Here is a 56,381-nt window from a genome sequence, read left to right as displayed (position 1 = left end):
CTGCAGCAAATGCGCGCTAATCAGCCGCCCGACCTGCGATATCGAATCCGCGCCGGCACCAGCCTCGAGTCCGGCTCGCCATCACCCTCGAGCAGAGAAAACACGCACCGCAGACTGTGCTCAGCCAGTTGCGCGCTATCCTGGATAATCGCGTCGATCTTGAACGGCAGACAGTCGAGCAGTTTATGGTCATCGAATGTCATCAGTTGTCCTGGCGCCTGCGCCAGTTGATGCGCATCGTTCATAAACTGCAGAACGCCTTCGAGCAGCGTAATCGAGCCGGCAAAGAGCGCTTGCGGATATCGCTGGTGTTCAGCGAACCACGACTTCATCAGCTCGTAGCCCGATTCACGCTGGTAATCCCGCTCGAACACCCAGTCGGGCCGTTCCTCGAGACCATGCTGGCGAAGCGCCTGCCGGTATCCGGCCAGACGATCGCGGCTCGCAGACAACTCCGGTTGACCGCCCAGGTAGACCACCTCACGTGCGCCTCGGGCGATGCTCTCGCCGACCAGCGTCGCTACCGTTTCAACGGCATCGGTGACGACGTACGGAATACTGCTCTCCTCGACGCGGCGATCGGCAAACACGAGAGGCAGACGCTTCATCCATTTCTCGTAGCGCTTCGCGTCGCCCGTGCACGGCACGACGATCAAACCATCGACCTGATGCGACACGAGGTGCGCAATACCTTCCGTCTCGCGCACCGGGTTTTCATCGCTCGTGACAAGAACGAGTTGATATTGATAGCGTTCGCGGCATTGCCATTCCATCGCCTGCGCAAGCGCCGCATGGGCAGAGTTGGTCAGGTCGGGAATCACAAGACCGATCGTGTTGCTGCGACGCGTGCGCAACGCACGCGCCGACTGCGAAGGCGTGAAGTGATGGTCCTTCGCGACCTGCAACACCCGTTCGACGGTCGCCGCGGATATCCGGTAGCGTTCGGCATAGCCGTTGAGCACCATGCTAGCCGTAGTACGGGAAACCTTCGCGAGGCGGGCAATGTCGTCGATGGTCAGACGCTCGAACTGGGTCACGCGGGCTTCCTGCAGGTCAATGAGTCAGGCGCAAGCGCACCGCTTCTGTGAGCAGCGCGTGCGTACGATACAACTTCGTCGGGGATTCGCCGGCCGCTAGAACCGGAGGCAGAGGCAGGCGCGCAGCGACGTGGGTCCTGGCGCCTGATGGTACTACGGGAAGGGACAGATGAGAACTTACTGCTTGTAAAGGTTCAGCGGCACAGGGATGAACTTGTCGACCGACTGACCGTCGACCAGCTTCTTCGCCGTCTGCACGCCGTACTGGCCGATCAGCTCCGGCTGCTGCTGCACGGTCGCCGCCATCTGGCCGCCCTTGACTGCCGTGATGGCGTCGCTGGTCGCGTCGAAGCCAACCACCGCGACGTTCTTCAGACCCGCCGCCTGCAGCGCCTTCACAGCGCCCAACGCCATCTCGTCGTTCTGTGCGAACACGCCCTGAATGTCCTTGTTGCTCTGGATGATGTTTTCCATCACCGACAGACCCTTCGCCCGGTCGAAGTCGGCAGGCTGCTTCGTCGCGATCTTCACGCCGCCCTTCGCCGTCACTTCGTCGTCGAAGCCAGCGCCACGCTCATTCGCCGCCGACGAACCCGGAATGCCTTGCAGTTCGACGATATTGCCCTTGCCGCCCAGCTTTTCCGCGAGGAAATCAGCCGCCATCTTGCCGCCGGCCTTGTTGTCCGAGGCGATATGCGAGCTGACATCCGCGCCGTTGACGCTGCGGTCGAGCGAGACGACCTTGATGCCCTTGCTGGTCGCTTCCTTGACGACGTTCGCCACAGCCGACGAATCGGTCGGGTTGATCAGGATCACGCTGACTTTCTTTTCGATCAGATCTTCGACGCTCGCCTGCTGCTTCGCGGGATCGTTCTGCGCATCGACCGTGATCAGCGTCACGCCGTCTTTGGCCGCTTCGCCTTCCGCGCCTTTACGCAGCGAGACGAAAAACGGATTGTTCAACGTCGAAATCGACAGGCCGACCGTGATCGCGCCGTTTGCAGCAGGCGCCGATGCCGCGCTCGCTCCGGCATCCGCCGACGTAGCCGGACCTTCCTTCGAGCATGCAACCAGACCAGCCATCAGCGTGCTTGCGCACAGCGCGGCGAAAAGCTTCGAGAATCGCGGCGAAACGGGTTTCTGCATTGTCTTCCTCTTCTTCCTTGTGTGGTGAAACTGGGTTTTGCTGTCCAGCAATCGGTAATCGATAAAGCTATGGGAAAGGGTCTACGCCCTTCCCTTGTCAACCTGCGTTACGACTTCTTGTTGCCACGATCGATCAGCACGGCGAGCAGGATCACGCCGCCCTTGATGACCTGCTGATAGAAAGACGACACGTCGAGCAGATTCAGGCCGTTGTTCAGAACGCCGATCAGCAGCGCGCCGACGAGCGTGCCGAAAATCCATCCGCGGCCGCCCGTCAGGCTCGTTCCACCGAGCACGACGGCGGCGATGGCGTCGAGTTCATAGCCGGTACCCGCAGTAGGTTGCGCGGAGTTCAGACGGGACGTCAGCACGACGCCCGCGAGCGCGGCCATGACGCCCGAGATCGTGTACACATACAGCTGGATGCGATCGACCTTCACGCCCGAGAGCTTTGCCGACTCGGCGTTGCCGCCCGTCGCATAGATGTGGCGGCCAAACACGGTCTTGCGCAGCAGCACCCAGAAGATCGCGAACATGACCAGCATGAGCACGACAGGAATCGGCACGAGTCGGGCAACGTAGCCGCCGCCGAGCAGCGAAAAGAAGTCGCTGTTGAAGCTGCTCAGCGGACTGCCGTTCGACAGGACCAATGCCAGTCCGCGAAGCACCGTCATCGACCCGAGCGTCGCGATGAACGGCGCAACCTTGCCCTTGCTGATCACGAGCCCGTTCACCAGTCCCATCAGGCCGCCTGCAACGAGTCCGGCGAGCGTCGCGAGACCTGCCGGCATGCCCGACGTCAAAAGGCTCGCGATGATGACGGACGACAGCGCCAGTACCGAGCCCGCAGAAAGATCGATGCCGCCCAGCAGAATCACCAGCGTCATGCCGAATGCAATCAGCGCATTGATCGACGCCTGACGCATCACGTTCAGCAGGTTGTCGACGGTCAGAAAATTGTGACTGACGATGGAGAGTCCCACCGCAATGACGAGCAGGGCAATAAACGGCCCAAGCTTCTGCAGCGTCGCGCGGTTGGTCGGTGTGATACTCAGTTGCGCCATGATGTGTCTCGCGTTGTGTCCTTTCGCTTGCGACAGGACCATTTCAATGGGATGCACGGCGCGCGGTCATTGCGCAGCCGTCAGGGTTCAGGTTGGACGGTGTCTATGCGGCAACCGAAACAGGCGTCGCAATGCCGCCCGCTGCTGCCGTCATGATGAGTTCCTGCGTTGCGCCCTCTGCATCGAACAGTCCGCTCTGGCGGCCCTGATGCATGACCAGGATCCGGTCGCTCATCGCGAGGACCTCGGGAAGCTCCGACGACACCATCACGATTGCGACACCGCGCTCGGCCAGCTGATTGATGATCGTGTAGATTTCGGCCTTGCCGCCGACGTCGACGCCGCGCGTCGGTTCGTCGAGCAACAGCACCTTGGGCGGTCGCGCAAGCCACTTCGCGAAGACCACCTTCTGCTGATTGCCGCCCGACAGCGACTTCACGTCCAGTTCCGCATCCCGCGTGCGCACGCGCAACTGCTCGATCAGGCCATCGACTGCCTGGCGCTCGGCCTTGCTGTCGACGAAACCGAAGCTCGCATAGCTGTCGAGATGAACGAGCGTCGCGTTCTCGCGCACGGACATACCCAGCACGAGCCCCTGCCCTTTCCGGTCTTCCGTGACGAAGCCGATGCCGGCCGCAATCGCGCCGGATGCATCGCGGACCTCGAGCGGCTTGCCGTCGAGCGTGACCGTTCCGCCCGTCTTCCGGTTGGCGCCGAACAGCGTTCTCAGAATTTCGCTGCGCCCTGCTCCCATCAAGCCGGCAATGCCCAGCACTTCGCCCGCGCGTACATCGAACGAAACGCCTGCGATGTTGCCGTGATCCGCGAGATCCTTGACCTGCAAGCGGACCGCGCCCGGCTTGTGCTGCCGCTTCGGGAAGCGTTCGCCGAGTTCGCGTCCCACCATCAGCCGGACGATCTCGTCGAAACCCGTATCCTTGATTGCGCGTTCGCCGACGAAATGACCATCGCGCAGCACGCTGATCTTGTCGCAGATCCGGAAGATCTCTTCCATGCGGTGCGAGACATAAACGATTGCCACGCCGCGAGCCTTCAGCGACAACATGATCTCGAACAGCGTGTCGATCTCGCGATTGGTGAGCGCAGCCGTCGGCTCATCCATCACGACGACGCGCGCATCGAGTGAAAGCGCTTTTGCGATCTCGACGAGTTGCTGCCGGCCGATCGACAGTTGACCGGCTTCCGTCTGCGGATCGATGTCGCGCGCGCCGACCATGTCGAGCCATTTGCGTGCTTCACCGCGCATCTTCGCGTTGTCGACGATCCCGAACCGGCTCGGTTCGCGGCCCAGGAAGAGGTTCTCCATCACCGTCAGTTGCGGGATGAGGTTCAGTTCCTGGTGGATGATCGCGATGCCGGCATGTTCGGCCTCGACCGTGTTGCGAATCTGCGCGGCGCTGCCGTCTATCAGGATCTTGCCGGCATCAGCCTGATAGACCCCGCACAGAATTTTCATCAGCGTCGATTTGCCGGCGCCGTTCTCACCCATCAGCGCGTGGATTTCGCCCGCGCTGATGTGAAAATCGACGCCCTCGAGCACACGTACCGGTCCGAAGGCCTTGCCGATGCCCTGCATCAACACTTCCATGGTGTGCCTCTCAGAAGATGACGCCGGAATGCAGAATCACATTCGCGTAAGGACTGCACTCGCCCGTGCGGATGATGGCTTTCGCCACGCGGGAGCGCTGCTTGAACTCCTCGTGCGGCACCTGCTCGACGTCGATCCTGCTGGCCGCCATCTGTGCGATGCGCGCCACGACAGCGGCGTTGTGTTCCGCGCTCTCGCTTGCAAATACCGCGCGTTCGACCTTGAAGTCGGCGAGCACGCTGTCGAGCACGTCGAAGAAACCCGGCACGTTGAGCGCAAGCGATACGTCGATGCATTCCACGCCTTCGGGAATCGGCAGGCCGCAGTCGGCAATCACGACGCTATCCGTGTGGCCCATCGATGCCAGCACGCGCGCGATGTCGCGATTCAGGTGACCAAGCTTTTTCATGATTGGGTCTCGAGAAATGTGTCCAGTTCGGCGAGCGTCGGCATGCCACCTTGCGCGCCTGCGCGCGTGACGGAGAGTGCTGCCGCCGCGTTGGCGCGCCGCACTGCCTCGTCGATCCCGAGACTCCAGAAAGCTGCGAGTGCGCCGTTGAACGTGTCGCCAGCGCCTGTCGTGTCGACGGCATCGACCTTGAAGCCGGCTTTGTGGACGAGCTTGCCGTCCATGTCGGCGTAGCTCACGCCTTCCTTGCCGCGCGTCATCGCGATCTGGCCGGGACGCCGCGCGAGTTCATCGGCCCACGCCTCTTCACGCGTCTGCAACGCGGTCGCGAGCTCATGCTGGTTGGGCGTCAGCAGCGTGACGAGGTCCAGCAGTTCGTCGCTCAATGAGACGGCGGGAGCAGGATTCAGAAAGAACGGCTTGTTGAGTGCGCGAGCGCGGCGCGCCGCATGCAGGACGGTCTCGTACGGGACTTCGAGTTGGGCCAGCACGACATCGGCCTGCTCGAATACATCGGCGGCGCGGTCGATATCTTCGGGCGACAGCTCCGAGTTGGCGCCCGGCACGACGACGATCGCGTTATCACCGCCCGTCAGCGTGATCGATGCGATACCCGTCGCCTGGCGTGCGGTGGTGACGTAACGCACGTCCACGCCTTCGCGTACGAGCGTCGCCTTCATCTCTGCACCGAACGCGTCGGCGCCTACCCGCCCGACCATCGTCACCTGAGCGCCGAGCCGAGCCGCCGCGACGGCCTGATTCGCGCCTTTGCCGCCAGGGCTCGTCGAAAAGCCCGTGCCGAACAGCGTCTCGCCCAGTCGGGGAAACGTGTTGGTGACGACCACCATGTCCATGTTGATGCTGCCCACCACAACTACGCGCGCCATGCCATTCCTTTCAAACGCTGCCGCTGAACCTTGCCAAACTTGCAAGAAATCGCCGTGCTAAAACGTCATCAGCTACGGAGCGCAATTTATAGCAGAGTCGGCCGTCGCACGGAATAGGACTTAGGGTTTTACCCGATATGGCGACGCGAGCGGCGTTCCGATGGCTGCGTGCCGGATATCCGCCGCTTTTTCGGACGCAACCAGGGAAAGGTCTTCGAAATCCTCAGGCCAGGGTAAACATCCACTGCTGCACGAAGTGCTTTTAAATGGTTGGTGTACGGAGTATATTCGTTTCCACGATGACGCATTCGAACTGGAGGAAGACACCATGCAATTTCATCTCAACGGTTTCCGCGTCGGCGATCCGACCATCGAGCCGGCCGCCGAAGGCGCACCTCGCGTCGAGATGCCCGACACCGTCGACGTGCTGATCGTCGGAAGCGGTCCTGCGGGGCTCGTGCTGGCAGCACAACTCTCGCAATTCCCGTCGATCCGCACGCGCGTCGTCGAGCGGCGCTCGGGGCCGTTGCTGATGGGACAGGCAGACGGTGTCGCGTGCCGGACTGTCGAGATGTTCAATGCGTTCGGCCTCAGCGACCGCTTGCAGCGCGAAGCGTACTGGGTCAACGAAACCGTGTTCTGGCGACCCGATGCACAGGATCGGGGTGCCATCAAGCGTACCGGTCGTGTTCAGGATACCGAAACAGGCATGTCGGAGTTTCCGCACGTGATCGTCAATCAGGCGCGCGTGCAGGACTATCTGCTCGATGTCATGCGCCGGTCCGCGCAACGGGTCGAGCCGGACTACGGTCTGGAAGTGGTCGACGTGCAACGCGACGATACGGGCGACTACCCCGTGCGCGTCACGTTGCGCCGCACGGATGAAGCACGGCTTGGCGAGGAAATCACAGTGCGGGCGCGCTACGTCGTCGGGTGCGACGGTGCTCGCAGCCGCGTGCGCACGGCTATCGGACAAACGCTGCGCGGCGATGCGGCGAACCACGCTTGGGGCGTGATGGACGCGCTCGCCGTCACCGACTTCCCGGACATCCGCCTGAAGGCCGCCATTCAGTCCGCGAGCAAGGGCAACCTGCTGATCATTCCGCGCGAAGGCGGCTACCTGGTGCGCTTCTATGTCGATCTGGGCGAGGTCACGCCCGAGAATCGCGACAGCATCAAACAGACCACCGTCGATCACATCATCGAGACGGCGCGGCACATCCTGCATCCGTACACGCTCGATGCCAAGGAAGTCGCGTGGTTTTCCGTGTATGAAGTGGGACAGCGCCTGACCGATCGCTTCGACGATGCCATTGCAGCCGACGGAACGTCTCGCGAGCCGCGCGTGTTCATCGCGGGCGATGCCTGTCACACGCATAGCGCAAAGGCGGGCCAAGGCATGAACGTGTCGATGCAGGACGGCTTCAATCTCGGCTGGAAACTCGGGGCGGTGCTGCAGGGACGCAGCGACGCCGATCTGTTGCGTACGTATTCCGACGAACGTCAGCCCATCGCGCAGGAGTTGATCGACTTCGACAAGGAATGGTCGGCGATGATGGCCGCGCCGCCGAAAGATCCCAACCGGCCCGAAGCAGGCGGCGTCGATCCGGCTGAGCTGCAAGCCTATTTCGTTCGCGCGGGCCGATATACGGCTGGCGTCGCGACACATTACCGGCCGGGTATGTTGACGGGTGAAGCGACGCACCAGGCGCTCGCCCAGGGCTTCGTGATCGGCACACGGTTTCATTCATCGCCCGTCGTGCGGCTTGCGGATGCAAAGCCCGTCCATCTGGGACACGCAGCAAGCGCGGACGGTCGCTGGCGCCTGTACGCCTTCGCGGATGCGAAGCGAACTGCGCTCGATGCGCTGTGCGAGCATCTCGCGACATCGCCTGATTCTATCGTGCGGCTCACCACGCCGGACGATGCCGACGTGGATAGCGTATTCGATCTGCGCGCGGTGCTACAGCAGCCGCATCGCGAAGTGCGTCTCGACGATCTGCCCGCGATGTTGCTGCCGCGCAAGGGACGCTATGGCCTCATCGACTACGAGAAAACATTTACGAGCGACGCAGCGACTGATATCTTCGACGCGCGCGGCATCGACCGCGAACGGGGCGCGCTCGTCGTGGTCCGTCCGGACCAATACGTCGCGCATGTTCTTCCACTCGATGCATACGCGGAACTGAACGCCTTTTTCCGGCCGATATTCCGTATGCACTAACCCGCTCGATACGCCGAAATTGCCGACCAGACACGACAACCCCGAAGCGCTCTCGAAATTTACGGGCAGTCTCGTGCGCCGCGCCCAGCAGCGCCACGTAGCGGTGTGGCTTAACGAAGTCTCCGCGGAGATCACGAGCGTCCAGTACGCGGCGCTCGAGATCCTGCATAAGACACCCGGCGTCAATCAGCGGCAACTCGGCGATGAACTCGACGTGGACCGTTCGACGATCGCCGATCTCGTCGCGCGCATGGTTCGCAACGGCCTGATCGAACGGTCCGACGATCCCGTCGACAAGCGCAGTTATGTGCTGTTTCTCACTGCGGACGGCAAGAAGCAGCTTGCAAGCTTGCGTCCGCGTGTCGAGGAAGTCGAGCGCATCCTCACGGCGAGGCTGACGCAGCGCGAATCTCTCGAGTTGCGGCGACTGCTGCTGGCGCTGTTGCCGCCGCAGGAATAGATCCGTGCAATTGCGCGGGAGTTGACGGCGCTGCCCGTCTTCTCCTAGCATCTCGTCAGCGGTACAGGCCGCTTCCGGGTCCGCGGAAAGAGTTGAACTCACCTGCGATAGCCAATGCGTTATCTCACCATCCTTTGTGCAGGCGGTGTTGCGGACCGACAGCCTCCAATGCACGAGGATCCGCAATGAAGACTCTGCCTTCCGGGGCCAATCTCGACCATCTGAAGAAGCAGGCGAAAGAACTGCTCCGCCTCTATCGCGATGGCGATGCAACGGCTATCTCGCGCTTCACCAGCAACCTTCCCGCCGCCGCGCATCGAACGCGTGACGAAGTCGTCGCACTCGGATTGCGTCTGCACGATGCGCAATCCTGCATCGCGCGCGAGTACGGCTTCGCTTCATGGACAGAGCTTCGCCTGTATGTCGAAAGCCGTGCCGTGCCGCGCGAACAGCAGGATTGGATCCGGTACTGGCTTGGCCTTGCTTACGGCGGCGATGTCGTTGGCAGCTACGACGCGGGAAGACCGCGCGTTGCGGCGCAGTTGCTGCGCGATCATCCTGGCTTGCCTTCGTCGGATGTGTCGGTCGCGTGCGCCGCGGGACAACTCGATGCAATAGCCCGCGCAGTCGCCGCCGATCCGGACTGGATCAACCGGGCGGACGGGCCGCTGAATCTTCCGCCGCTCGTCGCCGTCACGCATTCGCGCCTCGGCCAACTGCCGGAGTTTGCTGAACGTCTGCGCAATTGCGCGCGGTTTCTGCTTCAGGCCGGCGCCCATCCCAACCAGCGTATCGGTAATCGTTATCCGCCCGCTACGCTGGCGTCGCCCGACGAGTCGGAGCCGTTGTCCGCGCTCTACGGCGCGGCGGGCGTCAATCGCGATGCCGTTTTGACAGAGATGCTGCTGACAGCGGGAGCGGACCCCAACGACGGAGAATCGCTCTATCACTCGCTTGAGGAGCCAGCGTGCACCCGCCTGCTGCTCGCGTATGGCGCGCGCGTCGGCGGAACGAATGCGCTGCGCCGGGCACTCGACATGCCGAGCCCTGTTGCACTGGAACTGCTGCTGGCACACGGCGGCGATCCAAATGAACCCGTCGAAGCCGGTCCGACGACGACATGGGGACCGCCGCTGATGCGCGCGATCGCCGTGCGGCGATCGGCTCGTCATATCGCCGCCCTGCTCGCCGCCGGCGCCGATCCGCAGGCGCGCACGCCCGGTGGCGTCAGTGCCTGGCGGCTGGCGATGCAAACGGGACTGCGCGAGGTCGCAGATCTGTTGCGCGAAGCCGGGGCAGACGACACACTCAGCGCCGAAGACGAGTTCGTCGCGGCCTGTGCGCGTGCCGATGCAAGCGAGGCGCGGCGCATTCAGGCACTGCATCCTGATCTTCCTCGTGCTTTGCCGGAGCACCAGTTGCGGCTATTGCCGGATACAGCCGCCTGGGGATCCCGTGAAGCGGTCAAGGTCATGGTCGAACTCGGCTGGCCGATCGCTGCGCGCGGCGGTGATTGGGACGCGTCGGCGGTGAACCATGCCGTGTTTCGCGGCGATGCCGAATTGACTGCGTTCCTGCTTTCTCATGGAGCGAGTTGGCGTGAGACGCATGGATTCGGTGCCGACGTGCTGGGCACGCTGTCGTGGGCTTCGTTCAATGAACCCGATGTGATTGAACACGGCGACTGGATCGGCTGCGCTCGCGCGCTCGTCGCGCATGGATTGCCTGAGATCGAGCGCGATCCAGCGGATGCCGAACGACTGCTGATCGAAGGCCGGCCAATGCGGTTTTCGGAAGGCGTCGCGCAAGCGTTGCTGCCAGATGATCGCGTGACTTCGAAACCCGATTGACCGCGCCTGTTCTGCACGATGGCCGATGCGGGAACCGTCAGGCGGCAGGCGCCCGCAACGGTGCTGGCGGGACGACCGTTTCGATCTTGCCGGTTTTGACGTCGTAGACCAGACCCGACACCACCATGCCATCGGGCAGCGCCTTGTTTGCCCTGAGCGCTTCGACATCGAGCGCGACCGCCTTGTAGGGTTCGGTGATCGCGAGATCATCGAGCGCATCCGTCTCGACATTGAGATGCTTCGCGAGCAAGGCGGGCGCATGCCGGTGACAGCCGATGATCCCGCAATCGGTGTGCTGAAGGAGCACGAGATTGCGCGCGCCATCCGGGCGCCCCGCCGATGCCGCGACGACGCTCAACACCGCCAGCGTTTCGAGTAACGCGTTGTTGATGCGCCCGCCCACGTTCCGGATCACGGCCGCTTCACCCTGCTTCAACCCCAGCACATTCACGGGATCGACGCGCGGGTCGACGCAACCGATCACGACCGTCCCCGTCGACGGAAGCATCTTGAGTTCCGGCGAAAACCCGGTCTCGGCGAACTGGGCGTTGCGCTCCAGCATGACATCGTTGAAATTCATTTCTGCTACTCCTTGGATAACAGCACAAAGTTGGACAGTCGAGTTGCGCGCATCGTGCGCGCACGACCTCACGAGTCTCAGTTCACGCGAGTACTTCGAGATCCCTCACGGGCTCTTCGCCGGGCGCCCGCAGCGAGCGCTCGATGACATGCGTCTTCGGCGTGCGATCGATCACCAGCCCGAGCACGTCGGGACGGCTGTAATGGCCGCGTGAATCCATCATGCGTTTGCGCTTGTCGATCTGCCAGAAGTCGAGGTCGGCGATGATTTCGCCCTCTCCTTCGCGCAGCGGCGCGCCGCCCATGTACTCACCCTCGGGCGAAACGATCGCCGTGAAACAGCCGCTCGAGATCGGCCCAACCTGGGTGGTATTCGTATCCTGCAGAATCTGCTGCTGTTGTTCGGGAGTCAGCCACGCCGTCGCGTTGACGACGAAGGCGCCCGCCTCCAGCGCGTGCTGGCGGATGTTGACGGAGATCTGCTCGGAGAACAGATCGCCCGCGAACGAACCCGGATACATCGCCGAATGGATTTCCTCGCCATCGGCCATCAGCGCATAGCGCGCGAGCGGGTTGTAGTGCTCCCAGCAGGCGAGCTGACCGACGCGGCCCACGGCGGTATCGATCGCGCGCAGACCCGAACCGTCGCCCATTCCCCAGACCATACGCTCGTGATAGGTCGGCGAGAGCTTGCGGCGGCGTTGCACCAGTGTGCCGTCGGCATCGAATAGCAATTGCGTGTTGTAGAGCGTGCCGCCGTCGCGTTCGTTGACGCCGATCGACACCACCATTTTTGCCTGACGCGCGGCTTCGCCAATGGCACGCGTCGTCTCGGACGGCACGACGACTGCCTGATCGAGCAGCTTGTAATGCTCGGCGCCCATTGCAAACGGCGATTCGACGAACGAGAAGTACGGATAGTACGGAACGACAGTCTCAGGGAAGGTCGCAAACTGGACGCCCTGCTTGCCGAGTTCCAGAATTTTCTTGACGACCTTATCGACGGTGCCTTCCCGGCTGTAGAGAACGGGCGCGATCTGAACGGCTGCGGCCCGGATAATCTTTGACATGATGGTGTTCCTTTCGCTGGTGCGAGACAGATGATGAAGTGCTTGTACGTTATCGCCTCTGCCCTTTACGATCTATGTCGTTGTTGCCACCATTCATGACGCGCGTTGTCCGCGCGTGCGGCGCTCGCGGCATCGAGAAGAAATCTGCGAATACGACCCGTGGAATGACGCTAATTTGCGGTCAGGCGCGCAAGCCTGACCTCGGGAATACCTATGCATCGGATTGGCTTTATCGTGCCGCAACGATTTCAGATGATGAGTCTCGCGGCGCTAACGGCATTCGAAATCGCGAACCTGCCGCCGGCGGGTCCGTGCTACGATGTCCATGTGCTGTCTGCGCGTGGCGGTCCCGTTCGTTCTTCGGGCGGCATGACACTGGAAACGGAAGCGTTCGGCGATCCGGCTTTCGATACGGTCATCGTGGGCTCGATCACCGAAATGAAAATGCCGTCCTCCGATGACGCTGTGATCGCGTTCGTTCAGGAAGCAGCGAGGGCGTCGAGACGGATTGCCTCGATCTGCAGCGGCGCATTCGTTCTCGCCGAGGCCGGGCTTCTGAATGGCCGGCGCGCCACCATGCATTGGGCACACGCGGCTGAATTCAGGGCGCGCTTTCCGGAAGTCATCACAGAAGAAGACCGGATTTTCGTCAATGACGGTCCCATCTGGTCCTCGGCCGGCATGACGGCGGGGATCGATCTCGTTCTGGCGTTGATCGATAACGACCTCGGTCCCGAAGCCGCGAAAATGGTCGCGAGGCTTCTCGTCATGAATCAGCGCCGGCTCGGTGGGCAGATGCAACATTCCGCCCTTCTCGACATGACGCCGAAGTCCGACCGGATCGAACTGGTGCTGGCGCACATCCGCCGGAACCTGCGCAATCCGCTGACCGTCGAGGAGCTGGCCGCGGTGGCTAATCTCAGTCCTCGCCAGTTCAGCCGCGCGTTCGCGGCCGAGACCGGTCAATCGCCCGCCAAGGCGGTGGAGCAGCTTCGGCTGGAAGCGGCCCGCTTCATGATCGAACAGGGCCGGCACACGATCAACGTCGTGGCGCAGGAAACGGGGTTTGCGGATCGCGAGCGCATGCGCCGCGCGTTTGTCCGAACGTTCGGTGTGCCCGCCGACATGCTGCGCCGGAACGCTCGACGGGAACCCGCTGCTGGCAACTGAAGCCTTCCGCCGACCGCTTTGCGAACGCCAATAATCTGGCCCGAAAAAAATACTTGAAGCGGGATCTATTCTTTTGGCAGCCGATGCCGATAAGAGCGCTCATAAGCCCCGCCTGAGAGAGCCTCCCGATGCGAATCGACCTTATTGCCAAGCGCCCCGCCCGATTGAAACGTTCGCTGACCATGTTGGTCGGCTGTGCCGGCGTACTGGCCAGTCTGTCCATCTGGGGACGGGTGCCCGCCGATGCACTCGCCGACGCCGATCGGGAAGTCGCCCAGTTCGGCCCCGCAATGCCCGGTACGACGTGCACATCTGAAGGCGCGGTTTCAAGGGACGCGAACGGTACCTTTCTCATGTGCTGGCGGCTGGTCTGGAGCAAGCCATAGCGTTCTGCTTCCCTGGCGGCGTCGACGCTATGTGTGACTCATCCCACACGGCATGAGACCGCATCACGTTTCGTTGCAAGCGCATACGACTGAAGGTTCGGTTGGGAAGCGCACGCAATGGCATCGCTAGCGTTTTTTTGTCGCCGGAGACGTTGTACGATTCGCCATCAATAACCATAAAGGGAGGCCTCATGGACGCACACTTGAGGCAGACTTTGGCCGGCGCGTTTCTCGCCACAGGTTGCCTGTGTTCGGCATCGTCCCACGCCTACAGCGCGGCCGACGACGCCGAGGCCCAGGATCGGGAAGTGAAAGCGGCCTACGATCGCGGCTACAAGGCGGCGAAAGAGGAACTCGCGCGCGAGGCCGCAACAAAGGGCACTGCCGCCACGACGCCGCCCGCAACGGAAGCGCGGGCGCAGAAACCGACAAGCGAGGCGGCTCGCAAACCCATCCTCGACATCAAACACGTTTACAGCGACGCAAGCGAGATCGAGACCGTGCAGGAGGTGCCCGTCACCTCGAAGCCGCTTGGAGAACAGGCAGGCACACCCTCTCCTGCATCCAGCGGCACGCGCATCGCGTCATCCAAGCCAGTCGCCCGTCACGCTCCACCCGTGACATCCGACGCCTGGACGGACACCGATTCACTGCAGAATCCGCAACCCGTTCAACGCCCCAGCGCGCCGCCGCGAAATACCGGCGTCGTGCGGTCTACGGGACGCGTGCCACAACAGAACGCCATGCCGGCTGACGCGTTCGCCGACGACGAAGGCGACGACGCCGGGATGCCGCGGACGGCACAGGTCTATACGACCGAGCCACAGTACGCGCGACCGCGAACGCAGTACGCGCCGCCGCCCGTCGCGATGCGACCGCCGCCGCAAGCCTATGGCTACGTGCAGCGGCCGACCAGCGTAGCCGCCCGTCCGTACGCCTACTATGCGCCACCCGCTGCCTGGAACGGCGACTACCAGCCGGCGCCGTATGCTGGGCGCTGGTACTGGTCGCCGGAGTATGGACGCTGGCTTTACTACTGACCCGTCACGATCTTCACCTGAAAGGCGAAGATCGCCTGCGGCGGCCGATCGTTTCCGCCGCCCGCTTCATACCGCCAGACACACCTTGCCGAAATGCTTGCCCGCCGCCTGATGGCGGAATGCGTCGGCAATTTCGTCGAGCGCGAACGTGCTGTCGATCACCGGCTTGATCCCGTTCGCATCGATCGCGCGGATCATGTCGAGTTGGTGTTTCCGGCTGCCGACGATCAACCCCTGCAGCTTCTGCTGACGCCGCATCAGTTCGGCCGTCGGCACCTGCCCCGCAATTCCCGTCAACACGCCGATCAATGCGATGTGACCGCCGATCCGGCAAGCCCGGATCGACTGCGCGAGCGTGTCGGGACCGCCCACTTCGACCACGTTGTCGACACCGCGACCATTGGTGATTTCGAGTACCTTCGCGGCCCAGTCGGTATCGCGTTTGTAGTTGATCAGGTGATCGGCGCCGAGCGCGCGGGCTTTCGTCAGTTTCTCGTCGGAGGACGACGTCGCGATCACCGTCGCGCCCATCTGCTTCGCGAACTGCAGCGCGAAGATCGAGACGCCGCCTGTGCCCTGAACCAGCACGGTATCGCCCGCCTTCAGCGCGTAATCGACGACGAGCGCGCGCCATGCAGTCAGGCCAGCAGTGGTCAACGTCGCAGCCTCCGCGTGGCTGTAACCGCGCGGCGCGTGCGTGAACCATTGCGCAGGACGCACGACGCGCTCGCGAGCGTAGCCGTCGACGCCATCGCCCGGTGTCGTCGAAAAATCGGCGAGCGTCGGGCCGCCGTCGAGCCAGTAAGGAAAGAACGTCGATACGACGGCGTCGCCAACCGCGAATTCCGTCACGCCGTCGCCGACCGCTTCGACGACACCCGCGCCATCCGACATCGGAATGCGACCGTCTTCGGTACGCAGACGCCCTGTGACGACACCGAGGTCATGAGCGTTGAGCGAACTCGCGTGGATACGCACGCGGATTTCGCCGGCTGCCGGCGCGCCGGGATCGGCAAGTTCCGTGCGTACGAGATTGTCCAGTCCGGCAGGCTGGCGCAAGGCAATGGCTTTCATCGAAGGAACTCCTGATAGTCGATAGACGGACTGACGATGCGCGATGCGGCATCGCCGTCGAAGATAGCGATCGCGCGCCCTGGTCGGCGCGCGAGGTCGCGACAGCGCCGCGACCACGCCGTGATTGTCCGGTCGCACGTCGATTACTGCAAGAAGGTACAATTAAAGCCGGTACTATCAATTATGTAGGTATAAACGCCATGCGACCCAAACGCCTGGACAGCAAGAGCGGCTGCGCCGTCGAAGTGACGCTTTCGGTCATCGGCGGCTTGTGGAAGCCGGTGATCCTGTTTCATCTGATGCATGAAAAGAAGCGCTTCATGGAGCTCACCCGGCTGTTGCCGAACACGACGCAACGCATGTTGACGCTGCAACTGCGCGAGCTGGAAGCGGATGGGATCGTGGCGCGCCATGTCTATCCGCAGGTTCCGCCGAAGGTCGAATACGAGTTGACGCCTTTCGGCGAGACGCTCGCGCCGGTGCTGATCAGCCTCAGGGAATGGGGAGAGTCCTATCAGGCGCAGCGGACGAGTGACGTTGCGCCCGTCGAGGAAGTACCGAAGACAACAGGGACGCGGCGGCGTCGTGCAAGCGCGGCTGGGCAGGCTGCGTGAACGGGCGTCACGCCGTTGTTGAGGCGTTGAGTTGAACCCGAAGCGACATGCGATCGGGGGTTGAACGCTTGCGGGCAGCGGATACTGGCCGACAAATAGCCGACAAACGGCAGTACGATACACAATGACCGATGAAACCGAGGAGGCACCATGAACGCGGTATGCCCGCTACACGGGCCGACCACCATCATCCGCACCAACGCGTACGGCTTTCCCGTCTATGCGTGCTGCTGTAACGACGTACCGTATGCAACGCCGCCGGACGCCTGCACAAGGGCGCCGACGCAACGCGGAAAAGACCCGCAACAGAAGCCCGAGCAACCGAAGACAAAAAGAGAATGACGGTCGCCGGGACATCGATCAATGCGTTGCTTTCCCCGCAAGCCACAGCGCGAGATTGATCGCGTATCGATGCGCGTCCGGCAGCGCCTGTTGCTCCGTCTGCATCCCGTCTCCAGACGGCTCGTCCACGAAGCTCGGGCAACCGAGCCGCGCATCCCAGTTGTAGTCCGCAAAGTGATGAAACGTGCTTTGAGCGACGGCGGGCCCGCCGTCGCTGGACGGTTCAAACGCAACGGCGAGATTGAAGCTCTTGCCTGTGATCTTGCTGTTGCCTCGCGCGATCACGCGGGCCGATGCGTCGTCGGGTGCAGCGACGGCGCCCTCATGCGGGTGAGCGGGCAGGAAGCGGATTGCACCCGTTGGAGAGTCGGCATTCGCCAGCACGGGATGTGTCGGCCCGACGACCACAACGTCCTGAAAGTCCCCATTCGCGCCCGAGTGAAAGTTGGGCCATGAGATATGCGTGGAGAACGGATCGTCACATACGCATCGCGACTCGTCGGGATCGACATTGTGGGTGTGGAAGTGATGTGCCTTGCCCACAGCACCGAGACTGCACAGCGAGCATCCCACATCCATGTGATCTCGCGTCACCATCAGGCCGCGGCCTGCCTGCCGGAATCGCGTGATGCCGGCGCAGTCTTCGGGCGTCAGGCCGTCTCCGTTATCGACGGCAAATAGCCACAATTCGTCGAACGCGGTTTCATCCAGACGCGACAGCACCGGGTCCGGCTCTCCGGGATGCCCGCGGTCTCGCGCGACGACGTCGAACACGGCGCGGCCTTCGGCATCGCGATGATCGCGCAGCAGTTCCGCAAGGCGGCTGAAGCGCGCGATCGACCAGTCGTCGGCGACGGATGGAATGGTCGTTTGTAGCAGGATCTTGATGGTATCCATGATGGTCACGCAGCACACTGCGCCCGTTTGAGCATGCCGCCATCCTAGACGCATTCCCATGGGGACAGTAGACATGCGGACAGATACACGGTGTTGCCTCGCGGACACCTATCGCTGACGTGCCCGCTCCCGGCCCCTTCTGCACGAATTTTATGATGCTGCTAGATTGTCGCCAGCAGAACTCTCGAGCGAGACTTCCATGGCTGACAAACCCGGTTCACAAGCATCCGCTGGCCGCTCACTGGCCTTGATTGCGATCGTCGTCGCCGTCGTGGCCATTGCGTTTGCCTATACGGCAGGCTGGCTCACCCCAGGCCGGCTGACACCTCCGAAGATCGTCAACGCGCTGGCGCCGCCGGGCGGACCCGCGCTGGGTTTCCGTCGCAATCACGCGAAAGGCATCTGCTTCACGGGTACATTCGAATCGAATGGAGCAGCCGCTGCATTGTCGAAGGCGCCGATGTTCGCGCAGGGTTCCTCTCGCGTGACGGGACGCTTCAATCTCGCCACGCCTGATCCAAACGCACCGGACCCGACTGTCCGCGTTCGCGGCCTTAGCCTGCGTGTGGTCGCGCCGGATGGCAGCGAATGGCGCTCGGCGATGATCGACGCGCCGTTCTTCCCCGTCGCGACGCCGCAAGCGTTCTATGCGTTGCTCGAAGCATCGGGGAAAAAGGACGATCCCGATGCGATGAAGCAGTTCATCGCCGCGCACCCTGAGTTCGCCGCGTTCGGCGCGTGGGCGACGACGGCGCCGTGGACGGGATCGTTCGCGCAGGATCAGTACAACAGCCTCAACAGCTTTGTCTTCACGAACGCTCAGGGGCAGGACAACGTCGTGCGCTGGTCGTTTGTCCCGGCGGCGAAGCCGGAGGCCGTGTCGCCCGATGTCCTCAAGCAACGCCCCGCCAATTTCCTCGAAACCGACATCACGCAACGCGTGCAGAGCGCGCCGCAGCGCTGGACGATGATCGTGACCGTCGCGAATCCAGGCGATCCGACGGCCGACCCGAGCAAGGCGTGGCCTGACGACCGCCGCAAGGTGGAAGCCGGCACGCTGGTGGTCAGCGCGATCGAGCCCGAGCCCGACGGCCCGTGCCGCGACCTCAATTTCGATCCGACCGTCCTGCCGGCAGGCATGCATGTTTCGGACGATCCGTTCCCTGCTGCGCGCTCGGCTGCCTATTCTGTTTCGTTCAATCGCCGGACTGCCGAAGACAAGTACTATCCGCACACGCCTGCCGAAGGAGCGAAGCCATGAAACCGACTCTCGAGCGCTTTACGACATTGCAGCGCGCGCTGCACTGGATCATGGCGATCTGCATTCTGGCGATGCTGTTTATCGGCGTCGGCATGGTGTCGACGATTCGGCCTGACTATCTGACGCTGGTGTCGATTCACAAGCCGCTGGGCATCGTCATCCTGATACTCGCGCTGATCCGCCTGGTGGTGCGACTCACGCGCGGCGCGCCGCAACTGCCGCCGGACATGCCCGCGCCGATGAAGCTCGCGGCGCATCTGTCGCACCTCGCTTTCTATGCGTTGATGATTGCGTTGCCGTTGATTGGTTGGGGGATGCTCTCGGCAGCGGAGTATCCCGTGATCGTGGCGGGCATCCAGTTGCCGTGGATACTGCCGCATAGCAACGAGCTGCACACGCTGCTATGGAACGCGCACCGGTTCCTGGCGTTGTGCTTCTTCGCGTTGATCCTCGTGCACTTTGCGGCGGCGCTGTTTCATGCGCTGGTCAGGCGCGATGGTGTGTTTCAGGCGATGGCGCCGTGGCGGTGAGCGGGCCGCTCGATATCCCTGATCTTGCGCGCCGGCACGCCGCCCACCAGCGTGTGAGCCGGCACGTCCCGCGTCACGACTGAGCCGGCGGCGACCACGGCTGCCTCGTGGATCGTCACGCCGGGCAGGATGGTTGCGCCTGCACCGATCCACACCTTGTTGCCGACGCGGATTTCCTGATGATCGGTTCCGCGCCCGATCTCGGGTTCGAACACGATGCCATGCGTGGCCGTTTCGAACGACACGCGCGGCCCGACCTGCACGTCGTCGCCGATCGAAATCCGGCTATTGCGACAAGCGAGTCGCGTCTGCGCGTTCAGATACACGTTGTCGCCGATCGAAATACCGCGGATCGTTTCTTCGTTGAGACTCAGCTCGAGATTCAACGGGCCGATGATGGTCACATCGCGGCCGATCGCCATGCCCGCCTTGCGGAACATCGAAGCACGCAGGCGATTGAATGGGCCGTAGGTCGGCAATGTGTTGCCGACGGTGATGAAGAGGTGTCGTTTGAATGCCGTCAGTAGTTTCATTATCCGCTGATCGAGGGACGGTTCGCGCTGTCACGCGATCGACTTTAAAGGCGCGATTCTACTGATGGAAGCTGGCATATGTGCGATGAGTCGCCGGGCTGGCGTGTTGTGTGGAGGTTTTGGCGCCATTCCAGGCGCGTTTGGTTTTTTTGTGTGTCGCGTATCCGCGTCGGCCTTTCAGTTCGACAACTTTTGCGCCATGCGTGGTGTTTTGGTTTTTGCGGTGGCATCCGCGTGATGTTATTGGTTCGCAAGCGTTGCCCCTGTGCGGGGCGGCACCTACTTTTCTTTGCCGCCGCAAAGAAAAGTAGGCAAAAGAAAGCGGCTCACACCGCCAGTTCTTGTGTCTGCCTGAGGGACCCCAACGGGTCTTATGCTTCACACGGCAACGTCCCTGCTGGTGCCCGTTGCCAACGCTTCGAATGAACGCCTCACCCGCTTCGAATACCCGTACTCGGGCCAGCGGCAGCGACTGGCTTGTGCCGCCAAGGTGGCAAACTGTGTGCAGGTTGTCGCGCCACAAAGGGTAGCGCTCTTATCAGAAACACCAACCGTGCTACACAGTCCGGAGTGTGGCGCGTACGGCGCGAAAGCCTACACACAGTTTGCCACCTGCGCGGCGGTGGGCTATCTGGCACGGCGTGCTGAGACGCGGGTGCGTGAAGTGGGTGAAGCGTACAGGGAGAACGTTGGCAACGAACGCGAACCAGGGCGTTGCCGTTTGAAGCGTAAGACCCTTCGGGGGCCCTCAGGCAAACACTAGAACTGGCGGTGTGAGCCGCTTTCTTTTGCCTACTTTTCTTTGCGGCGGCAAAGAAAAGTAGGTGCCGCCCCGCACAGGGGCAACGCTTGCGAACCAATAACATCACGCGGATGCCAGCGAAAAAACAGGCAAACCGCAAAGCCTGCGCCACGCAAAGAAACCCCTCTGCTACTGCTCCTCCTCATCACTCTCGTCCTCCTGACCGGGCTCGAGGTCCTGCAACTCGACGACCTCTCCATCAACGACCATTTCTGCGCCTGCCTCGATTGTTTCACCGAGCACGGGATCGCCATCTACGATCAGGCGGATGGGCGCGTCGCCCTCATTAGCAACTCTGACTTTCATGACCGACCTCCAAGTGGAACGTGGAAGTACGAGCAAGAAACCGTCCAGCCCGCGCAGAAAAGAAGAGAAGAAAAGAAGAGAAGGAATGCACGTTGCTGAGCAAATAACATCCGCACAGATATCGACACACGGAGCAACGCAAATGACGAAATCCACCACCCACTACGCGTTCGCGGCATTAACAGCGACAGCACTCATATTCACCACAGCCGCCTGCAAGAAAGTAGACGAAAAAAACAGCGACACCATGAGCTCAGCCAGCAGCGGCGTCATGACCAACACTGCCGGCATGAGCGGCACGCAAGGCCAAAGCGCAGCCGCGCAAACCGCAAGCGACAACGCAGCATCGGCAAGCGCGCCCGCGGCATCGAGCGAGGCCCCCGTCGCCGCGACGCCATCATCGATGGCCAGCGCCGTACCATCCGGCGCCAGCCAATAAAGGAAGCGAATAAAACCTACTTCACCGTCTGCGGCTCGACCACAGCCACCGGCTGCTTGCCGCCCGCGACAGGCTCGAACGTCACCAGCCGCCTGTCGGCGTCGTAACGGCATACGACCTGCATGCCTTCCTTCACGTCGCCATTCAACATGGCTTTGGCAAGCTGATTCTCGATCTGCTGCTGAATCTGCCGTCGAAGCTCGCGCGCACCGAACTCAGGGCGATAGCCCTCGGTCGCGAGATGATCGACGATCGAATCATCGAACGTCAGCTCGATATCCTGGCTGCTCGCCAGCCGGCTCACGTGCTCCAGTTGCAGACGCACGATATGCCGCGTTTCATCGCGCCCAAGCGACTTGAAAATGATGATGTCGTCGATACGATTGAGAAACTCGGGCCTGAAGTGCTGGCGCAGCACGTTCATCACGCCACTCTCCACGCCGACGGAACCCGCGTCGCTCAGAAAGCCCGGTCCCGAACGGTTCTGCCCCGCGATCACATCGGCGCCGAGATTGCTCGTCGCAATGATCAGCGTATTGCTGAAGTCGACCATGCGCCCTTTGCCGTCCGTCAGCCGCCCATCGTCGAACACCTGTAGCAGCACGTTGTACACGTCGGGATGCGCCTTCTCGATCTCGTCGAGCAGAATCACGCTATAGGGCTTGCGCCGCACGCGTTCGGTCAACTGGCCACCTTCGTCGTAGCCGACATATCCGGGCGGCGCGCCGATCAGTCGCGCCACCGTATGCCGCTCCATGTACTCGCTCATGTCGAAGCGCAGCATCGCGTCTTCGTCGCCGAACACGACTTCGGCGAGCGCCTTCGCGAGTTCCGTCTTGCCGACGCCCGTCGGCCCGAGAAACAGGAACACGGCAGTCGGGCGATGCCGCGCCTGCAAGCCGGCGCGCGAGCGTCGCACCGCGTCGCTGACGGCCACGACGGCTTCGTCCTGGCCGATCACGCGCCGATGCAGACGCTCCTCCATATTCAGAAGCCGCTGCTTCTCCTCGGCCGTCAACTGCGCGACGGGAATGCCCGTGAGCCGCGCGACGATCTCGGCGACGTTCGTGACCGTCACATGCGATGTATTCGTGCCGACGCTCTTTTGCCATGCCTGCGTTTCGTCGCGCAATGCCTGCTCTTTCGCGGCGATTTCGCCGTCGAGCGAGTGCGCGCGGTCGAACTGCTTGCGCGACGCCGCATAGTCCTGCTCGCGGCGCAACTGCGTGATTTCCGCTTCGAGTTCGAGCACGGCGGCGGGACGCGACGTCGACGACAGGTTGACGCGCGCTGCGGCCTGGTCGATCAGATCGATCGCCTTGTCGGGCAGAAAACGACCGGAGATATAGCGGTCCGACAATTCCGCCGCGCCGACGATCGCATCGTCCTGGATCGTGACCTTGTGATGCGCCTCGAGCCGGTCGCGCAAGCCGCGCAGAATGTTGACGGTCTGCACGACGCTCGGCTCGGCGATCAGCACCGGCTGGAAGCGCCGTTCGAGCGCAGCGTCCTTTTCGATGTACTTCTGGTATTCGTTGAGCGTCGTCGCGCCAATCAGGTTGAGTTCGCCGCGTGCCATCGCCGGCTTGAACACGTTGGCGATGTCGAGACCGCCCTCGTTGCCGCCCTGCCCGGCGCCGACGATCGTATGCACTTCGTCGACGAACAGCACCAGCGAATCATGATTCGCGAGCACTTCATCGACCACCTGCTTGACGCGCTCTTCGAACTCGCCGCGAAACTTCGCGCCCGCAACGATCGAGTTCACGTTCAGTTCGACGAGACGCTTGTTGCGCAGCGATTCGGGCACATCGCCGTTGACCATCCGCTGCGCCAGACCTTCGACGACGGCCGTCTTGCCGACGCCCGGCTCGCCGATCAGCACCGGGTTGTTCTTGCGGCGGCGCGCCAGCACTTCGACCATCGTTTCGATCTCGCTCGATCGGCCGATCACGGGGTCGAGGCCGCCTTCGCGTGCCAGCGCCGTCAGGTCGCGGCTATGCTTGTCGAGGTTCGGCGTGCGCGAAGGCGGTGGCGGCGCCGCTGTCTTCTCTTCGTTTCCCGCCGCGAGCAGCGTCTGACGCCGCAACGCCTGCGGCTGCACGCCAAGACGCGCGAGCAGCTGGCCCGCGAAGCTCTCCGGCACCTCGGCGAGTCCGATCAGCAGATGCTCGGCGCCGACGTAGCTATGGCCGAGTTGCCGCGATGCAATGAACGCACGCTCGAGCGCGCTCTTCAGGCGCGGCGACACGCCGATGCGTTCCTGCCCGGGCGGCGGGGCGTTGTCGCGTTTGACGGTGTTCGCTTCGATATACGCGCGCACGTCAGCGGGCTTGACGCCGAGCGACTCCAGAATCGCAGCGACATTTGCGTTATCGGCGAGTACATACAGCAGATGTTCGGTGTCGACTTCGCGACGGCCCCATTGAATCGCGGCTTCCGCGGCGCGTTGCAGCATCTCGCGCGCAAGCTCGCTGAAATGCTGTTCGATGCTGACGGTCTCGGTGCCTTCGACGGGCTGCTGCGACTCGTCCGGCGGCGCTTGCCCGCCCGACGCCTGTGCGCGGAACAGCGCTTCGAGCGGGGAAATAGACCGTTGATGCCGCGTGATCTGCGCGTAGTGGAAATCGCACACATCCAGCACCTGGCGCTGACCGTTCTGCAACACCGCGAGCCGTACGGTCGCGGGCCTGACGCCGCAGATATCGCAAAGTAGGCGTGCCATCGTCGCGAGTCTCCTGACATGGGACCGTCAGGCTAGCACGCTGTTCGCCGGATTGCATTCGAGCGCCCGTGGGCGCTCGATCATGCATTACCGCTGAAACGTCAGGCTGTTGTCGCCCACCAGTTTGCTTCCCGCAGCATCGAGCTTCTTCATCAGCCTGTCTTTCTCTGCCACCATCTCTTCGCCTAACCGCACCAGGTTGACGCTGCTTTCGCGCAGCTCGGGAAAGAGCGTCGATTCCTCTTCGTCGATATGGTGGCGCACCATCTCCGACAGCACCTTGAACGTCGCGTCGAAACCATGATCGCCGGGTTTCAGCGAGTCGAACTTTTCGATCAGCGTCTTCGCGAGAAAGTGCTCGACGTAGGCTTCGTCGACGTCGATCTCATCGTCCTTGTCGAGCGCCTTGTGCGCGGCGGGATACAGGATCTTCTCCTCGATCATCGCGTGCACGGTCAGCACCTCGCAGGCGCGGCGAGCCAGCGTGCCCTTCGCTTCGAGATCCGAATCAGCAGCCTTCTCGAAGGCGTCGAACAGTTGCCTGGCGACGCGGTGGTCCGCTTCGAGTAGCTGGATCGCGTCGAGTGCCGTGTTTTCGACTGCAACATCGGCCGCCGACGCCTTGATTGCGTCTTTGCTCATGATTGCCTCCCGGGAAGAACGTCAGTGAACTGTCAGCGATGACATTCAGAGCAAACGCCATTCCGCGCCACGTTTCTCATCAATAGGGCGCTTGCGGGAAACAACCTTGGGGGCGGCCAATCATCAACTGCCCCGTCATCCGCCCCACTTCCACTCGCGGATCGCCTCGCTATCGATACCCTCGGTGTGCGCGTAGTCGAGGTGCTGGATCTTCTGATCGCGCAGCCGCTCCTTCGCGTGATCGCCGACGCCGCGCAGACGATGCACGCGATCGATCACGTCGATGGCCAGCGAAAACCGGTCGATGCCATTGATGATCGCAAGTTCGAGCGGCGTATTGATGTTGCCCTTCTCCGCATAGCCATGCACGTGAATGTTCGCGTGATTGGTGCGGCGATACGTCAGCTTGTGAACCAGCGACGCATACGAGTGGAAATTGAAGATCACCGGCTTGTCCGTCGTGAACAGCGAATCGAAATCGCGCCCCGACAAGCCATGCGGATGATCGGAATCGGGCATCAGCCGGAACAGGTCCACGACGTTCACGAAACGGATCTTCAGATCGGGAAACAGGTCTTTGAGGATTTCCACGGCGGCGAGCGCTTCCATGGTCGGAATGTCGCCCGCGCTCGCCATCACCACATCCGGCTCGTGATCCAGATCCGTCGATGCCCAGTCCCAGATGCCGATGCCTTTCGTGCAATGCGTAATCGCCGACTTCATGTCCAGGTACTGCAAATGAGGCTGCTTGTCGGCGACGATCACGTTCACGTAGTCGCGCGACCGCAAACAATGATCGGCGACGCTCAACAGGCAGTTCGCGTCGGGCGGTAAATAGATGCGCACGACATCGGGACTCTTGTTCGTCACGACATCCAGAAAACCCGGGTCCTGATGCGTAAAGCCGTTATGGTCCTGACGCCATACGAGCGACGTGATCAGCAGATTCAGCGACGGCACGGGCTGCCGCCAGCGCAACTCACGCTTGGCTTTTTCCAGCCATTTCGCGTGCTGGTTGAACATCGAATCGATCACATGCACGAATGCTTCGTACGTCGCAAAGAGGCCGTGCCGCCCCGTCAGCGTGTAGCCTTCGAGCCAGCCTTCCAGCGTATGCTCGCTCAGCATTTCCATCACGCGGCCATCGGCGGACAGATCGCCGCCGTCGCTATCCGATTCGACGATCTGCGCGAGCCACGTCTTCTGCGATGCTTCGTAAATCGCCGTGAGTTTGTTGCTGGCGGTTTCGTCGGGGCCGAATACGCGAAAGCTCGTCATATTGCGGCGCATGACGTCGCGCAGAAACTGGCCGAGCACGTCCGTGGGCGACACGTAGCTCGTAGCGGGCTTGCCGACGTCGACGGCGTATCCGGCGAAGTCCGGCAGATCCAGCGCCTTGCACAACGCTCCGCCGTTCGCATGCGGATTGGCGCTGATGCGCCGCGGCCCTTCGGGCGCGAGCGCGCGCAACTCGGGAACCAGCCGCCCCGTTTCGTCGAAGAGTTTTTCCGGCTCGTAGCTGCGCAGCCATTCCTCGACGAGCTTCAGACTCTTGCTGTTGCTCGCCGGATCGGCGACGGGCACCTGGTGCGCCCGCCACGAGCCCTCTATCTTGTGTCCGCCGAATTCGCGCGGCCCTGTCCAGCCCTTCGGCGACCGGAGCACGATCATCGGCCAGCGTGGCCGCTGAATATGGCCTTCCTGACGCGCACGTTGCTGGATCGCACGAATCTCGTCGATGCACTCGTCCAGCGTCGCCGCCATCTGCTGATGCATCTTCTCGGGCTCGTCGCCTTCGACGAACCACGGCTTGTAACCGTAACCCGTCAATAGCGCTTCGAGTTCTTCGCGCGGAATGCGCGCGAGTATGGTCGGGTTGGCGATCTTGTAGCCGTTCAGATGCAGAACGGGCAACACCGCGCCATCGCGCGCCGGATTCAGGAATTTGTTCGAATGCCACGAGGTCGCAAGCGGCCCGGTTTCCGCCTCGCCATCGCCGATCATCACCGTGACGATCAGGTCAGGATTGTCGAACGCCGCGCCATAGCCATGCGACAGGCTATAGCCGAGTTCGCCGCCCTCATGAATCGAGCCCGGCGTTTCGGGTGTGCAATGCGAGCCGATGCCGCCCGGAAACGAAAAGAGCTTGAAGAGGCGCCCCATGCCCTCTTCCGTTTCGCCGCGATCCGGATAGATCTCCGAATAGCGCCCTTCCAGATAGCTGTGTGCGAGCGTCGCAGGTGCGCCGTGGCCCGGCCCCGAGAGAAAGATCACGTTCAGATCTCGTTGCCTGATGACCCGGTTCAGATGCACGAGCACGAAGCTCTGTCCGGGATCGGAGCCCCAATGTCCCAGCAAGCGTCGCTTGATGTGCTCAGGCTTCAGCGGTTCGCGCAACAGCGGGTTCGCGCGCAGGTAAATCATGCCAGCGGACAGGTAATTGCAAGCCCGCCAGAAGCGGTCCATGTTGCGCAGTTCATCGGCTTGCAACGGCGTGGTTTGCAGGCGGGTGTCGTCCATTGAGCGTCTCCATTGCAGAGGTTTCGCGGTACGCAGTGCCTTCCTAATCATAGAAGGTGCTTTGCGTATGTCCATTGCGAATCCATCTGTCTTTGACGCAGGCGGCACAACGATTGCAAAACCCGTTGTATTGCCTGCAATCGGCACGCATGGATCAAAGAAAGGAGACACACCATGGACGTGATCATCACGCTATTCGGCGAAGGCAAGGACCTCACCGCCTTGCAGACAGCCATGCGCGCGATCGTCGTGTTCTTCGCGACGCTCGTGTTGATCCGCATTTCGGGCAGGCGGTCGTTTGGACAACGCTCACCGTTCGACTACGTGGTCGCAATCCTGCTCGGCGCCACGCTGAGCCGCGTCATCATCGGCGCATCGCCCGTGGTGCCGACGCTCGCGGCATCGCTGGTGATCGTGCTGATTCATCGCGCGCTCGCGTGGTGTTGCGTACGCTCGCCGTGGCTCGAATCGCTGGTGGTGGGTGTCGAACGAGAGGTGTATCGCGACGGACAGTTCAATAGCCGTCAGATGTCAGCGGCGCTGATTACGCGCACCGATGTGTTCGAGGCGGCGCGGCACGAACTTCACGCGCTCGATCTGCGCGACGTGCACGCCGCGATTCTTGAGCGCAATGGACAGATGAGCCTGATTCGCAAAGAGGCGAAACGCAATGACGCAAGGACGGATGCGCAGGCAACGTAACGTGACGCAGCGTCACGTACCTGGAAAACGGGGCGGGCCGCGCGAGCTTCACGAACGAAGCACCCGCGCGAAACCCGCCCCGCTAACCGCCAGACTTATTCGGTATCGTTCTTCAGTTGCGGCAGTGCCGACGACTCGCCCGGTGCGAGCAGACCGACCTGCGCGTAGACGCGCAGCTTGTCGCGCGTGTCGGTGATGTCGAGGTTGCGCATCGTCAGCTGGCCGATACGGTCACGCGGCGAGAACGTCGAGGCGACCTTCTCCATCGACAGACGCTCCGGCTGATACGTCAGGTTCGGCGACTTCGTGCTGAGGATCGAATAGTCGTTGCCGCGACGCAGTTCGACGGTCACTTCGCCTGTGATCGCGCGCGCGACCCAGCGTTGCGCCGTTTCGCGCAGCATGATGGCCTGCGGATCGAACCAGCGGCCCTGATACAGCAGGCGGCCGAGGCGGCGACCGTTTTCACGGTACTGCTCGATCGTGTCTTCATTGTGAATGCCCGTCACGAGCCGCTCATACGCGATGAACAGCAGCGCGAGGCCCGGAGCTTCATAGATGCCGCGGCTCTTCGCTTCGATGATGCGGTTCTCGATCTGGTCGCTCATGCCGAGGCCGTGACGACCGCCGATGCGGTTCGCTTCCAGCAGCAACTCGACGGCGTTCGGGAAGGTCTTGCCGTTCAGTGCGACGGGCTGGCCTTCTTCGAAACGGATCGTCACTTCTTCCTTCGCGATCTGCACGTCGTCGCGCCAGAATGCGACGCCCATGATCGGGTTGACGATCTTGATGCCCGACTCCAGGCTTTCGAGGTCCTTCGCTTCATGCGTTGCGCCGAGCAGGTTCGAATCGGTCGAATAGGCTTTCTCGGCCGACATCTTGTACGCGAAGCCCGACTGGCGCATGAACTCCGACATTTCCGCGCGGCCACCGAGTTCGTCGATGAACTGCTGGTCGAGCCACGGCTTGTAGATCTTCAGATCCGGATTGACGAGCAGGCCATAACGGTAGAAGCGCTCGATGTCGTTGCCCTTGTACGTGCTGCCGTCGCCCCAGATGTTGACGCCGTCTTCCTTCATCGCGGCGACGAGCATCGTGCCCGTCACGGCACGGCCGATCGGCGTCGTGTTGAAGTACGTGACGCCTGCCGTCGAAATGTGGAACGCGCCGCATTGCAGCGCGGCAATGCCTTCGGCGACCAGCTGCGCGCGGCAGTCGATCAGGCGGGCGCCTTCGGCGCCGTATTCCGTGGCGCGGCGCGGAATCGAGTCGTAGTCTTCCTCGTCCGGCTGGCCGAGGTTTGCCGTGTACGCATACGGCACGGCGCCCTTCAAGCGCATCCAGTGCAGCGCGGCGCTCGTGTCGAGGCCGCCTGAGAACGCAATACCGACCTTCTGGCCGGTCGGAAGATTTTCGAGGATTGTGCTCATAATCAAAACCGTTGAATCGACTTTTGAAGGGAATAGGCGAAACTTTATCAGACATGCCCGTCTACGAGCCGGATTCGGCGGAAAACGGGCCTTGCACGGCGCTGCCGCGCGTCAGGCATCCGGGTGCAGCGGATCGTCCAGAAGCGACGGCGGCACGGCGTCGGGATCGGTCGCCCGCGCGTCACCGTAACATTGCTCGGCCAGATCGATCATGCCCACGGCGGCGTCGATCAGCTCGTCGAGACGGTCCAGCAATTCGCCGCGCGCTTCGGCTTGCCCGTCCGCATGACCGTTCAGTTGTGCGATCAGCGATTCCGCCGTCTGCAGGTAGGGAATCGCCTCGTGGTAGTTCTCGATCGACACCAGCGCCTTGCTGCGCGCGCCGACCAGCAGGCTCCGGTAATGATCCGCAAGCTCGGATTCGCCGCTGATCCGGGGCAGTTTGTCGGAAATGCGCTGCAGGCAAGCCGGCACCTGCTCGTCGAGCGCGGCCGCGCGCTGCCGCAGATCGGCGTATTCGGCGAGCAACTGGGCCTGGTCGAACGGGAAAACACTGTCCATCGTGGGCGGCTCGTGGTCTGGTGAACCTAGCATCTTACTGCACGCCGCAAAGTCGATGCGCGCCGGGGCCGATGGCCTACACTACGCACATCCGCGCCCGCACGGGAAACCTCGCGACAATCGCAGCGGAAAACCCGTGCGCCCCGCGTCAACCTGAGCTGTTACGTAGTCGATAGCCGCACCGTCGCCGACTGAAATGCGGAGGCCTCGCGAACATGGGACACGTTGCCAGCCATCTGCGGATACCCGTGCTCGACTGGATGCACGGGTATCGCAAGGAATGGATCAAGCCGGACGTCGTCGCCGGCGTCACTGCGGCGGCCGTCGTGCTGCCCAAGGCCCTCGCCTATGCCTCCGTGGCCGGGCTGCCCATCGAAGTCGGGCTGTACACCGCCTTCGTGCCGATGGTGATCTACGCCCTGTTCGGCACGTCTCGGCCGCTCAGCGTCAGCACCAGCGCCACGCTCGCCATCCTGACGGCCGCCGCGCTCGCGCAGGCCGTTCCCGGCGGCCAGACGGCCGAGCTGATGCGCGCCACGGCGACGCTCACGCTGCTCGTCGGCGGCATGCTTGCGCTGGCCGCGCTGCTGCGCCTCGGGTTCGTCGCCAACTTCATTTCCGATCCTGTTCTGACGGGCTTCAAGGCGGGGATCGCCGTCGTCATCGTGCTGGATCAGTTGCCGAAGCTGTTCGGCATCCACCCGGAAAAGGGTTCGTTTTTTCACAACGTCGCGGCCCTGGTGATGGGCATTCCCGACGCGTCGTGGTGGACGGTGGCCGTCGGCGTGGCGACGATCGTCATTCTCGTGGCTTTCGAGCACTTCTATCCGCGCGCGCCCGCGCCCTTGATCGCCGTCGCCTGCGGGATCGGCGCGGTGGTGCTGCTGGGCCTGCCTGCGCATGGCGTCGGCCTGGTCGGCCATATTCCGACGGGTTTGCCCTCTGTCGTGGTGCCCGATTTCTCGCTGGTCGGCGCGCTCTGGAAGGACGCGGCCGGCATCGCGCTGATGAGCTTCACCGAGACGATCGCGGCCGGGCGCGCGTTTGCGGACAATGGCGAACCCATGCCGAAGCCGAACCGCGAACTGTTCGCCACGGGACTCGGCAATGCCGCAGGCGCCTGGCTCGGCTCGATGCCCGCGGGCGGCGGCACGAGCCAGACGGCCGTCAACCGGCTGGCAGGCGCGCGCTCGCAATTCGCCCAGCTCGTCACGGCGGCCGTCACGCTCGGCACGATGCTGCTGCTCGCGCCGTTGATCGGTCTGATGCCGCACGCGACGCTGGCCGCCGTGGTGATCGTCTATTCGATCGGCCTGTTCAGCCCGGCCGATTTCCGCGCGATTCTGCGAATACGTCGCACCGAATTCCTCTGGGCGCTGGCCGCGCTGGCGGGCGTCGTGCTGCTCGGCACCTTGCAGGGCATCCTTGTGGCGATTGTCGTGTCGCTGGTGGCGCTCGCGCATCAGGTCGCCGATCCGCCCGTCTACGTGCTGCGTCGCAAGCTGGGCACTAACGTGTTCCGCCCCGTATCGGACGAGCATCCCGACGATGAGGTGTTCCCGGGGCTTCTGGTCGTGCGGGTGGAAGGACGTGTGTTCTTTGCCAACGCGGAGCACATTGCGCAGAAGCTGCGGCCGCTGATCGACGAGGCGCAGCCAAAGGTCGTCATTCTGGAGATGAGCGCCGTGTTCGATCTCGAATACACCGCGCTCAAGATGCTGATCGAAGCCGAGAAAAGGCAGCGCGAGCGGGGCATCGCGACCTGGCTCGTGCACCTCAATCCCGGCGTGCTCGCGGCGGTTCAGCTCTCGTCGCTTGGCACGACGTTGGGTCGTGGTCGGATGTTCTTCAACCTCGAAGAAGCGCTCGCGGCGTGGCGAGCGCTTCACGCGACGGATCAGGCAGACGGCGCGTCGGAGAAGTTCTAGATCGCGAGAATGGATCAGGCCCGCGCGGATCAGCACGTCGAGCATGCCGCGCGCAAGGGACTTCGCCCAACTCCCGTTGTCTCCGCTGAGTCACGGCACGATTGCCCGCGCTAACCGTCCGATCCCGCCGCCCGCGAGATGCGGTGCCGCACCACGCTGATCGCCTGCTTGAGCGCATAGACGTCGTGCAGGTAACGCGTCGGCACGCGTATCTGGCTCGCCTGCGCGTCGATGCTCTCGAGTTCGTTGTGCCATTGCGCGAGCTGGTGTGCGGACGGCTGCGCGGTCTTCCAGATTTCGTCTTCCAGCGATTTGAGTTCGCGATACCAGACCACGAAGCGCTTCTTCACGCGCGACTCCAGGATCCGCGGCAGCGCCTGCACCAGCCCGATCAGCACGGCCATGAACGGCACGAGAATCAGCAGGCGCCGTTCGACGAAGCTCGCGAGCCAGAACGGCAGGTAGCGCTGCAGGAACGGACGTCCCGATTTGAAGTAACGCTCGCTCTCGCTGGAGACGGGGAATTCTTCGGTATTCAGATTGGGGAAGGTGCCGAGCGGCGTGAAATAGTCCTCGCCCGCATGCGCGGTTCTGGCTGCGTCGAGCAGCAGATAGACGAGCGCGGGATGCAACGTGTCCTTCGCGACCAGTAGCGCCGTCGCGGCCAGCAGCGTGACGTCCGTTTGCGGGCGATCGTCGACGATGCTGGTGGAGGCGCGCGGGAACGTCACCTTCTTCAGCGACGGGAATTTCTGCACCAGCGCGTCCGCCTGAGCGAAGCTCATCAGCTTCAAATCGCTTTTCAGCAACATCTGCTGCATCGGCGCATCCGGCCTGCCGATGAAAAACGCTGCATCGAGACAGCCGTCTTCGAGGCAGCGCCAGGCTTTCGACGCATCCATTTCGAACAGCTGGGTGTTGTCACGCGTGATATCGCTGTAGCCGAGCAAGACCCGCGACACCTCCAGAAGTCCGCTGCCCGGCACGCCGATGCCGATCCGTTTGCCGCGCAGTTGCGCAAGGCGGTTGATGGTCTGTGCGTCACGGTAGAAAACCCAGATCGGTTCATACGAAACGGCGGCAATCGTTTCCAGACGATCGGTTTCCTGCGGCACGGTGGTGCCCGATTGAACGAAGCCCACCTGATATTCGCTCGTGGAGTCTTTGAGCCGCTCGTAGTTCTCGACGGAACCGGATGAACTGCGGATATCGAGCGTCACGCCGTCGCGTTTGAGGATCGGCGCATAGCGCTCCGCAAAGCCGCGATAAATGCCCTTGTCCGCGCCCGTCGTGATGACGATGCGGGTCTGGAAAGCCGGCTCGATGACGGCATACAGTCCCCAGCCCAGCGCCGCTAGCGCGACGACGCCACCAACGGCGAAAAGCCACCTGCGCCGTGGCGTGACGGGTGGCTTCTGGATGCGGTGAAGCGCTGGGTTATCCCTGGGCATCGCCTGGCCCTCTCGTTCGCCAGGGTCCGTTCACGTGATGAAGCGTGAACGGACGTTCGGAGCGCATGTGTGGTGTGTGTCGTATCAGGCGTCCAGCGTTCTGAGCAGCGTAATGCACGATTTCGGGGATCGGTATTGGACCAAAGTCCAATGGTGCGGGCCGGGTCGTTGCCAGATACTCGCTGCGTGAAGCCCGCGCTTTCGGCCGCCGCGCGTGCGCACACATGCCGTTCGAGGTTGCGGAGCTGAGTATTCGTCTGGACGTTGCCGCCCGCCCGGCGGCTAACGCGGGAACGGCGCGAACGAGACCCTCGATGCTGTAAAGCGACTGGCAGTGTTTTGGCCCGTCAACACAATTCGAACCTGGCTGCCGGTCCGCGCGGCGCGCGAGCGTGTGTTCATGCTGTCGCGTGATGCATGGCACGTAGTAGCTTGAATGGGGAGGCGCTCATGGCGTCTTTGTCGTATCGGCTAGCGAACTGCCGCAGTCTTGCTGTGAAAAAACTTCCGGCGCGCAAGCGGCTGCTTCTGCCGCTCGCGCTGCTGGCACTGGCATCGCTCACCGCCTGCAAAAAAGCCCCCACCGAACCCCCACGCCCGACTGTCGAAGTCACCGTCGTCACGGTGCGACAGCAGGAAACCCCTGTCGATTTCGAGTTCACCGCGCAGACGCAGAGTTCGCGCGAAGTCGAGATTCGTGCGCGCGTCGACGGCTTCCTCGAGCGGCGCATGTACACCGAGGGCTCACTCGTCAAGGACGGCCAGGTGCTGTTCGTGATGGACAAGAAGCCCTTCGAGGCCGCGCTGCAGTCCGCCAGGGGCGCGCTCGCGCAGCAGCAGGCGCGGTTACTCGTCACCAAGCAGAATCTCGCCCGCGTGATCCCGCTGGCCGCGCAGAACGCCTTGAGCAAGAAGGACCTCGACGACGCCACCGGCAACGAGAAACAGGCCGAAGCCGCCGTGATCGCCGCGCAGGGCGAGGTGCGCACGGCCGAGCTGAACCTGAGCTACTGCACGATCCGCTCGCCGCTGCAGGGGCTGTCGAGCTTCGCGCGCGTGCAGGACGGCAGCTACGTGACGCCGAACCAGTCGGGGCTGCTCACCTACGTCTACCAGCTCGATCCGATGTGGGTGAACTTCAGCATCTCCGAGAACGAACTGCTGCGCTATCGCGACCAGGTCGCCAAGGGCCTGCTGCGCTTTCCGCCCGACAACCAGTTCGACGTGACGGTCATCCAGGCCGATGGCTCGGTCTATCCGCAGCAGGGCCGCATCGACTTCACGAACCCCGCGTTCAGCCAGGACACGGGCACCTTCCTCGTGCGCGCGAGCTTCGCCAATCCGAAGGGCACGCTGCGCCCGGGGCAGTTCGTGCGCGCGAAGGTGTCGGGCGCGGTGCGCCCCAACGCGATCCTCGTGCCGCAGCGCGCGGTGCTGCAGGGCGCGAAGAGCCACTTCGTGTGGGTGCTCGACCAGGACTCGAAGCCGCATCAGCGGGTGGTCGAGGTGGGCGACTGGCACGGCGACGACTGGTTCGTCAACGAAGGGCTGAAGGCGGGCGAGCGCGTGGTGGTCGATGGTGCGATCCGCGTGTCGTCGGATGCGCAGGTCAAGGTGGTGAGTGCGCCGTCTGGCGGCACGCCGGGTGCACCCGGTACGCCTGCCACGCCCGCCTCCGCGCCGCCTGCGGCGAGCGCCGCCGCCGCGTTTGCGCCCGCCGCCACGCTGGCCCAGGCGCGCCCGGCCAGCGGCGGCGTCAGCCATGAGCCGACGACCCGATGACCCGATGACGAGCGACGCCATCCGGCGCACCCCGACCCGATGAACATCTCCCACTTCTGCATCGACCGGCCGATCTTCGCCTCGGTCATCTCGATCGTCATCACGCTGGGCGGCGCGCTGTGCATGCTCGCGCTGCCCACCGCGCAGTATCCCGACATCACGCCGCCGCAGATCACGATCTCCGCCACCTACCCGGGCGCCAGCGCCGACGTGGTCGCCAACAACGTCGCCGCGCCGATCGAGCAGCAGGTCAACGGCGCCGACAACATGATCTACATGAGCTCGTCGAGCTCCTCGACGGGTAACCTGACGATCAACGCCTACTTCCAGATCGGCACCAACCCCGAACTCGCCCAGGTCGACGTGCAGAACCGCGTGAACCTCGCGCTGCCGCAACTGCCGCAGTCGGTGACCAACCAGGGCGTGCAGGTGCAGAAGAAGTCGCAGGCGTTCATGATGGTGATCGCGATCTACTCGCCCTCCGAGCGCTACGACGCCACCTACATCGCCAACTACGCGAACGTCTACGTGCTCGATGCGCTCAAGCGCATTCCGGGCGCCAACCAGTCGAGCATCTTCGGCACGCCCGACTACGCGATGCGCATCTGGCTGCGCCCCGACCGCATGGCGCAGCTGGGCATCACGGCCGCCGACGTGCAGCGCGCGGTGGCCAACCAGAACCAGCAGTTCGCCGTCGGCCGGTTAGGCCAGTCGCCGACGGGCGCTCCCGTCGAACAGTCGTTCGCGGTCACGACCACGGGACGGCTGACCGAGCCCGACGAATTCGAGAACATCATCATCCGCGCGCAGAGCGGTGGCGCGGCGATCGTGCGGCTGAAGGACATCGGCCGTGCCGAACTCGGCCAGAAGGACTACTCGATCCGCAGCCGCTTCCAGGGCAAGCCCGCCACCGTGCTCGCCGTCTACCAGCAGCCGGGCGCCAACGCGCTCGATGTCTCGAAGCAGGTGCGCGCCACGCTCGCCGAGATGAAGAAGACGTTCCCCGAGGGCATCGACTACGAGATCGCGATGGACACCACCGAGTTCACGCGCGCCTCGATCACGGACGTCGTGCACACGTTCTTCGAGGCCGTCGTGCTGGTGGTGATCGTCGTGTTCGTGTTCCTGCAGAGCCTGCGCGCCACGCTGATCCCGGTGCTGGCCGTGCCCGTGTCGATCGTCGGCACCTTCATGGGGATGGAGGCGCTCGGTTTCTCGATCAACATGCTCACGCTGTTCGGCATGGTGCTCGCCATCGGGATCGTGGTCGACGATGCGATCGTCGTGATCGAGAACGTCGAGCGCAACATGACCGTGCACAAGCTCGCCCCGAAGGATGCCGCCAAGCAGGCGATGGACGAGGTGGCGGGCCCGGTGGTGGCCATCGTGCTGGTGCTGTGCGCGGTGTTCGTGCCCGTGGCGTTTCTGGGCGGCATCACCGGGCAGATGTACAAGCAGTTCGCCATCACGATTGCGATTTCCGTGGTGATCTCGGGCATCGTCGCGCTGACGCTCTCGCCCGCGCTCGCGGCGCTGCTGCTCAAGCCCGGCCATCACGAGAAGAAAGGCTTCTTCCGCTGGTTCGACAACCAGTTCGCGCGCATGACGGCGGGTTATACGCGCGCGGTGCGCCTGATCATCAAGCGCTTCGTGATCGCGCTGCTGCTGTTCGTCGGCATGATCGTGCTGGCCGTGCTGATGATGCGCGACATCCCGACGGCGTTCCTGCCGCCCGAGGACCAGGGCTATCTGCTGGGCGCCGTGATCATGCCCGATGCCGCGTCGCTGGACCGCACCGGCCAGGTGTCGGACCGCGTGTCCGAATACTTCATGAAGCAGCCGGCCGTGGGCAGCATCACGACGGTGGACGGCTTCAGCATTCTCGACAGCCAGAACAAGAACAACTCGTCGACGTTCTTTGTCGGCTTCAAGAGCTTCGAGGAGCGGTATTCGTCAGCCAATATCCGCACGCAGAATGCGCGGGCGGTGCTCGTCGATGCATACAAGACGCTCTCGCAGATCCGCGAGGGCATCGTCGTGCCGCTCAATCCGCCGTCGATTCCGGGCCTCGGCACGACAGGCGGCACCGAGATGTGGATCCAGAGCAAGGGCGATGCGACGATCGCGCAGTTTGCGGCCGTGGTGGACGACTTCGTCGCGAAGGCCAAGCAGCGCCCCGAACTGACGGGCGTTACGTCGACCTTCAACGCGAACTCGCAGCAGCTGCTGGTCGACGTGGACCGCGACAAGGCCGAGACGCTCGGCGTGCCCGTGCAGGACGTCTACAGCGCGATGCAGACGATGTTCGGCTCGCTGTACGTGTCGCAGTTCAACCGCTCGAGCCGGCTGTGGCAGGTGATTTTGCAGGCCGAGCCGTCGTACCGGTTAAAGCCCGACGACCTCGCGCAGATCTTCGTGCGCAGCTCGAACGGCAGCATGGTGCCGTTGAAATCCGTGGTGACCTCGCACTACGTGACGGGCCCGGACCTGATCACGCGCTTCAACAACTTCCCGGCCGTGAAGATCACCGCGAACGCGGCGCCCGGCTACGCGTCGGGCCAGGTGATCACCGCGCTCGAAGAGGTGGGCGCGCAGATGCCCTCGGAGTACGGGGTCGCGTGGAGCGGCGAGGCGTTCGAGGCGAAGCAGTCGGGCGGCACCTCGGGGCTGGTGTTCGTGTTCGGCCTGATCATGGTGTTCCTGATTCTCGCGGCGCAGTACGAGAAGTGGAGCCTGCCGTTCGGCGTGCTGATGGCGGTGCCGTTCGCGCTCTTTGGCGCGCTGCTGGCGATCCTGCTGCGCGGGCTGAACAACGACGTGTACTTCCAGATTGGTCTGACGATGCTGGTGGCGCTCGCGGCGAAGAACGCGATCCTGATCTTCGAGTTCGCGGTGCTCAACCGCGAGTCGGGCAAGTCGGTGTTCGACGCGACGATGACGGCGGCCGAGGAGCGGCTGCGGCCGATCGTGATGACGTCGCTGGCGTTCATCCTGGGCTGCGTGCCGCTCGCGATCGCGACGGGGGCGTCGGCCAACAGCCGGCATTCGATCGGCACGGGGGTGATCGGCGGGATGCTGGGCGCGACGGCGATTGCGGTGTTCTTCATTCCGATGTTCTTCTATGTGCTGGAGACGATGTCGGAGCGCTCGGAGAAGAAGAAAGCCAAGAAGGCGGGGGATGTGCCGCCTTCTGCGCCGGGCTCGGGAACGGGCCCCATGTCTGGCGAGCCGTCCAAAGTGCCGCCGTCCGCGGGTGGTCCCAAGGTCGGCGGCGGCCCGACCACCAACCCGTCCGCACCGCGCGAGGGTGACTGACATGCGCCGCGCCCTCGTTCTCTGCGTGCCATGCGTTCTTGCCCTGAGCGGCTGCCTGCTCGGGCCGAACTACTCGCGCCCGCCGCTCGACGTGCCCGCGACGTACCGTTTCCCCGACAACTACGCGGCCGACATCGCCAACACCGAATGGTGGAAGCAGTTCAGCGACCCCGTGCTCGATGAACTGATCACCACTGCGCTGGCGAACAACAACGACGTGAAGGTCGCCGCCGCGCGCGTCGACCAGTTTCTCGGCCAGTTCGTGACGACGCGCGCGGCACTGTTTCCGCAGGTCGGCGCGGGCTTCGATGCCGAGCGCCAGCGCATCTCGACGTCGTCGTCACCGCTGCTCGCGAATGTGCAGAACCCCGTGTTCAATACCTACCAGCTGGCGCTGTCGGCCTCGTGGGACATCGACCTGTTCGGCCGCAACCGGCGGCTCACGGAATCGGCGCGCGCGAGCCTGCTGTCGACGGAAGAAGCGAAGCGCGGCACGGTGCTGACACTGGTGTCGGCCGTGGCGTCGTCGTATATCAACCTGCGCAGTCTCGACCGGCAGCTGGAGATCGCGAAGGCCACCACGGCCAGCCGCGCCGAATCCGTGCACGTGTTCGAGCTGCGCTTCAAGGGCGGCGAAGTCTCGCAGATGGAACTGGCGCAGAGCCAGTCCGAGTACGAGGCGTCGCGCGCGGTGATTCCGCAGATCGAGGCGCAGATCGCGCAGCAGGAAGACGCGCTGTCGGTGCTGCTCGGGCGCAATCCGGGCGACATCCTGCGCGGGCGTGCGCTCGCTGAACTGGCGGCACCTGCCGTGCCCGCCGGGCTGCCGTCGGATCTGCTCGAACGCCGTCCCGATCTGCGTCAGGCGGAGCAGGATCTGGTTGCGGCGAATGCGCAGATCGGCGCGGCCAAGGCGCTGTACTTCCCGCAGATCTCGCTGACGGGGCTGCTGGGCACCCAAAGCGGGCAGTTCTCGAAGCTCTTCACGGGGCCGTCGCGCGTATGGTCGTTTGCGGGCTCGATCGCGCAGCCGGTCTTCGAGGGCGGCGCGATCGTCGGACAGGTGAAGCAGGCCGAGGCGGTGCAGCAGCAGGCGCTGTACTCGTACCGCAAGGCGATCCAGGTCGCGTTCCAGGAAGTCGACGATGCGCTGATCTCATCGCAGAAGCTGCGTGAACAGTTCGACGTGCAGGAGCGGCAGGTGGAGGCGCTGGCGACCTATGCGCATCTCGCGCGGCTGCGGTACGAAGGCGGCTACACCAGCTATATCGAGGTGCTCGACGCCGAACGCAGTCTCTTCAACGCGCAGCTGAACCAGACACAGACCCAGGCGGGCGTGCTGGTGTCGTATGTGAACCTGTACAAGGCGATGGGCGGCGGCTGGGTCATCACGGCCGACAGCATGACCACCCAGGCCGCGCAACACAGCGGCGATGCGGCCGCGCAGAGCGCGAAATGAGCGACATCGCCTTCCCCTTCAAACGGTTCGATTGCAACATGAGGCGATCATCATGAGCCGCCCGCCCGAACTACCTGAGGCCGTCGCCGTGCCGCGCAAGCGCTGGCGCATCCAGTGGATCTGGATCGTGCCTGTGGTGGCCGTGCTGGTCGGCATCTGGCTCGCGGTGCAGGCGGTGCTGTCGCAAGGGCCGACCATCACGATCAGCTTCAGGACGGGCGAAGGACTCGAAGCGGGCAAGACCAAGATCAAGTTCAAGGACGTCGACATCGGCGTCGTGAAGAAAGTCGCGCTGTCGAAGGACTATAAGACCGTCGTCGCCACGGCCGAACTCACGCGCGACGCCACCGACATGCTCGTCGACGACACGCGCTTCTGGGTCGTGCGGCCGCGCATCGCGGGCGGCACCGTATCGGGTATCAGCACGTTGCTGTCGGGCGCGTTCATCGGCATGGATATCGGCCATGCGAAACAGGCGCGGCGCGATTATTCAGGGCTCGAAGTGCCGCCCGTGTTCGCGAGCGACGTGCCGGGCCGCGAGTTCGTGCTGAAAGCGGCCGACCTGGGTTCAGTCGATGTCGGCACCCCTATCTATTTCAGGCGCCTGCAGGTCGGACAGGTGACGTCGTTCGATCTCGACAAGGACGGCGGCGGCGTCACGTTGCACGTGTTCATCAACGCCCCGTACGACCGCTACGTGAACAGCGATTCACGTTTCTGGCAGGCGGGCGGCATCGATGTGACGCTCGGCACGGAAGGTGTGCAGATCAATACGCAGTCGGTGGTGTCGATCCTCGTCGGCGGCCTTGCGTTCGAAACGCCGACCGCGTCGCTGGACCGCCCTGAAGCGGCCGTGAAAGCGTTGTTCCCGCTCTTCCCAACACGCGCCGACGCGATGAAGCAGCACGACCGGATCGTCGAGACCTATGTGTTCAATTTCCAGGGTTCGGTGCGCGGCCTCGTGGTCGGCGCGCCCGTCGATTTTCGCGGCATCACGGTCGGCGAGGTATCGGCGATCTACACGCGCTTCGATCCCGCCACGAGGCAGATCAGCATTCCCGTGGAGGTCAAGCTCTATCCGGAGCGCTTCACGTCGCGTTATGTGTCGGAGCCGAGAGGCGGCCGTCTCGGGGACGACCCGAAAGCGCTGGCCAATTTCCTCGTCGAACGTGGTTTGCGCGGTCAACTCAAGACGGGCAGCCTGATCACGGGCCAGTTGTATATCGCGCTCGACTTCTTCCCGAGCGCGCCGAAAGCCTCTATCGACTGGAGCCGCACGCCGCCCGAACTGCCGACCACGCCGAGCGGCCTGCAATCGCTGCAGGAGTCGCTCAACCGGATCGTGGCGCGCTTCGACAGCTTGCCGCTCGAACAGATCGGCAAGAACGCGCAGCAGACGCTCGCCAGCACCGCGCAGCTGATGCGCAATCTCAACACGCAGGTGGTGCCGCAGGCGAAGGGCGCGCTGTCCGCCGCGCAGGCGACGCTCGATTCCGCGAACAGCGCGCTGCAACCGGATTCAGCGTTGCAGCAGGACACGAGCGACGCGGTTCGCGAGCTTGCGCGCACGGCCGCATCGTTCCGCGCGCTGTCGGATTATTTGCAGCGGCATCCCGAAGCGCTGCTGCGCGGCAAAGCCGACGACGCGAAATAAAACCGCGCGAGAACCAATGGCTCTCGCGCGCGACGGATGCGTGCGTTACGCGATGCCCGAATAGCCTTTAGAACTTCTCCCGCACATAACGGATTGGCCGGTCGGTCGGGCGATATCCCTCCGCCTTTTTCCGCTTTGGCAGCTTGATCTTCGGGCGCGGCATCGTCTTGTATGGAATGCTGTCGAGCAGATGCGTGATCAGGTTCAGACGCGCGCGTTTCTTGTCGTCCGAGCGCACCACGTGCCACGGCGCCTGCTCGGTATCGGTCGCCGCGAACATGTCGTCCCGCGCGCGCGAGTAGTCATACCAGCGGCTGTACGACAGCAGATCCATCGGCGACAGTTTCCAGATCTTCCGTTCGTCGGTAATGCGCGCTTCGAGACGGCGTGTCTGCTCGTCCTCGCTGACTTCGAGCCAGTACTTCAGGAAAATGATGCCCGACTGAATGATCGCGTGCTCGATCAGCGGGACGGCCTTGAAAAAATTCTGCACCTGCTCGTCCGTGCAGAATCCCATCACCCGTTCGACGCCCGCGCGGTTATACCAGCTTCTGTCGAAGAGAATGATCTCTCCCGCAGCGGGCAGATGTGGAAGATAGCGCTGGATGTACATCTGCGATTTCTCGCGGTCGGTCGGCGCCGGCAGCGCGACGACCCGAAATATGCGTGGACTGACGCGTTCCGTGATTGCCTTGATCGTGCCGCCCTTGCCTGCGCCATCGCGTCCTTCGAAGATTACGCAGACCTTCGCGCCCGTTTGCACGACCCATTCCTGCAGCTTTACCAGTTCGATATGAAGCAACTTGAGTTCTTTTTCATACTCCTTGTTCTTCATCTGTTCCGGCGCTTTCGTGTGTTCACGCACGCCATTCGACTGTCCGCTGCGTACGCTGTTCTTTTCGTTCTTCAATTCAGGCATCGCTCGTCTCCTGTGAACGTGGTGTCGGTTCGGCAGCCGGCCCATGCCCACATGGACCGGAGCGGCTTCAGGACTCGTCCCGCGTGGGTACGACCTGCACCGTCAGCGTGCGGCTTTTCCAGAACATGTTATGAACGCGCGGTTGCAGACTCTGCAACACATGTGCGCCGACGTCATTGAACTCGAGCACGACGGCAGGACGTTCGCCCGTTCCTTCGACACGACGGATCGCATCGAACGGCGGAAACCCGTAGTGACACAGGAACGTTTTGATTTCCTCGTCGGTCGTGTTGTCTTCGATATTGGCAACCCAAAGCTCAGCCATAACGACGTTCTCCTCATCGAAAGTCCGCCCATCGAACAAAGCGCACAAGGTTGAAAAATCCGGCGACAGCGCCTGCGGGTGCTGCAAAAGCAGTTCGGTATATACAAACAGTCTATGACTTTCCGCGCCTGTTGTCGGCTTTCCGCAAGCGACTGAACGACACGAAATACACAACGCCGAGGGGCGATCACGTTGAAAACTGAAACGTCGCGCATCAAGGCGATGATGCCGGCTTCGCGCCTTGCTGTTTTTGCGCTTCGTCTTGGGCCTGCGCCTGCTCGTCTTCCTTCTTTGCTTCGCGGGCCTTTTGCTCGGCCTTGCGTTGCGCGTCCTGCATCGGCTTCAAGGCGGACGGTTGCGCGACAGCCTGTTGCAACGGCGCCAGAGAAGCGGAAACGCATGCGGCTGCGGCCAATGAAACCAGATAGCTCTTCATCATTCGATTCCTCCGCTTCGCTAAAGACCGTTGAAGACTGCCACGGACTGCGACAGTCTTTCGATCTTAAAGCGCGCGCATGGCGGCGTCGATCTGCAACCCACCCGGCGGCAGATCGGAGCGCCGAAAGCGAACCAGCGCAAAGGCGCGCATCTGCGGCGGGACACCGGGAACGCGCACGAAGTGAAACTCGATATCGCTGCCGCCTTTCGCCTCGCCTTCCTGAACCACGTTCATCATATCGATGCGGATATGCCGGTTTTTGATGTAGACGTAATCCGCCGGCTTGCGGAACACCTCGCAAACGCCTTCGAGTTCGTGTTCGATGATATCGGTCGGCACTCTGAGCGCGGCGAGGCTTTCGGCGTTCTGCGCGATCTGCGTCTGCACATGCGCGAGTTCGCTCGCTTCGACAGTGACGCCGCCCGCGACGGAGGCCAAGCCCGTACCGCCGCGATGCAGCAGCGCCACACGCTCCTGCATCAGCTCGCGGCCACGCGCGAGCCGCGCGGCGCGCGTGGCCGCCAGCAACGACAGTCCTTCGAGCGCCAGCTGATCGACCAGTCTGCGCTCGATCTCTTCGCGAAGCGACGTTTCCGTGCGCCCGCAGACTCTCACGCGATGGTCGCTGAAGCTCAGCGTGGTTTGCGCGACGTCGTGATGCAGCGTGTCGCCGTCCAGTGCGACGCCCAGCACGTGCCGCTCGGTCAACGCCATGCCGAGCGTGCCGTGTACATCGACGGCGCCGGGATTCGAGTCGAAGAACGCCCGAACCTCTTGCGAGCGGCCGAAGGTATCGGCGATATCGTCGGGGGTTGCGAAGAATGCGCGCAGGCTCGGATTGCCCGCCCACGTGTCGGCGCTTGCATCGAGCGTGGCGGGCAGCGACGCCATCAGCCCGTCTGCATACTGAAGGGTCACGGCGACAGGTTGTTGGAGACGATGCCGATAACGGCTCGCGACGGCGATGCGCGGATGAATCGCGAGAATGCGCCCGATCGCCTCGTCGATACGCGCAGCGGCCATCGGCGGCACGGCTGCCTGATCGCGATGGAACAGCCGGCTCAGCAAGCCCATTGCCGCTACCTCCGGGAAGTGACGAACGGGTCAAAACATCGTTGGTCGAGAATCAGCATACCGCATGAAAAATCCGCTGCGTGAGCGCTTTGAGCCTCACGCGGCTAACGGACGCAGGGGACGCGAGGAGCAGCGCCGTAACACGACCGCCAGCCGCATGAAGGATGCGTTGAACAAGCCGGTCGCTGCTCAGTAAGTCGTGACCGCAGGTGCGAAAGCGCGATGCGCAACGCGTCGCGATCGCATGCACGCTGCATGGGTTGTTATGCCGCGAGACCAAGCCAAAACGGGTCGCGCAATCTTCATAAAAAAGCGCTTGCTGCACTGCGCAACGTCGCCTATACCAATAGAACTTCGATTTCGAAGTACCGCATCGAGCGGTCGATAAAGCGGCTTCTGCGTGTCACACATCTGACCGGTTGCGATGAGCATCATCGCGGCTGCGCTATTCGTACGGGGGACTATTCAATGTCGAACGATATCGTTCAACTGCGCAACTACAACGTCAAGAAGGGCGAGAGCTCCATTTCCGGTTTGTCTTCAGGCGCATTCATGACCGTGCAACTGCATCTCGCGCATTCGGCGAGCTTTGCGGGTGTCGGCGTGATTGCAGGCGGACCGTTTCGCTGCTCCGAATCGTTCCGCGGCGCGGCGCCGCTAGCCGAGGACGCCTATGTTCAAAGCGCCGAGTACATTTGCATGAGCCCGCTCACGCCGCAGACGGGACCGAGCGCGCCGCGTCTCGCGCAGCTCGCGCACGACACTGCGCAGGCGGGTGCCATCGATCCGTTGTCGAATCTCAAGGGCGACCGCGTCTATCTGTTCACGGGCTCGCGCGATACCGTCGTGTATTCCGAGGTCGTGAAGTGCACGCATCGTTTCTACGAACTACTCGGCGTCGCATCCGACGACATCCTGTTCGACGACACGGTGCCCGCCGGCCATTCGATCGTCACGGACAATCCCGAAGATTCATTGCTCGACACGAACCAGCCGCCCTATATCAATCAAGGCGGTTTCATGCAGTCGCATCGAATTCTTCACCACATCTACGACGGCCTGAAAGCGCCCGCGCAACAGACGACCGGCCGCCTGCTGCGCTTCGATCAGACCGAGTTCTTCGGCGGCGAAGCGCGCGCGAGCATGGGCGAGTTCGGCTATGCGTACGTGCCGCGCGCGGTCGAAGAAGGTGCGCCAGCGCGCGTGCACGTCGTGCTGCATGGCTGCAAGCAGGGATACAGCTACGTGAACTACGTCTACGGACGCGCCGACGTGACGAACCAGGCGCCCTACGGCAATCGCTACATCACGACGACGGGCTACAACGAACTCGCTGACAGCAACGACATCATCGTGCTGTACCCGCAGGCGACGGGCGCGGACGGCGGCGGACTGCAAAACCCGGACGGCTGCTGGGACTGGTGGGGCTACACGAGCGACGACCCCGAACAGCCCGACTACTATTCGCGCGACGCGATCCAGATCAAGGCGCTGCACGGCATGCTGAGCCGGCTTGGCGGCTGACCCTTCCTCTTACCTGACGAGCCTGCCATGAACGAAATGACCATCCTGCCCGCGCCTGCGGAGCAAACGGCTGCATCGAGAGCAACGGCTGTCGCAACCGCCGCCGTGAATGCCGCAGAAGCGGTGCAGAAAACCGCGCCCGCCGCGCGCGCCGCCGCCGTCCAGGACACGTTGAAGATGCCCGTGCTGTTCGGCGGCTGGGCCGCCCGTTCGGCGACCAGCAGCATCGACACCGCGCGCCTGCTCGCCTTCGGCATGGACCTGCACACCTGGGGCGAACTGTTCCAGATGCAGCAGGCCGTCGTCGAGCGTCTGACGCTGCAACAGCAGACGTGGATGCAAGGCTGGGCCGCATGGAACCGCGAGCGCGCCGAGATACGCGGCGCCAACACGGTGACGAAACTGGTCGAGCAGGAGTTCAACCTGGTCGCGCAGATCGGGCAACTGCTGATCGATCAGACCACCAACCTGATCGCGCTTCAGGAAAACATCGAGGTGTCGTACGCGTACTGGCTCAATCAGAAGCTGGGCGCGCTGTCTTCGACACCGGGCGTCCAGACGCCCGTCGCTGCCGTCGCGCGCACATAGTCGCCGAACTCGCGTGGTCGCCGCCCGAGCGCGCGAAGCACGCCGTCCTGCACGGATGCATTGCGCCCGTCGAGCACTTCGGTGAACAGATAGCGGATCAGGCCGATCACATCGGGCGGCAGTTGCGCCGCGTCGAGCGCCGCGACGTATTCGGGCATCGTCACGCGCGTGAAGCGGATCGGCCGCCCGGTGGCGCTGGCGATCTGTGCAACGGCGTCGGCAAAGGTCCACAGGCGTGGGCCCGTCAACTCGTAGAGCCGGCCTGCGTGGCCGTCGTCGGTGAGCGCGGCGGCGGCTACGTCAGCGATATCGTCGGCATCGACGAACGGCTCGCCGATGTCGCCGACGGGCAGCGCCAGCTCGCCCGCGAGGATCGGCTCCAGGAAATGTGCCTCGCTGAAGTTCTGCGCGAACCAGCTTGCGCGCAGCAACGTCCATTCGACACCTGACTCACGCACGATAGCTTCACAGCGTTGTGCTTCCGTCTCGCCGCGCCCCGACAGCAGCACGAGGCGGCGCACGCCGCTTTGCACGGCGAGATGGGTGAAGGCCTGGATATCGTCGGCGGCGCCTTCGACGGCGAGGTCCGGGAAGTAACTGATATAGACGGCCTTCACACCTTTCAGGGACGGCGCCCACGTCGCGCGATCCATCCAGTCGAAAGGCGGCGTGCCGGCGCGCGATCCGTGCCGTACGTCGGCGCCGCGCGCCGTGAGCCGTTCCGCCACGCGGCGGCCTGTCTTGCCCGTGCTGCCAAGCACGAGAATCGCGTCTGCTTTCATGGATCATCTCCGTTCGAAGGCCGCATCGTGTGGCGACCGTGAATCCAGAATAACGACGCGCTTCTGGACGGACAATGATCCGACATCCGTCATTCTTGATCATTCGTCCAGACACTTGGACGAATCTCATCTGCCGTCTAGACTGCCTGCATGAACGAACTGCCCGAATCCGGAGATCCGCTCGGCGAAGCGCTGCACTTTCTGCGCATGACGGGCACCTTCTATTGCCGCTCGGAGTTCACCGCGCCCTGGGCGCTCGAATTGCCGCCGTTCGAGCGCTCGATGATGTTTCATGTGGTGACCTCGGGCGAATGCCTGCTCGAAGTGGATGGCGCGGAGCACTGCGTATTGCGCCCCGGCGATCTCGCGCTCGTGCCGCATGGTGCGGGGCATCGGCTGATGAGCGCAGCGGGCGTCCCCGCCGGCAAACTGTTCGATCTGCCGCGCGAAGCCGTCAGCAACCGCTACGAGCTTCTTCGTCATGGCGAAGGCGGCGCGCCGACAACGATGATCTGCGCGCTCGTGCGCTTCGATCACCCCGCCGCGCAACGGCTGATCGGAATGCTGCCGAAGCTGATCCGCGTCGACACGTGGCAGTCGCCCGAAATGGAATGGATACAGAGCACGTTGCGCTTCATCGCAGCCGAAGCGCAGCAGTTGAACGCGGGCGGCGAAACGGTCATCACGCGGCTCGCGGATATCCTCGTGATTCAGGCCGTGCGCGCGTGGATCGCCCACGCGCCCGCCGCGCAGACGGGCTGGCTCGGCGCGTTGCGCGACCGGCAGATCGGCCGCGCAATCGCGATGATTCATCGCGACCCGTCGAGCAACTGGACAGTGGCGGCACTGGCCGACAGCGTCGGCATGTCGCGCTCGGCGTTTTCCGCGCGCTTCACGCAACTGGTCGGTGAACCGGCAATGCGCTATGCGGTGCGCTGGAAAATGCAGGCAGCACTCACGCAATTGCAGGAAACGGATGCGTCGCTGCTGGAGCTTGCGCTGCGCCTCGGCTACGACTCCGATGCCGCGTTCAGCCGCGCGTTCAAGCGGATCGTCGGCGTGACGCCGGGCGCGGCGCGGCGCCAGGCGCGCGTGCAGAACGAAGACGCAGCGATCCCGTTAGCCCGATAAAACAGCAGCGCTCACGACTGCTTCAACGTCGTCGGATTCATCTTTGCCAGATCGATCGTGCTCGTGCCGTGCGTTGGCGCGGACTTGTCGGCAGTGGTCTTCGTGACATTTGCGCCCAGCCCCGTGCCGTCCGATTTGCGCCGCGCCGCATGCCGCTCGATGATCCGTTGCAGCAGGCAGAACGCGCAAAGCAGCGCGCCGATCACGATGCGCGTCCACCATGAACTGAGCGTGCCGTCGAAGGTAATCAGCGTCTGGATCGTACCCAGAATGCCCACGCCGAACACCGAGCCGATCACATAGCCGACGCCGCCCGTCAGCAGCGTGCCGCCGATCACGGTCGCGGCAATCGCGTCGAGTTCCATGCCCTGCGCCTGCAAGCCATAGCCCGACAGCACGTACAGCGTGAACACGAAACCGCCGAGCGCCGAGCAAAAGCCGCTCAGTGCATACACGCCGATGCGGGTACGCGCGACGGGCAAGCCCATCAGCAGCGCCGAGCGCTCGTTGCCGCCGAGCGCATAGACGTTGCGTCCAAAGCGCGTGAAATGCGCAACGAAGATCGCTACGGCCAGCGTCAGCAGCGCGATCAGCGCGCCCGAGGTCAGCGAGCCGCCGCCGATCGGCACGCTGAAGCCCGCCATCGCGTGAAAGGTCGATTCATTGATCGTGATCGACTGCGTAGTGATCAAAAAGCACGCGCCGCGCGCGAGGAACATGCCCGCCAGCGTGACGATGAACGGCTGCAAACGGAAAAAGTGGATCAGCGCGCCCATCGCCGCGCCGTACAGCGCGCCGAACGCGAGCACGAGCGGCGCGATGACCCACACGGGCCAGTGCAGGCGCTCGGCGCCGATCGCGCAGAGGATCGTCGTCAGCGCGACCACGGAGCCGACGGACAGATCGATGCCGCCCGACACGATCACGAAGGTCATGCCGATCGCGACGATCAGCAGAAACGCGTTGTCGACGAGCAGTCCGAGCAGCACCTGCAGCGAGAAGAAGCCCGTGTACATCACCGAGCCGAAGCCGAACAGCACCGCGAACAGCACGACGGTGACGACGATGGGCAGCGTGCGCGGATCGAGCAACCGGCCGAGCATAGTGTTCATTGGGGCGTCCCCGTAAGCGGTTTCGTCTTCGCGAATGCAAATGCGCGCAGCAACTGACGCACGAGCATCGCGCGCGCGACGCTCGACTGGATCACGCTGACGAACAGCACGACGATGGCCTTCACGACGAGCGTCGCTTCGGGCGGCACGCCGATCGAGTACGTGGTGTACGTGAGCGTCTGGATGATGAGCGCGCCGAGCACGGTGCCCGCGAGGCTGAACCGTCCGCCGAGCAGCGACGTGCCGCCGAGCGTCACGGCCAGAATCGCGTCGAGTTCGAGCAGCAGGCCCGCGTTGTTGCCGTCCGCGCTGCGCACGTTCGAACTGGCCAGAATCCCGGCGATGGCCGCCGTCAAGCCCGAGAACACATACACGCTGAACACGATCGCGCCCGAGCGCAAACCGACTAGCCGTGTCGCCACCGGATTGACGCCGATCGCGCGAATGAAAAGCCCGAGCGCCGTGCGATTGACGAGCAATGCAGTTGCCACCGTCACGCCGAGCGCGATCCACACCGAGCAAGGCACCGTCGCCAGATAGCCGCCGCCGAACACCAGATAGCCCTTCGCGCCGATCGGGATGATCTGTCCGCCCGTCAGCAGTTGCGCGACGCCGCGCCCTGCCACCATCAGGATCAGCGTGGCAATGATCGGCTGCATGCCGACGAAGGCGACCAGCATGCCGTTCCAGATGCCCGCCAGCACGCCGACGGCGAGCGCCGCGCCGAGCGCGGTGCCGATGCGCGTCGGATCGTCGGCGAGTACGACGGCGGCGGCCGCGCCCGCAATCGCAACGATCGCGCCGACGGAGATGTCGATGCCGCGTGTCGCGATCACGAGCGTCATGCCGAGCGACACGATCACGAGTGGCGCGGCGCGATTGAGAATGTCGATGGGCGCGCCGAACAGATGTCCGTCGAGCAGCGCAATCGACAGGAAGTTCGCGCGGTGCGCGACGTCGATGGCGAACAGCGCGATCAGCGTCAATGCGGGCCACACCAGCTGATGCCTGAGCACCGTCTGAATCTGCTTCATTCGCTTCCCCCTGCGATCAGCCGGTAGACCTGGTCTTCCGATACCGCGCTGCCCGTCACGTCGGCAATCTTGCGACGGTCGCGCAGCACCGCGATGCGATGACTCACGCGCACCACCTCGCCCACTTCGGACGAAATGAAGAGGATGGCGAGGCCCTTCGCGCAGAGCGCGAGCACGCGATCCATGATCTCGAACTTCGCGGCGACGTCGATGCCGCGCGTCGGTTCGTCGAGGATCAGCATTTTTGGTTCGGTGGCGAGCCAGCGTGCCAGCACGACCTTCTGCTGATTGCCGCCCGACAGCAGGCCGATTGGCTGCTCGGCGTCGTGCGCCTTGATGCCGAGCCGCTCGATATACGTGTCGGCGATTTCGCGCTGCTTCTTGCGACCTATCACGCGCAGCCAGCCGCGCCGCGCCTGCAGTGCGAGGATGATGTTTTCGCGGATCGACAGCGCGGCGACGATGCCCTCCTTCTTGCGGTCTTCCGGGCAATAGCCGATGCCGTGGCGTACCGCGTCGTGCGGCGAGCTGAGCTTCACGTTCTTGCCGTCGACGCTCATCGTGCCCGCGTCCGCCTTGTCGACGCCGAACACCAGCCGCGCCGTTTCGGTGCGCCCCGAACCGAGCAATCCCGCGAGACCGAGTATCTGGCCCGGCTGCACATCGAGATCGATGGGATTCATCACGCCGCGCCGCGCGACGCCTTGCATCGACAGGAACGGCGCCGTACCCGCGCGCTGCTGCGGCGTATCGGGCGCGCCGCCTTTGAGGCGCTCCGTCATGCGGTTATGGCCGACCATCTTCGCGACCAGCTGTTCGACGGGCAGATCTTTCGCGAGATATTCACCCTCGCGCTCGCCGTTGCGCATCACGGTGATGCGATCGGAAATCGCGTACGTCTGTTCGAGAAAGTGCGTAACGAACAGGATCGCAATGCCCGCCTGCCGGATATTGCGCAGCACGTCGAATAGTCGCGCCACTTCGCCGTCATCGAGACTCGACGTCGGCTCGTCGAGAATCAGCACGCGTGCCTTGACCGACATCGCGCGCGCAATCGCCACCATCTGCTGCACGGCGATCGGATACGCATCGAGCGACTTCGTGACGTCGAGCGACACGTTCAGTTCGGCAAGCGCCTCATGCGCGCGCGAATGGATCGCCTTCCAGTCGATCGCGCCGTGCCGCTTCGGCTGCCGGCCCGCGAAGATGTTCTCCGCCACTGAGAGATTCGGGCAGAGATTGATTTCCTGGTACAACGTCTGGATGCCCGCGGCTTCGGCTTCGAGCGGCGTCGCGAAACGCACGGTTTCGCCCGCGAGGCGGATTTCGCCCGCGTCCTGCTCGTGTACGCCCGTGAGCACGTTGATGAGCGTGGATTTGCCCGCGCCGTTCTGGCCCATCAGCGAATGGATTTCGCCGGGGAAAAGCCGGAAGTCGACGCCCGACAACGCCTTCACGCCGGGAAACGTCTTGCTGATGCCGATGGTTTCGAATAGCGGTTGTGCGGCCATATGTGTCACAAGCAGCGTGATGCGATGACGTTATGGAAATCCGGCACGCCTCGTTGCGAGGCGCGCCGGATCCAGGCAGCGATTCGGCCGCTCAGTACTTGCGCTGCGGCAGAATCTGCGCGGCGACGCTCATCGGGAACACGGTCTCGTTGGTCACGATGCGCTTGGGCAACTGCTTGCCCGCGACCACGTCCTTCACGGCCGTCATCAACTGCGGCCCGAGCAGCGGGCTGCATTCGACGTCGACATTGATCTTGCCCGCGATCATCGCTTCGAAGCCGCCCTTGGTCGCGTCGAACGACACCACGGTCACGTCCTTGCCGGGCTTGATGCCTGCTTCTTCCATGGCCTGGATCGCGCCGAGCGCCATGTCGTCGTTATGCGCGTAGACCACGTTGATCTGCTTGCCGTAGGTCTTGGCGAACGCTTCCATCACCTGCTTGCCGCCTGCGAGCGTGAAGTCGCCGCTTTGCGACGCGATGATCTTGAACTTGGGATCGTTCTTGATCACTTCGATCAGGCCAGCATGCCGGTCGTTCGCGGGCGCAGAGCCGACCGTACCTTGCAGTTCGGCAATGTTGATCGGGCCTTTATCGTCCTTGTAGCGCTCTTCGAGCCATTTACCCGCGCGACGGCCCTCTTCGAGGAAGTCCGAGCCGATCATCGTCACATAGAGTGACTTGTCTTTCACGTCGACCGAACGGTCGGTGAGAATGACGGGAATCTTCGCGTTTTTCGCTTCCGTCAGGACAGGTTCCCAGCCGGACTCGACCACAGGCGAGAAAGCGATCACGTCCACTTTCTGCGCGATGAACGAGCGGATCGCCTTGATCTGGTTCTCCTGCTTCTGCTGTGCATCCGAGAACTTCAGGTTGATGCCGGCATCCTTTGCCGACGTTTTCACGGACACGGTATTCGCAGTGCGCCATGCGCTTTCGGCGCCGACCTGCGAGAAACCCAAGGTGATCTGTTTATCCCCGGCGAAGCTGGCGCTCGCGGCAACGGTGAGCGCCGCTCCAACGAGCATGCCGGCGATCAGACGCGTGGCGACTTTCATGTGTTGTCTCCGATGTGGTTGTTTTCCAGGCGCTGCTTTTTCGTGTGCGACGACAGCCATGACGCACGACGAACGTTTTGCGCCAACTCTTGCTGCAAACCTGCAACTGACAGTCAATCTGGAAATCCCAGTCCGGACGGCTTCCGGCGCGGATGCGCGCTCGTGGCGAACATCCTGTGCGCGGCGCATGCCACCGAAGCATCGGCGGGTCGCATGTCGTGCGTCTGACTTTTTCTTATAGCCAAACTATATGTTTGGTGTCGCGCGCTTTCGATTAGCGTTTTCCCGACGTTCGTGCCGACGGGCATAAGGCGATTCGCGATGAGTTCTTCGCGTCGATGCCCCGCTGTCCCACGTTTTAGGCAGATATGAAAAAACGGATTTGGGTGTCGCGGGCCGCTCGATGACGCGGTGCGATGACGAGGTGCGATCGGATCGCTTCGAATTATAGTAATACTATAAAGCGTCCGACCGGGGTCTGGATCGCGGCGCATCCGCACGGGACCAGGCCTGTTGGCTGTGGCCCGCGCGGCGCGCGCTCAGGAGGCGGGTCAATCGAAATCGAACATATCGAACAGCGATTTCTTCTTGCGGCGCGGATCGTAGTGCTTGCGATGATCGCCGTGGTAGGAATCGTTGCGTCGGCCCCACTCCTGTTCGTGACGGCCATCGCGGTCGCCGTAGCGCGTGTCGCGCTCGACCTGATTGCTTCTGTTGTCCGGTTCGGGCGCGTCCTGCATCTGGGTCAGCAACTTGTCCAGTTCGCCGCGATCGAGCCATACGCCACGGCACGTCGGGCAATAGTCGATCTCGATGCTCTGACGTTCGGTCATCAGCAGATCGGGGGTCTTGCAAACGGGGCACTTCATTGCGTTGCTCCTTTCGTAACGTTCATACCTTGGTGCTGCCGTTCGGGGCGGCGCTCAACCGCCCCGATACTTCTGTCAGTCCACATCGTTCAGTTCGAGTAAGCCGAACCGTTCGTCTGCGTCTTTTCCGGGTTGATTTCACGCTCCGCTTCCAGCGCTGCCGCCTTCTGCTCGCGCTTCTCCTTTCTGCGCCGCGTCAGCATGTTCATGCCTTCGACGAAGCCCGCGAACGCCATGGCCGCGTAGATGTAGCCCTTCGGCACGTGCGAACCAAAACCTTCTGCAATCAGCGTCATCGCGATCACCAGCAGGAAGCTCAACGCAAGCGTGACGATGGTCGGATTGCGCTCGATGAACTTCGACAGCGGGCGAGCCGCGAACAACATCGCCGTGACGGCTGCGATCACCGCAATGAACATGATGGGCAGGTGATCCGTCATGCCGACCGCCGTAATGATGCTGTCGACCGAAAACACGAGGTCGAGCAACAGGATCTGGCCAATCGCAGCCGTCACCGTCAGGCCGCCGACGCCCGTCGCGGGGTTCGTTGCCGTGTCGGTGTCGTGGCTCACGTGATGGTGCATTTCACGCGTGGCCTTCCACACGAGGAACAGTCCGCCCGCGAGCAGAATCAGGTCGCGCCACGAAAACGCGTGATCGAACACGGAAAACACCGGCTGGGTGAGCTGCGCAATCCACGCGACGGTGCCCAGCAGGCCGAGCCGCATCACCAGCGCCAGCATGATGCCGATGCGCTGCGTGCGCGCACGTTGCGCTTCGGGGAGCTTGTTGCTCAGAATCGAAATGAAGATCAGGTTGTCGATGCCGAGCACGATCTCCATCACGACGAGCGTCACGAGTGCCGCCCATGCAGCGGGATCGGCGGCCAGGGTCAGTAAGGATTCCATTTGCGAGCGTCGTTATCCGGTTGAGATGAAAACGGCTGATTACTGGGTCACAGCCTGTGGAAAGCATGATCGCCTGACTCCGCAATCGGAAAAACCAGTGATAAGCTGATAGTTGGTTCGGTTTTTTCGAAGTGAGTCCAATATGCTCAACTACCGGCACTTGCACTATTTCTGGGTCGTCGTGAAGGAAGGCGGGTTTGCGCGGGCCGCCGAGCGGCTCGACATGGCGGTGCAAACCATCAGCGCGCAGGTGCGCGAACTGGAAAAATCGCTCGGACATCAACTACTGAAGCCCGCAGGGCGCGGCGTCGCGATGACGGAAGCGGGACAGGCGGCGTACGCGCGCGCGGAAGAGATCTTCCAGATCGGACGCACGTTGCACGACGAAGTGCGCGAAGCGGCGAGCGGAACGGTCGCGCGCTTCGCGGTCGGCTTGACGGATGGCATTTCGAAGCTCGCCGTCCATGCAATTCTTGCCGGCGTGCTGGACACGCCGTCGCTGCGGCTGCTCTGTCACGAAGGCGAAGCAGAAGATCTGCTGGCGGAACTGGCGCATCACCATCTGGATCTCGTGCTGTCCAGCCAGCCCGCGCCGCACAACTCGAATCTGCGTCTATCCAGCGAGCGTCTGATCGCTTCGCCGATCGACTGGTACGGACCGGCCGCCATGGTCCGCAAAACGCATATTGATCACTTCCCGCAATGCCTCGCATCGCTGCCGGTCTTGCTGCCGACGGGACACTCGTCGCTGCGCTCGCGTCTCGACCGCTGGTTCGAAGCCGAAGGCATCCGGCCACGCGTCGCGGGCGAGTTCGAAGACAGCGCGTTGATGGCGCTGTTCGCATCGCGCGGCATGGGCGTGTTTCCGCTCGCGGCGTTCGGCGCGGAGCGCAACGATCCCATGCATCGCGGCTTGCGCTGGCTCGGCCGCTCGCCCGACGTCAAGGAGGAAATCCACGCAATCATGTCGCGGCGCGGGCGGCATCATCCTTTGACGCAAAAGGTGCTGAGCGCGGCGCACGCGTGATCGCATTCGCAGCTACGAGTGAAGCTTCGGTTTTTCCGAAGCTGACGTTCCGTTATTTCTGCTTTTTCCTCAACACCTTCTCACCGTACTCTTGAGCCGTACCCACGAAGGAGGTGTCTCATGCAAGTCCTGTTCAAGTCCCGCGACCGTGAAGCCGTCCGACTGCGCAGCTTCGCGCGCCAA

The 56,381-nt window shown here is 63.2% G+C and carries 51 protein-coding genes (1 of these 51 only partly in view); 22 read left to right on the top strand and 29 right to left on the bottom strand.

The window, feature by feature from the left end:
- Positions 1 to 20: 20 nt before the first annotated feature.
- The 6 genes from PPGU16_RS18505 to rbsK form a co-directional block, all read right to left on the bottom strand.
- The gene (locus PPGU16_RS18505) at positions 21 to 1,037 is read right to left on the bottom strand and encodes a substrate-binding domain-containing protein (RefSeq protein WP_180724148.1); all 1,017 of its coding nucleotides are present in this window, start codon (positions 1,035 to 1,037) and stop codon (positions 21 to 23) included.
- 177 nt (positions 1,038 to 1,214) lie between these two features.
- Positions 1,215 to 2,183: a ribose ABC transporter substrate-binding protein RbsB gene (gene rbsB, locus PPGU16_RS18500; RefSeq protein WP_180724146.1), complete on the bottom strand. Its 969-nt coding sequence runs from the start codon at positions 2,181 to 2,183 to the stop codon at positions 1,215 to 1,217.
- Positions 2,184 to 2,290: 107 nt separating this feature from the next.
- Positions 2,291 to 3,247 carry an ABC transporter permease gene (locus PPGU16_RS18495; RefSeq protein WP_180724144.1) on the bottom strand — a complete coding sequence of 319 codons (957 nt, stop codon included), beginning with the start codon at positions 3,245 to 3,247 and terminating at the stop codon, positions 2,291 to 2,293.
- Between the two features lie 103 nt (positions 3,248 to 3,350).
- A complete protein-coding gene (locus tag PPGU16_RS18490; RefSeq protein WP_180724142.1) occupies positions 3,351 to 4,856 on the bottom strand; it encodes a sugar ABC transporter ATP-binding protein in 1,506 nt (501 codons plus the stop codon).
- Between the two features lie 10 nt (positions 4,857 to 4,866).
- Positions 4,867 to 5,265, bottom strand: coding sequence for a D-ribose pyranase (gene rbsD / locus PPGU16_RS18485; protein WP_180724141.1), 399 nt, complete (start codon positions 5,263 to 5,265; stop codon positions 4,867 to 4,869).
- Positions 5,262 to 6,152 carry a ribokinase gene (gene rbsK / locus PPGU16_RS18480; RefSeq protein WP_180724139.1) on the bottom strand — a complete coding sequence of 297 codons (891 nt, stop codon included), beginning with the start codon at positions 6,150 to 6,152 and terminating at the stop codon, positions 5,262 to 5,264. The genes rbsD and rbsK overlap by 4 nt, the downstream gene beginning before the upstream one ends.
- Positions 6,153 to 6,480: 328 nt before the next feature.
- On the opposite strand from rbsK, the gene PPGU16_RS18475 reads away from it, so the two are divergent.
- The 3 genes from PPGU16_RS18475 to PPGU16_RS18465 all read left to right on the top strand — a co-directional run bounded on the left by PPGU16_RS18475 (position 6,481) and on the right by PPGU16_RS18465 (position 10,686).
- Entirely contained in the window at positions 6,481 to 8,376 is a 1,896-nt protein-coding gene (locus PPGU16_RS18475) for an FAD-binding monooxygenase (protein ID WP_180724137.1), read from the top strand.
- A gap of 19 nt (positions 8,377 to 8,395) precedes the next feature.
- Positions 8,396 to 8,836 (top strand): MarR family winged helix-turn-helix transcriptional regulator, encoded by a 441-nt coding sequence (locus PPGU16_RS18470; RefSeq protein WP_180724135.1) that lies wholly within the window; start codon positions 8,396 to 8,398, stop codon positions 8,834 to 8,836.
- Between the two features lie 185 nt (positions 8,837 to 9,021).
- Positions 9,022 to 10,686, top strand: a complete 1,665-nt coding sequence (locus PPGU16_RS18465) for an ankyrin repeat domain-containing protein (protein WP_180724133.1) — start codon at positions 9,022 to 9,024, stop codon at positions 10,684 to 10,686.
- A gap of 37 nt (positions 10,687 to 10,723) precedes the next feature.
- Here PPGU16_RS18465 and PPGU16_RS18460 read toward each other — a convergent pair whose 3' ends face one another.
- Positions 10,724 to 11,266, bottom strand: a complete 543-nt coding sequence (locus tag PPGU16_RS18460) for a carbonic anhydrase (RefSeq protein WP_180724131.1) — start codon at positions 11,264 to 11,266, stop codon at positions 10,724 to 10,726.
- Positions 11,267 to 11,348: 82 nt separating this feature from the next.
- The gene (locus tag PPGU16_RS18455) at positions 11,349 to 12,335 is read right to left on the bottom strand and encodes a nitrilase-related carbon-nitrogen hydrolase (RefSeq protein ID WP_180724130.1); all 987 of its coding nucleotides are present in this window, start codon (positions 12,333 to 12,335) and stop codon (positions 11,349 to 11,351) included.
- A gap of 213 nt (positions 12,336 to 12,548) precedes the next feature.
- Here PPGU16_RS18455 and PPGU16_RS18450 point away from each other — a divergent pair, with 213 nt between their 5' ends.
- From PPGU16_RS18450 to PPGU16_RS18440, 3 genes are all read left to right on the top strand, one after another.
- Complete coding sequence (locus PPGU16_RS18450; protein WP_180724129.1) at positions 12,549 to 13,505, top strand: GlxA family transcriptional regulator; 957 nt, start codon at positions 12,549 to 12,551, stop codon at positions 13,503 to 13,505.
- Positions 13,506 to 13,633: 128 nt separating this feature from the next.
- Complete coding sequence (locus PPGU16_RS18445) at positions 13,634 to 13,891, top strand: hypothetical protein (RefSeq protein WP_180724128.1); 258 nt, start codon at positions 13,634 to 13,636, stop codon at positions 13,889 to 13,891.
- Between the two features lie 191 nt (positions 13,892 to 14,082).
- Positions 14,083 to 14,931: a hypothetical protein gene (locus tag PPGU16_RS18440; protein ID WP_180724127.1), complete on the top strand. Its 849-nt coding sequence runs from the start codon at positions 14,083 to 14,085 to the stop codon at positions 14,929 to 14,931.
- Between the two features lie 66 nt (positions 14,932 to 14,997).
- On the opposite strand, the gene PPGU16_RS18435 is transcribed toward PPGU16_RS18440, so the two are convergent.
- Complete coding sequence (locus PPGU16_RS18435) at positions 14,998 to 16,005, bottom strand: zinc-dependent alcohol dehydrogenase family protein (protein WP_180724126.1); 1,008 nt, start codon at positions 16,003 to 16,005, stop codon at positions 14,998 to 15,000.
- Positions 16,006 to 16,205: 200 nt separating this feature from the next.
- Between PPGU16_RS18435 and PPGU16_RS18430 the strand changes: the two genes are divergently transcribed.
- On the top strand, positions 16,206 to 16,619 hold the full coding sequence (locus tag PPGU16_RS18430; protein ID WP_180724125.1) for a winged helix-turn-helix transcriptional regulator: 414 nt from the start codon (positions 16,206 to 16,208) through the stop codon (positions 16,617 to 16,619).
- A 360-nt stretch (positions 16,620 to 16,979) separates the two neighbouring features.
- Here the strand turns inward: PPGU16_RS18430 and PPGU16_RS18425 are convergent, their stop codons facing one another.
- Positions 16,980 to 17,858, bottom strand: coding sequence for a hypothetical protein (locus PPGU16_RS18425; protein WP_180724124.1), 879 nt, complete (start codon positions 17,856 to 17,858; stop codon positions 16,980 to 16,982).
- Between the two features lie 199 nt (positions 17,859 to 18,057).
- Here PPGU16_RS18425 and PPGU16_RS18420 point away from each other — a divergent pair, with 199 nt between their 5' ends.
- Positions 18,058 to 19,119, top strand: coding sequence for a catalase family peroxidase (locus PPGU16_RS18420; RefSeq protein ID WP_180724123.1), 1,062 nt, complete (start codon positions 18,058 to 18,060; stop codon positions 19,117 to 19,119).
- Positions 19,116 to 19,649 carry a cytochrome b gene (locus PPGU16_RS18415; protein WP_180724121.1) on the top strand — a complete coding sequence of 178 codons (534 nt, stop codon included), beginning with the start codon at positions 19,116 to 19,118 and terminating at the stop codon, positions 19,647 to 19,649. The genes PPGU16_RS18420 and PPGU16_RS18415 overlap by 4 nt, the downstream gene beginning before the upstream one ends.
- On the opposite strand, the gene PPGU16_RS18410 is transcribed toward PPGU16_RS18415, so the two are convergent.
- The gene (locus PPGU16_RS18410; RefSeq protein WP_180724120.1) at positions 19,625 to 20,182 is read right to left on the bottom strand and encodes an acyltransferase; all 558 of its coding nucleotides are present in this window, start codon (positions 20,180 to 20,182) and stop codon (positions 19,625 to 19,627) included. The two genes, PPGU16_RS18415 and PPGU16_RS18410, sit on opposite strands and share 25 nt — an antisense overlap.
- Positions 20,183 to 21,113: 931 nt before the next feature.
- Positions 21,114 to 21,290 carry a hypothetical protein gene (locus PPGU16_RS18405; protein WP_180724118.1) on the bottom strand — a complete coding sequence of 59 codons (177 nt, stop codon included), beginning with the start codon at positions 21,288 to 21,290 and terminating at the stop codon, positions 21,114 to 21,116.
- 142 nt (positions 21,291 to 21,432) lie between these two features.
- Here PPGU16_RS18405 and PPGU16_RS18400 point away from each other — a divergent pair, with 142 nt between their 5' ends.
- Positions 21,433 to 21,729 (top strand): hypothetical protein, encoded by a 297-nt coding sequence (locus PPGU16_RS18400; RefSeq protein ID WP_243460631.1) that lies wholly within the window; start codon positions 21,433 to 21,435, stop codon positions 21,727 to 21,729.
- Positions 21,730 to 21,745: 16 nt separating this feature from the next.
- Here PPGU16_RS18400 and PPGU16_RS18395 read toward each other — a convergent pair whose 3' ends face one another.
- The 3 genes from PPGU16_RS18395 to PPGU16_RS18385 form a co-directional block, all read right to left on the bottom strand.
- Positions 21,746 to 24,454 (bottom strand): ATP-dependent Clp protease ATP-binding subunit, encoded by a 2,709-nt coding sequence (locus PPGU16_RS18395; protein ID WP_180724116.1) that lies wholly within the window; start codon positions 24,452 to 24,454, stop codon positions 21,746 to 21,748.
- 87 nt (positions 24,455 to 24,541) lie between these two features.
- The gene (locus PPGU16_RS18390; RefSeq protein ID WP_180724115.1) at positions 24,542 to 25,096 is read right to left on the bottom strand and encodes a hemerythrin domain-containing protein; all 555 of its coding nucleotides are present in this window, start codon (positions 25,094 to 25,096) and stop codon (positions 24,542 to 24,544) included.
- 135 nt (positions 25,097 to 25,231) lie between these two features.
- A complete protein-coding gene (locus tag PPGU16_RS18385) occupies positions 25,232 to 27,616 on the bottom strand; it encodes a phosphoketolase family protein (protein WP_180724113.1) in 2,385 nt (794 codons plus the stop codon).
- Between the two features lie 174 nt (positions 27,617 to 27,790).
- On the opposite strand from PPGU16_RS18385, the gene PPGU16_RS18380 reads away from it, so the two are divergent.
- Positions 27,791 to 28,318, top strand: a complete 528-nt coding sequence (locus tag PPGU16_RS18380) for a DUF421 domain-containing protein (protein WP_180724111.1) — start codon at positions 27,791 to 27,793, stop codon at positions 28,316 to 28,318.
- A gap of 95 nt (positions 28,319 to 28,413) precedes the next feature.
- On the opposite strand, the gene argG is transcribed toward PPGU16_RS18380, so the two are convergent.
- Positions 28,414 to 29,748: an argininosuccinate synthase gene (argG, locus tag PPGU16_RS18375; RefSeq protein WP_180724110.1), complete on the bottom strand. Its 1,335-nt coding sequence runs from the start codon at positions 29,746 to 29,748 to the stop codon at positions 28,414 to 28,416.
- Positions 29,749 to 29,859: 111 nt separating this feature from the next.
- Positions 29,860 to 30,309 (bottom strand): ATPase, encoded by a 450-nt coding sequence (locus PPGU16_RS18370; RefSeq protein WP_180724109.1) that lies wholly within the window; start codon positions 30,307 to 30,309, stop codon positions 29,860 to 29,862.
- A gap of 215 nt (positions 30,310 to 30,524) precedes the next feature.
- On the opposite strand from PPGU16_RS18370, the gene PPGU16_RS18365 reads away from it, so the two are divergent.
- A complete protein-coding gene (locus tag PPGU16_RS18365) occupies positions 30,525 to 32,237 on the top strand; it encodes a SulP family inorganic anion transporter (protein ID WP_180724108.1) in 1,713 nt (570 codons plus the stop codon).
- 110 nt (positions 32,238 to 32,347) lie between these two features.
- Here PPGU16_RS18365 and PPGU16_RS18360 read toward each other — a convergent pair whose 3' ends face one another.
- Complete coding sequence (locus tag PPGU16_RS18360) at positions 32,348 to 33,688, bottom strand: TAXI family TRAP transporter solute-binding subunit (protein ID WP_180724107.1); 1,341 nt, start codon at positions 33,686 to 33,688, stop codon at positions 32,348 to 32,350.
- 450 nt (positions 33,689 to 34,138) lie between these two features.
- Here PPGU16_RS18360 and PPGU16_RS18355 point away from each other — a divergent pair, with 450 nt between their 5' ends.
- The 4 genes from PPGU16_RS18355 to PPGU16_RS18340 are packed head-to-tail and all read left to right on the top strand — an operon-like array spanning position 34,139 to position 41,898.
- Positions 34,139 to 35,470: an efflux RND transporter periplasmic adaptor subunit gene (locus tag PPGU16_RS18355; RefSeq protein ID WP_180724106.1), complete on the top strand. Its 1,332-nt coding sequence runs from the start codon at positions 34,139 to 34,141 to the stop codon at positions 35,468 to 35,470.
- Between the two features lie 39 nt (positions 35,471 to 35,509).
- Positions 35,510 to 38,785, top strand: coding sequence for an efflux RND transporter permease subunit (locus PPGU16_RS18350; RefSeq protein ID WP_180721742.1), 3,276 nt, complete (start codon positions 35,510 to 35,512; stop codon positions 38,783 to 38,785).
- A gap of 1 nt (position 38,786) precedes the next feature.
- A complete protein-coding gene (locus PPGU16_RS18345; protein WP_180721743.1) occupies positions 38,787 to 40,244 on the top strand; it encodes an efflux transporter outer membrane subunit in 1,458 nt (485 codons plus the stop codon).
- A gap of 52 nt (positions 40,245 to 40,296) precedes the next feature.
- A complete protein-coding gene (locus PPGU16_RS18340; protein WP_180724105.1) occupies positions 40,297 to 41,898 on the top strand; it encodes a PqiB family protein in 1,602 nt (533 codons plus the stop codon).
- A 67-nt stretch (positions 41,899 to 41,965) separates the two neighbouring features.
- Here PPGU16_RS18340 and ppk2 read toward each other — a convergent pair whose 3' ends face one another.
- From ppk2 to PPGU16_RS18320, 4 genes are all read right to left on the bottom strand, one after another.
- Complete coding sequence (ppk2, locus tag PPGU16_RS18335) at positions 41,966 to 42,817, bottom strand: polyphosphate kinase 2 (RefSeq protein ID WP_180724104.1); 852 nt, start codon at positions 42,815 to 42,817, stop codon at positions 41,966 to 41,968.
- Positions 42,818 to 42,884: 67 nt separating this feature from the next.
- Complete coding sequence (locus tag PPGU16_RS18330) at positions 42,885 to 43,142, bottom strand: RNA-binding protein (RefSeq protein WP_180724103.1); 258 nt, start codon at positions 43,140 to 43,142, stop codon at positions 42,885 to 42,887.
- A 214-nt stretch (positions 43,143 to 43,356) separates the two neighbouring features.
- Positions 43,357 to 43,581: a hypothetical protein gene (locus PPGU16_RS18325; RefSeq protein WP_180724101.1), complete on the bottom strand. Its 225-nt coding sequence runs from the start codon at positions 43,579 to 43,581 to the stop codon at positions 43,357 to 43,359.
- A gap of 63 nt (positions 43,582 to 43,644) precedes the next feature.
- The gene (locus tag PPGU16_RS18320) at positions 43,645 to 44,655 is read right to left on the bottom strand and encodes a hypothetical protein (protein ID WP_180724100.1); all 1,011 of its coding nucleotides are present in this window, start codon (positions 44,653 to 44,655) and stop codon (positions 43,645 to 43,647) included.
- A gap of 64 nt (positions 44,656 to 44,719) precedes the next feature.
- On the opposite strand from PPGU16_RS18320, the gene PPGU16_RS43090 reads away from it, so the two are divergent.
- The 3 genes from PPGU16_RS43090 to PPGU16_RS18310 all read left to right on the top strand — a co-directional run bounded on the left by PPGU16_RS43090 (position 44,720) and on the right by PPGU16_RS18310 (position 46,767).
- Positions 44,720 to 44,851 carry a hypothetical protein gene (locus PPGU16_RS43090; protein ID WP_274599988.1) on the top strand — a complete coding sequence of 44 codons (132 nt, stop codon included), beginning with the start codon at positions 44,720 to 44,722 and terminating at the stop codon, positions 44,849 to 44,851.
- Between the two features lie 272 nt (positions 44,852 to 45,123).
- Positions 45,124 to 46,179, top strand: a complete 1,056-nt coding sequence (locus PPGU16_RS18315) for an extracellular catalytic domain type 2 short-chain-length polyhydroxyalkanoate depolymerase (RefSeq protein WP_180724099.1) — start codon at positions 45,124 to 45,126, stop codon at positions 46,177 to 46,179.
- 27 nt (positions 46,180 to 46,206) lie between these two features.
- Positions 46,207 to 46,767, top strand: a complete 561-nt coding sequence (locus tag PPGU16_RS18310; RefSeq protein ID WP_180724098.1) for a hypothetical protein — start codon at positions 46,207 to 46,209, stop codon at positions 46,765 to 46,767.
- Here PPGU16_RS18310 and PPGU16_RS18305 read toward each other — a convergent pair.
- Positions 46,698 to 47,549 (bottom strand): NAD(P)H-binding protein, encoded by an 852-nt coding sequence (locus PPGU16_RS18305; RefSeq protein ID WP_180724097.1) that lies wholly within the window; start codon positions 47,547 to 47,549, stop codon positions 46,698 to 46,700. The two genes, PPGU16_RS18310 and PPGU16_RS18305, sit on opposite strands and share 70 nt — an antisense overlap.
- A gap of 150 nt (positions 47,550 to 47,699) precedes the next feature.
- Between PPGU16_RS18305 and PPGU16_RS18300 the strand changes: the two genes are divergently transcribed.
- Complete coding sequence (locus PPGU16_RS18300; protein WP_180724091.1) at positions 47,700 to 48,680, top strand: AraC family transcriptional regulator; 981 nt, start codon at positions 47,700 to 47,702, stop codon at positions 48,678 to 48,680.
- A gap of 11 nt (positions 48,681 to 48,691) precedes the next feature.
- On the opposite strand, the gene yjfF is transcribed toward PPGU16_RS18300, so the two are convergent.
- From yjfF to PPGU16_RS18270, 6 genes are all read right to left on the bottom strand, one after another.
- Entirely contained in the window at positions 48,692 to 49,792 is a 1,101-nt protein-coding gene (gene yjfF / locus PPGU16_RS18295) for a galactofuranose ABC transporter, permease protein YjfF (RefSeq protein ID WP_180724090.1), read from the bottom strand.
- Entirely contained in the window at positions 49,789 to 50,826 is a 1,038-nt protein-coding gene (locus tag PPGU16_RS18290; RefSeq protein WP_180724088.1) for an ABC transporter permease, read from the bottom strand. The genes yjfF and PPGU16_RS18290 overlap by 4 nt, the downstream gene beginning before the upstream one ends.
- The gene (locus PPGU16_RS18285) at positions 50,823 to 52,337 is read right to left on the bottom strand and encodes a sugar ABC transporter ATP-binding protein (RefSeq protein ID WP_180724086.1); all 1,515 of its coding nucleotides are present in this window, start codon (positions 52,335 to 52,337) and stop codon (positions 50,823 to 50,825) included. The genes PPGU16_RS18290 and PPGU16_RS18285 overlap by 4 nt, the downstream gene beginning before the upstream one ends.
- A gap of 91 nt (positions 52,338 to 52,428) precedes the next feature.
- Entirely contained in the window at positions 52,429 to 53,394 is a 966-nt protein-coding gene (locus tag PPGU16_RS18280) for an ABC transporter substrate-binding protein (protein WP_180724084.1), read from the bottom strand.
- 551 nt (positions 53,395 to 53,945) lie between these two features.
- On the bottom strand, positions 53,946 to 54,263 hold the full coding sequence (locus tag PPGU16_RS18275) for a TFIIB-type zinc ribbon-containing protein (RefSeq protein ID WP_180724082.1): 318 nt from the start codon (positions 54,261 to 54,263) through the stop codon (positions 53,946 to 53,948).
- Positions 54,264 to 54,352: 89 nt separating this feature from the next.
- Complete coding sequence (locus tag PPGU16_RS18270) at positions 54,353 to 55,171, bottom strand: TerC family protein (RefSeq protein ID WP_180724080.1); 819 nt, start codon at positions 55,169 to 55,171, stop codon at positions 54,353 to 54,355.
- A 142-nt stretch (positions 55,172 to 55,313) separates the two neighbouring features.
- Here PPGU16_RS18270 and PPGU16_RS18265 point away from each other — a divergent pair, with 142 nt between their 5' ends.
- Positions 55,314 to 56,198, top strand: a complete 885-nt coding sequence (locus tag PPGU16_RS18265; protein WP_180724078.1) for a LysR family transcriptional regulator — start codon at positions 55,314 to 55,316, stop codon at positions 56,196 to 56,198.
- A 120-nt stretch (positions 56,199 to 56,318) separates the two neighbouring features.
- Positions 56,319 to 56,381: the start of an HPF/RaiA family ribosome-associated protein gene (locus PPGU16_RS18260; RefSeq protein ID WP_180724076.1), read on the top strand. The gene runs 294 nt beyond the window's last position; 63 of the gene's 357 nt are visible here — the first part of the coding sequence; its start codon is at positions 56,319 to 56,321; its stop codon lies off the right edge, out of view.

This window comes from Paraburkholderia largidicola, from assembly GCF_013426895.1.
GTDB lineage: Bacteria > Pseudomonadota > Gammaproteobacteria > Burkholderiales > Burkholderiaceae > Paraburkholderia > Paraburkholderia largidicola.
The sequence above is the reverse complement of the archived record's forward strand: the minus strand, read 5'-3'. Positions and strand labels throughout refer to the sequence as shown.

Coding starts and splice junctions, on each gene's coding strand:
- rbsB (WP_180724146.1), bottom strand. CDS start 2,183: ATGCAGAAACCCGTTTCGCCGCGATTCTCGAAGCTTTTCGCCGCGCTG.
- PPGU16_RS18495 (WP_180724144.1), bottom strand. CDS start 3,247: ATGGCGCAACTGAGTATCACACCGACCAACCGCGCGACGCTGCAGAAG.
- PPGU16_RS18490 (WP_180724142.1), bottom strand. CDS start 4,856: ATGGAAGTGTTGATGCAGGGCATCGGCAAGGCCTTCGGACCGGTACGT.
- rbsD (WP_180724141.1), bottom strand. CDS start 5,265: ATGAAAAAGCTTGGTCACCTGAATCGCGACATCGCGCGCGTGCTGGCA.
- rbsK (WP_180724139.1), bottom strand. CDS start 6,152: ATGGCGCGCGTAGTTGTGGTGGGCAGCATCAACATGGACATGGTGGTC.
- PPGU16_RS18475 (WP_180724137.1), top strand. CDS start 6,481: ATGCAATTTCATCTCAACGGTTTCCGCGTCGGCGATCCGACCATCGAG.
- PPGU16_RS18465 (WP_180724133.1), top strand. CDS start 9,022: ATGAAGACTCTGCCTTCCGGGGCCAATCTCGACCATCTGAAGAAGCAG.
- PPGU16_RS18460 (WP_180724131.1), bottom strand. CDS start 11,266: ATGAATTTCAACGATGTCATGCTGGAGCGCAACGCCCAGTTCGCCGAG.
- PPGU16_RS18455 (WP_180724130.1), bottom strand. CDS start 12,335: ATGTCAAAGATTATCCGGGCCGCAGCCGTTCAGATCGCGCCCGTTCTC.
- PPGU16_RS18450 (WP_180724129.1), top strand. CDS start 12,549: ATGCATCGGATTGGCTTTATCGTGCCGCAACGATTTCAGATGATGAGT.
- PPGU16_RS18445 (WP_180724128.1), top strand. CDS start 13,634: ATGCGAATCGACCTTATTGCCAAGCGCCCCGCCCGATTGAAACGTTCG.
- PPGU16_RS18440 (WP_180724127.1), top strand. CDS start 14,083: ATGGACGCACACTTGAGGCAGACTTTGGCCGGCGCGTTTCTCGCCACA.
- PPGU16_RS18435 (WP_180724126.1), bottom strand. CDS start 16,005: ATGAAAGCCATTGCCTTGCGCCAGCCTGCCGGACTGGACAATCTCGTA.
- PPGU16_RS18430 (WP_180724125.1), top strand. CDS start 16,206: ATGCGACCCAAACGCCTGGACAGCAAGAGCGGCTGCGCCGTCGAAGTG.
- PPGU16_RS18425 (WP_180724124.1), bottom strand. CDS start 17,858: ATGGATACCATCAAGATCCTGCTACAAACGACCATTCCATCCGTCGCC.
- PPGU16_RS18420 (WP_180724123.1), top strand. CDS start 18,058: ATGGCTGACAAACCCGGTTCACAAGCATCCGCTGGCCGCTCACTGGCC.
- PPGU16_RS18415 (WP_180724121.1), top strand. CDS start 19,116: ATGAAACCGACTCTCGAGCGCTTTACGACATTGCAGCGCGCGCTGCAC.
- PPGU16_RS18410 (WP_180724120.1), bottom strand. CDS start 20,182: ATGAAACTACTGACGGCATTCAAACGACACCTCTTCATCACCGTCGGC.
- PPGU16_RS18405 (WP_180724118.1), bottom strand. CDS start 21,290: ATGAAAGTCAGAGTTGCTAATGAGGGCGACGCGCCCATCCGCCTGATC.
- PPGU16_RS18400 (WP_243460631.1), top strand. CDS start 21,433: ATGACGAAATCCACCACCCACTACGCGTTCGCGGCATTAACAGCGACA.
- PPGU16_RS18395 (WP_180724116.1), bottom strand. CDS start 24,454: ATGGCACGCCTACTTTGCGATATCTGCGGCGTCAGGCCCGCGACCGTA.
- PPGU16_RS18390 (WP_180724115.1), bottom strand. CDS start 25,096: ATGAGCAAAGACGCAATCAAGGCGTCGGCGGCCGATGTTGCAGTCGAA.
- PPGU16_RS18385 (WP_180724113.1), bottom strand. CDS start 27,616: ATGGACGACACCCGCCTGCAAACCACGCCGTTGCAAGCCGATGAACTG.
- PPGU16_RS18380 (WP_180724111.1), top strand. CDS start 27,791: ATGGACGTGATCATCACGCTATTCGGCGAAGGCAAGGACCTCACCGCC.
- argG (WP_180724110.1), bottom strand. CDS start 29,748: ATGAGCACAATCCTCGAAAATCTTCCGACCGGCCAGAAGGTCGGTATT.
- PPGU16_RS18370 (WP_180724109.1), bottom strand. CDS start 30,309: ATGGACAGTGTTTTCCCGTTCGACCAGGCCCAGTTGCTCGCCGAATAC.
- PPGU16_RS18365 (WP_180724108.1), top strand. CDS start 30,525: ATGGGACACGTTGCCAGCCATCTGCGGATACCCGTGCTCGACTGGATG.
- PPGU16_RS18360 (WP_180724107.1), bottom strand. CDS start 33,688: ATGCCCAGGGATAACCCAGCGCTTCACCGCATCCAGAAGCCACCCGTC.
- PPGU16_RS18355 (WP_180724106.1), top strand. CDS start 34,139: ATGGCGTCTTTGTCGTATCGGCTAGCGAACTGCCGCAGTCTTGCTGTG.
- PPGU16_RS18350 (WP_180721742.1), top strand. CDS start 35,510: ATGAACATCTCCCACTTCTGCATCGACCGGCCGATCTTCGCCTCGGTC.
- PPGU16_RS18345 (WP_180721743.1), top strand. CDS start 38,787: ATGCGCCGCGCCCTCGTTCTCTGCGTGCCATGCGTTCTTGCCCTGAGC.
- PPGU16_RS18340 (WP_180724105.1), top strand. CDS start 40,297: ATGAGCCGCCCGCCCGAACTACCTGAGGCCGTCGCCGTGCCGCGCAAG.
- ppk2 (WP_180724104.1), bottom strand. CDS start 42,817: ATGCCTGAATTGAAGAACGAAAAGAACAGCGTACGCAGCGGACAGTCG.
- PPGU16_RS18330 (WP_180724103.1), bottom strand. CDS start 43,142: ATGGCTGAGCTTTGGGTTGCCAATATCGAAGACAACACGACCGACGAG.
- PPGU16_RS18325 (WP_180724101.1), bottom strand. CDS start 43,581: ATGATGAAGAGCTATCTGGTTTCATTGGCCGCAGCCGCATGCGTTTCC.
- PPGU16_RS18320 (WP_180724100.1), bottom strand. CDS start 44,655: ATGGGCTTGCTGAGCCGGCTGTTCCATCGCGATCAGGCAGCCGTGCCG.
- PPGU16_RS43090 (WP_274599988.1), top strand. CDS start 44,720: ATGAAAAATCCGCTGCGTGAGCGCTTTGAGCCTCACGCGGCTAACGGA.
- PPGU16_RS18315 (WP_180724099.1), top strand. CDS start 45,124: ATGTCGAACGATATCGTTCAACTGCGCAACTACAACGTCAAGAAGGGC.
- PPGU16_RS18310 (WP_180724098.1), top strand. CDS start 46,207: ATGAACGAAATGACCATCCTGCCCGCGCCTGCGGAGCAAACGGCTGCA.
- PPGU16_RS18305 (WP_180724097.1), bottom strand. CDS start 47,549: ATGAAAGCAGACGCGATTCTCGTGCTTGGCAGCACGGGCAAGACAGGC.
- PPGU16_RS18300 (WP_180724091.1), top strand. CDS start 47,700: ATGAACGAACTGCCCGAATCCGGAGATCCGCTCGGCGAAGCGCTGCAC.
- yjfF (WP_180724090.1), bottom strand. CDS start 49,792: ATGAACACTATGCTCGGCCGGTTGCTCGATCCGCGCACGCTGCCCATC.
- PPGU16_RS18290 (WP_180724088.1), bottom strand. CDS start 50,826: ATGAAGCAGATTCAGACGGTGCTCAGGCATCAGCTGGTGTGGCCCGCA.
- PPGU16_RS18285 (WP_180724086.1), bottom strand. CDS start 52,337: ATGGCCGCACAACCGCTATTCGAAACCATCGGCATCAGCAAGACGTTT.
- PPGU16_RS18280 (WP_180724084.1), bottom strand. CDS start 53,394: ATGAAAGTCGCCACGCGTCTGATCGCCGGCATGCTCGTTGGAGCGGCG.
- PPGU16_RS18275 (WP_180724082.1), bottom strand. CDS start 54,263: ATGAAGTGCCCCGTTTGCAAGACCCCCGATCTGCTGATGACCGAACGT.
- PPGU16_RS18270 (WP_180724080.1), bottom strand. CDS start 55,171: ATGGAATCCTTACTGACCCTGGCCGCCGATCCCGCTGCATGGGCGGCA.
- PPGU16_RS18265 (WP_180724078.1), top strand. CDS start 55,314: ATGCTCAACTACCGGCACTTGCACTATTTCTGGGTCGTCGTGAAGGAA.